Annotated in this window: 49 protein-coding genes (2 of these 49 cut by a window edge); 22 read left to right on the top strand and 27 right to left on the bottom strand. The window is 67.1% G+C overall.

Annotated elements, in window-relative coordinates; translation table 11 throughout:
* Positions 1-1,186, top strand: partial view of a type II toxin-antitoxin system HipA family toxin gene (locus WC815_03090; GenBank protein MFA5907741.1) — the 3' portion only. Its footprint begins 65 nt before the window's first position; only the last 1,186 of its 1,251 coding nucleotides appear in the window; its start codon lies off the left edge, out of view; it ends in the stop codon at positions 1,184-1,186.
* On the opposite strand, the gene WC815_03085 is transcribed toward WC815_03090, so the two are convergent.
* Genes WC815_03085 through WC815_03075 form a run of 3 tightly spaced genes read right to left on the bottom strand, consistent with a single transcriptional unit; the run spans position 1,183 to position 4,276 of the window.
* Entirely contained in the window at positions 1,183-1,308 is a 126-nt protein-coding gene (locus WC815_03085; protein ID MFA5907740.1) for a hypothetical protein, read from the bottom strand. The genes WC815_03090 and WC815_03085 overlap by 4 nt on opposite strands.
* Before the next feature lie 18 nt (positions 1,309-1,326).
* Entirely contained in the window at positions 1,327-2,655 is a 1,329-nt protein-coding gene (locus tag WC815_03080; GenBank protein ID MFA5907739.1) for a methyltransferase domain-containing protein, read from the bottom strand.
* Positions 2,656-2,704: 49 nt separating this feature from the next.
* Complete coding sequence (locus WC815_03075) at positions 2,705-4,276, bottom strand: glycosyltransferase (GenBank protein ID MFA5907738.1); 1,572 nt, start codon at positions 4,274-4,276, stop codon at positions 2,705-2,707.
* Between the two features lie 380 nt (positions 4,277-4,656).
* Between WC815_03075 and WC815_03070 the strand changes: the two genes are divergently transcribed.
* Positions 4,657-5,994 (top strand): glycosyltransferase family 4 protein, encoded by a 1,338-nt coding sequence (locus tag WC815_03070; GenBank protein MFA5907737.1) that lies wholly within the window; start codon positions 4,657-4,659, stop codon positions 5,992-5,994.
* An 8-nt stretch (positions 5,995-6,002) separates the two neighbouring features.
* Here the strand turns inward: WC815_03070 and WC815_03065 are convergent, their stop codons facing one another.
* From WC815_03065 to WC815_03045, 5 genes are read right to left on the bottom strand one after another with little or no spacing between them, the layout of a single operon-like run.
* Positions 6,003-8,744 (bottom strand): 6-hydroxymethylpterin diphosphokinase MptE-like protein, encoded by a 2,742-nt coding sequence (locus tag WC815_03065; GenBank protein MFA5907736.1) that lies wholly within the window; start codon positions 8,742-8,744, stop codon positions 6,003-6,005.
* The gene (locus tag WC815_03060) at positions 8,741-9,460 is read right to left on the bottom strand and encodes a WbqC family protein (GenBank protein MFA5907735.1); all 720 of its coding nucleotides are present in this window, start codon (positions 9,458-9,460) and stop codon (positions 8,741-8,743) included. The genes WC815_03065 and WC815_03060 overlap by 4 nt, the downstream gene beginning before the upstream one ends.
* Positions 9,461-9,474: 14 nt before the next feature.
* Positions 9,475-10,209 (bottom strand): class I SAM-dependent methyltransferase, encoded by a 735-nt coding sequence (locus WC815_03055; protein MFA5907734.1) that lies wholly within the window; start codon positions 10,207-10,209, stop codon positions 9,475-9,477.
* The gene (locus tag WC815_03050) at positions 10,206-11,174 is read right to left on the bottom strand and encodes a radical SAM/SPASM domain-containing protein (GenBank protein ID MFA5907733.1); all 969 of its coding nucleotides are present in this window, start codon (positions 11,172-11,174) and stop codon (positions 10,206-10,208) included. The genes WC815_03055 and WC815_03050 overlap by 4 nt, the downstream gene beginning before the upstream one ends.
* Entirely contained in the window at positions 11,174-12,370 is a 1,197-nt protein-coding gene (locus tag WC815_03045; protein ID MFA5907732.1) for a DegT/DnrJ/EryC1/StrS family aminotransferase, read from the bottom strand. The genes WC815_03050 and WC815_03045 overlap by 1 nt, the downstream gene beginning before the upstream one ends.
* A 151-nt stretch (positions 12,371-12,521) precedes the next feature.
* On the opposite strand from WC815_03045, the gene WC815_03040 reads away from it, so the two are divergent.
* Together WC815_03040 and WC815_03035 are read left to right on the top strand one after the other, a co-directional pair.
* Entirely contained in the window at positions 12,522-13,550 is a 1,029-nt protein-coding gene (locus tag WC815_03040) for a class I SAM-dependent methyltransferase (GenBank protein MFA5907731.1), read from the top strand.
* A gap of 113 nt (positions 13,551-13,663) precedes the next feature.
* Positions 13,664-14,350, top strand: coding sequence for a class I SAM-dependent methyltransferase (locus WC815_03035; GenBank protein ID MFA5907730.1), 687 nt, complete (start codon positions 13,664-13,666; stop codon positions 14,348-14,350).
* A gap of 57 nt (positions 14,351-14,407) precedes the next feature.
* Here WC815_03035 and WC815_03030 read toward each other — a convergent pair whose 3' ends face one another.
* The 3 genes from WC815_03030 to WC815_03020 are packed head-to-tail and all read right to left on the bottom strand — an operon-like array spanning position 14,408 to position 23,401.
* Positions 14,408-18,613 carry a PAS domain S-box protein gene (locus WC815_03030; protein MFA5907729.1) on the bottom strand — a complete coding sequence of 1,402 codons (4,206 nt, stop codon included), beginning with the start codon at positions 18,611-18,613 and terminating at the stop codon, positions 14,408-14,410.
* Between the two features lie 2 nt (positions 18,614-18,615).
* Positions 18,616-21,600, bottom strand: coding sequence for a PAS domain S-box protein (locus tag WC815_03025; GenBank protein MFA5907728.1), 2,985 nt, complete (start codon positions 21,598-21,600; stop codon positions 18,616-18,618).
* Positions 21,601-21,625: 25 nt separating this feature from the next.
* Positions 21,626-23,401, bottom strand: a complete 1,776-nt coding sequence (locus tag WC815_03020) for an ATP-binding protein (GenBank protein ID MFA5907727.1) — start codon at positions 23,399-23,401, stop codon at positions 21,626-21,628.
* A 234-nt stretch (positions 23,402-23,635) separates the two neighbouring features.
* Here WC815_03020 and WC815_03015 point away from each other — a divergent pair, with 234 nt between their 5' ends.
* The 10 genes from WC815_03015 to WC815_02970 all read left to right on the top strand — a co-directional run bounded on the left by WC815_03015 (position 23,636) and on the right by WC815_02970 (position 35,393).
* Positions 23,636-24,322 carry an HD domain-containing phosphohydrolase gene (locus tag WC815_03015; GenBank protein ID MFA5907726.1) on the top strand — a complete coding sequence of 229 codons (687 nt, stop codon included), beginning with the start codon at positions 23,636-23,638 and terminating at the stop codon, positions 24,320-24,322.
* Positions 24,323-24,327: 5 nt separating this feature from the next.
* Positions 24,328-25,212 (top strand): flagellar motor stator protein MotA, encoded by an 885-nt coding sequence (gene motA / locus WC815_03010; GenBank protein MFA5907725.1) that lies wholly within the window; start codon positions 24,328-24,330, stop codon positions 25,210-25,212.
* A gap of 6 nt (positions 25,213-25,218) precedes the next feature.
* On the top strand, positions 25,219-26,034 hold the full coding sequence (locus WC815_03005) for a flagellar motor protein MotB (protein MFA5907724.1): 816 nt from the start codon (positions 25,219-25,221) through the stop codon (positions 26,032-26,034).
* Positions 26,035-26,149: 115 nt separating this feature from the next.
* Positions 26,150-26,278: a hypothetical protein gene (locus WC815_03000; protein MFA5907723.1), complete on the top strand. Its 129-nt coding sequence runs from the start codon at positions 26,150-26,152 to the stop codon at positions 26,276-26,278.
* Between the two features lie 37 nt (positions 26,279-26,315).
* The gene (locus WC815_02995; protein MFA5907722.1) at positions 26,316-27,908 is read left to right on the top strand and encodes a response regulator; all 1,593 of its coding nucleotides are present in this window, start codon (positions 26,316-26,318) and stop codon (positions 27,906-27,908) included.
* Between the two features lie 271 nt (positions 27,909-28,179).
* Positions 28,180-29,502 carry an ATP-binding protein gene (locus WC815_02990; GenBank protein MFA5907721.1) on the top strand — a complete coding sequence of 441 codons (1,323 nt, stop codon included), beginning with the start codon at positions 28,180-28,182 and terminating at the stop codon, positions 29,500-29,502.
* A 5-nt stretch (positions 29,503-29,507) separates the two neighbouring features.
* Positions 29,508-31,481 (top strand): response regulator, encoded by a 1,974-nt coding sequence (locus tag WC815_02985; protein ID MFA5907720.1) that lies wholly within the window; start codon positions 29,508-29,510, stop codon positions 31,479-31,481.
* Between the two features lie 81 nt (positions 31,482-31,562).
* A complete protein-coding gene (locus tag WC815_02980; protein ID MFA5907719.1) occupies positions 31,563-32,630 on the top strand; it encodes a GGDEF domain-containing protein in 1,068 nt (355 codons plus the stop codon).
* A gap of 13 nt (positions 32,631-32,643) precedes the next feature.
* Positions 32,644-33,621 (top strand): HD domain-containing phosphohydrolase, encoded by a 978-nt coding sequence (locus tag WC815_02975; protein ID MFA5907718.1) that lies wholly within the window; start codon positions 32,644-32,646, stop codon positions 33,619-33,621.
* 215 nt (positions 33,622-33,836) lie between these two features.
* On the top strand, positions 33,837-35,393 hold the full coding sequence (locus WC815_02970) for a sigma 54-interacting transcriptional regulator (protein MFA5907717.1): 1,557 nt from the start codon (positions 33,837-33,839) through the stop codon (positions 35,391-35,393).
* 36 nt (positions 35,394-35,429) lie between these two features.
* Here the strand turns inward: WC815_02970 and WC815_02965 are convergent, their stop codons facing one another.
* From WC815_02965 to WC815_02955, 3 genes are read right to left on the bottom strand one after another with little or no spacing between them, the layout of a single operon-like run.
* Entirely contained in the window at positions 35,430-37,733 is a 2,304-nt protein-coding gene (locus tag WC815_02965; protein MFA5907716.1) for a PAS domain-containing protein, read from the bottom strand.
* Positions 37,730-38,158: a DoxX family protein gene (locus WC815_02960; protein MFA5907715.1), complete on the bottom strand. Its 429-nt coding sequence runs from the start codon at positions 38,156-38,158 to the stop codon at positions 37,730-37,732. Before WC815_02960 ends, WC815_02965 begins: the two co-directional genes overlap by 4 nt.
* A gap of 19 nt (positions 38,159-38,177) precedes the next feature.
* Positions 38,178-38,501, bottom strand: coding sequence for a hypothetical protein (locus WC815_02955; GenBank protein ID MFA5907714.1), 324 nt, complete (start codon positions 38,499-38,501; stop codon positions 38,178-38,180).
* Positions 38,502-38,802: 301 nt separating this feature from the next.
* On the opposite strand from WC815_02955, the gene WC815_02950 reads away from it, so the two are divergent.
* Positions 38,803-39,081: a hypothetical protein gene (locus WC815_02950; protein ID MFA5907713.1), complete on the top strand. Its 279-nt coding sequence runs from the start codon at positions 38,803-38,805 to the stop codon at positions 39,079-39,081.
* A gap of 120 nt (positions 39,082-39,201) precedes the next feature.
* On the opposite strand, the gene WC815_02945 is transcribed toward WC815_02950, so the two are convergent.
* On the bottom strand, positions 39,202-40,614 hold the full coding sequence (locus tag WC815_02945) for a Glu/Leu/Phe/Val dehydrogenase (GenBank protein ID MFA5907712.1): 1,413 nt from the start codon (positions 40,612-40,614) through the stop codon (positions 39,202-39,204).
* Positions 40,615-40,641: 27 nt separating this feature from the next.
* Between WC815_02945 and WC815_02940 the strand changes: the two genes are divergently transcribed.
* From WC815_02940 to WC815_02930, 3 genes are read left to right on the top strand one after another with little or no spacing between them, the layout of a single operon-like run.
* Entirely contained in the window at positions 40,642-41,148 is a 507-nt protein-coding gene (locus WC815_02940) for a hypothetical protein (protein MFA5907711.1), read from the top strand.
* Between the two features lie 19 nt (positions 41,149-41,167).
* Positions 41,168-41,506 (top strand): (2Fe-2S) ferredoxin domain-containing protein, encoded by a 339-nt coding sequence (locus tag WC815_02935; GenBank protein ID MFA5907710.1) that lies wholly within the window; start codon positions 41,168-41,170, stop codon positions 41,504-41,506.
* Positions 41,507-41,511: 5 nt separating this feature from the next.
* The gene (locus WC815_02930) at positions 41,512-42,249 is read left to right on the top strand and encodes a TerC family protein (protein MFA5907709.1); all 738 of its coding nucleotides are present in this window, start codon (positions 41,512-41,514) and stop codon (positions 42,247-42,249) included.
* On the opposite strand, the gene WC815_02925 is transcribed toward WC815_02930, so the two are convergent.
* Positions 42,221-42,961 carry an alpha/beta family hydrolase gene (locus WC815_02925; protein MFA5907708.1) on the bottom strand — a complete coding sequence of 247 codons (741 nt, stop codon included), beginning with the start codon at positions 42,959-42,961 and terminating at the stop codon, positions 42,221-42,223. The two genes, WC815_02930 and WC815_02925, sit on opposite strands and share 29 nt — an antisense overlap.
* 28 nt (positions 42,962-42,989) lie before the next feature.
* Here WC815_02925 and WC815_02920 point away from each other — a divergent pair, with 28 nt between their 5' ends.
* Positions 42,990-43,646, top strand: coding sequence for a hypothetical protein (locus WC815_02920; protein MFA5907707.1), 657 nt, complete (start codon positions 42,990-42,992; stop codon positions 43,644-43,646).
* Here the strand turns inward: WC815_02920 and WC815_02915 are convergent.
* The 6 genes from WC815_02915 to WC815_02890 form a co-directional block, all read right to left on the bottom strand.
* Complete coding sequence (locus tag WC815_02915) at positions 43,624-44,994, bottom strand: ABC transporter permease subunit (protein MFA5907706.1); 1,371 nt, start codon at positions 44,992-44,994, stop codon at positions 43,624-43,626. The two genes, WC815_02920 and WC815_02915, sit on opposite strands and share 23 nt — an antisense overlap.
* Positions 44,991-45,908, bottom strand: coding sequence for an ABC transporter ATP-binding protein (locus WC815_02910; GenBank protein MFA5907705.1), 918 nt, complete (start codon positions 45,906-45,908; stop codon positions 44,991-44,993). The genes WC815_02915 and WC815_02910 overlap by 4 nt, the downstream gene beginning before the upstream one ends.
* Positions 45,905-46,309 (bottom strand): GntR family transcriptional regulator, encoded by a 405-nt coding sequence (locus WC815_02905; GenBank protein ID MFA5907704.1) that lies wholly within the window; start codon positions 46,307-46,309, stop codon positions 45,905-45,907. Before WC815_02905 ends, WC815_02910 begins: the two co-directional genes overlap by 4 nt.
* A 180-nt stretch (positions 46,310-46,489) precedes the next feature.
* Positions 46,490-47,335, bottom strand: coding sequence for a metal ABC transporter permease (locus WC815_02900; protein ID MFA5907703.1), 846 nt, complete (start codon positions 47,333-47,335; stop codon positions 46,490-46,492).
* A 4-nt stretch (positions 47,336-47,339) separates the two neighbouring features.
* The gene (locus tag WC815_02895; GenBank protein ID MFA5907702.1) at positions 47,340-48,269 is read right to left on the bottom strand and encodes a metal ABC transporter substrate-binding protein; all 930 of its coding nucleotides are present in this window, start codon (positions 48,267-48,269) and stop codon (positions 47,340-47,342) included.
* 44 nt (positions 48,270-48,313) lie between these two features.
* A complete protein-coding gene (locus WC815_02890; protein MFA5907701.1) occupies positions 48,314-49,585 on the bottom strand; it encodes a hypothetical protein in 1,272 nt (423 codons plus the stop codon).
* A 71-nt stretch (positions 49,586-49,656) separates the two neighbouring features.
* On the opposite strand from WC815_02890, the gene rsgA reads away from it, so the two are divergent.
* Complete coding sequence (rsgA, locus tag WC815_02885; GenBank protein ID MFA5907700.1) at positions 49,657-50,733, top strand: ribosome small subunit-dependent GTPase A; 1,077 nt, start codon at positions 49,657-49,659, stop codon at positions 50,731-50,733.
* On the opposite strand, the gene WC815_02880 is transcribed toward rsgA, so the two are convergent.
* Entirely contained in the window at positions 50,730-52,079 is a 1,350-nt protein-coding gene (locus WC815_02880; protein ID MFA5907699.1) for an AAA family ATPase, read from the bottom strand. The two genes, rsgA and WC815_02880, sit on opposite strands and share 4 nt — an antisense overlap.
* 85 nt (positions 52,080-52,164) lie before the next feature.
* On the bottom strand, positions 52,165-52,731 hold the full coding sequence (locus tag WC815_02875) for a hypothetical protein (protein MFA5907698.1): 567 nt from the start codon (positions 52,729-52,731) through the stop codon (positions 52,165-52,167).
* A 220-nt stretch (positions 52,732-52,951) separates the two neighbouring features.
* Between WC815_02875 and WC815_02870 the strand changes: the two genes are divergently transcribed.
* Positions 52,952-54,028, top strand: a complete 1,077-nt coding sequence (locus tag WC815_02870; GenBank protein MFA5907697.1) for a peptidylprolyl isomerase — start codon at positions 52,952-52,954, stop codon at positions 54,026-54,028.
* On the opposite strand, the gene WC815_02865 is transcribed toward WC815_02870, so the two are convergent.
* The 3 genes from WC815_02865 to dut all read right to left on the bottom strand — a co-directional run bounded on the left by WC815_02865 (position 54,000) and on the right by dut (position 56,662).
* Positions 54,000-54,776, bottom strand: coding sequence for a hypothetical protein (locus WC815_02865; protein ID MFA5907696.1), 777 nt, complete (start codon positions 54,774-54,776; stop codon positions 54,000-54,002). The two genes, WC815_02870 and WC815_02865, sit on opposite strands and share 29 nt — an antisense overlap.
* A gap of 322 nt (positions 54,777-55,098) precedes the next feature.
* Complete coding sequence (gene dinB / locus WC815_02860; GenBank protein ID MFA5907695.1) at positions 55,099-56,178, bottom strand: DNA polymerase IV; 1,080 nt, start codon at positions 56,176-56,178, stop codon at positions 55,099-55,101.
* A 52-nt stretch (positions 56,179-56,230) separates the two neighbouring features.
* Positions 56,231-56,662, bottom strand: coding sequence for a dUTP diphosphatase (dut, locus tag WC815_02855; GenBank protein MFA5907694.1), 432 nt, complete (start codon positions 56,660-56,662; stop codon positions 56,231-56,233).
* Positions 56,663-56,732: 70 nt separating this feature from the next.
* On the opposite strand from dut, the gene WC815_02850 reads away from it, so the two are divergent.
* Positions 56,733-57,671: the 5' portion of an insulinase family protein gene (locus WC815_02850; protein ID MFA5907693.1), read on the top strand. 1,908 nt of this gene lie beyond the right edge of the window; only the first 939 of its 2,847 coding nucleotides appear in the window; it begins with the start codon at positions 56,733-56,735; its stop codon lies beyond the right edge, outside the window.

Below are 57,671 nucleotides of genomic sequence, written 5' to 3'. Positions count from 1 at the left end.
GGCTCGTGTCCGCAAGAACCGGGAGACCGCGACCTTTGAATACGACGCCGGGTGGCTGCGGCATGCCCGGCGTTTCTCGCTGGAGCCGGCCCTCAAGCTGGGCCCCGGTCCGTTTCACACCCCCGCGGACGCGCCGATGTTTGGCGCCATCGGGGATTCGGCGCCGGACCGTTGGGGCCGGGCGCTGATGCGGCGTATGGAACGCCGGCGCTCGGCGAAAGTGGGGAGCGTCCCCCGCACTCTCCAGGAGATCGACTACCTCCTGCTTGTGGACGACGAGGCGCGACAGGGTGCGTTACGATTTGCCGAACACGAAGGCGGACCGTTCTTGCGCGAACAGGGGGGCACGCGCATCCCGCCTCTGGTCGAACTCCCGAGGCTGTTGTCGGCCGCCGAGCGCGTGGTGGACGACGAAGACACCGACGAGGACCTGCGCCTGCTCGTTGCGCCGGGCTCGTCGCTGGGCGGTGCCCGGCCCAAGGCGTCGGTGCGAGAGCAGGACGGCAGCCTCGCCATCGCGAAGTTCCCCCACCGCGACGATGAATACGACACGGTGGTGTGGGAGGCGGTGGCCCTGGCGTTGGCTCGGAAGGCCGGTCTCAGGGTTCCCGCCGCCCGCCTCGAAACCGTGGCGGGCAAATCCGTGCTCCTGCTGCGGCGTTTCGATCGGGACGGCCGGCGGCGCATTCCGTATCTGTCGGCCATGAGCATGCTGGGCGCTCGAGACACCGAGACGCGGAGCTATCTCGAAATCGTCGATGCCCTGCGACAGCATGGGGCCGCGCCGCGGGAAGACATTCAGGCGCTCTGGTGCCGGATGGTCTTCAACATCCTGATCTCGAATACCGACGACCACCTGCGTAACCACGGGTTTCTGTACGAAGGACCAGGCGGCTGGCGACTGTCGCCCGCTTTCGACCTCAATCCGGTGCCCGTCGATATCAAGCCGCGCATCCTCACCACGGCCATCAACGAAGACGACACCACGGCATCCCTCGCCCTGGCGATGGCGGTGGCCGGCTACTTTGAACTCGATGCCGGTAAGGCACGGGCCCTGGCTGGGGCCGTTGGGCACGCCGTCTCGACGTGGCGCGAGGAAGGCGCGCGGCACGGTCTCTCGACGGCGGCGCTCGACCGGATGGCGTCCGCCTTCGAGCATGACGACCTGCGGACGGCCCGCGGCTAGGCAAACATCAGTGCCCCACAGACGATAGATGCGTCGACCGAAAGAATGCAGCCGTCAGCACACAGCGGCAGGTAGCGGTCGAAATCGCGTTGCACCATGCCGACGGCGTCGATGCAGAGCATGCCGATCAGATTGTGGCGCTACGTTTCCGAACTGGCCAAGCGGAGCAGCGGCGTGAGGTTTTCGACGAATCCCAGCGAAAAGAAGTCGCGCTTGTCCACCAAGCCAGCCTGGCTGAGTTGCGCGGAGATGGCGGGCAGGCCGCCCGGCGATGCGATGACGATGTGGTCATAGCTGTCCCGTGGCACATCATCAAAGGGCCTGACCGTATGCCCCGCGAAGCGCGCGCCAGCCTTTGCCGGGTCGTTATCGCACACTGCGACCACTTGGTTGGGAATACCGATTTTCTGGAGCTGCTCGAAGGCCAGTAGACCTGCCGCGCCGGCCCCGAACACCACGAGGCGCTTGTTACTCAAGTCAGGGAGTGCCTTAAGGAGCGGGAGTGTCCCCTTGGGATCCTTGCGCGCGCGAATGGAGGTGGGGAAGGTGAGGAGCTCCACGCCACGCAGGCCGCCCTCGCGGCACCAATTGACGACGCGCTCGGGCGAGCAGTCCTTGTCTTGATATACCGGCGAGTACCAATCGAACGTGTCGAGTACACGCCAATGCCAGTCTGGATGCGTGTTAACCGGTAGTACGCGACGGAGGTGGCCCCATGGCCAGCGCGACATGAACGGCCGCCTGTACAGCCCAGAGAAGAGAAAGCAGAGCAGCCACGACCACGCATAGATGGCGCCGTTGGGCCACCCGCCCACCACGCGCCGCCAGAAATCCGTGGCGCGGTTGTAGAGTGGATCGGTGTAGTAGTAAAGCCACACCGCGATCTCACCACCGCTCTTCAGGTGCCGAGGCAGCGACAGAAACGCCTCACGCGTATTGCGAGTGTGGTGAAGGACGCCGATCGAGAAGATGGCGTCGAAGATCTCATCGCGGAACGGCAAATGGAACACGTCAGCCTGGATGACGTCAACATTGGGCCGCAGTCCGAGATTCGCCTGCGATGCTTCGACCGCGAACGAGAAGTCGATGCCGATGGACCGCGCGCCCCAGCGCGAGGCGATGTCGAGGAAACGTCCGGCGCCGCAGCCGACATCGAGTACAAGCTTGCCGCGCAGGTCGCCGGGTGTGAAGCCGGTCTTCTCGGTGAAGGTCTCTTCCGATTCGCGCCCGCCGTTGGCCGGGTCGAGCTGGACGCGACTCCACTTGTTCCATTCGTATGAGAAGGTGCCGACATAACCATCATGACGAACGAACCGCGGCACGCCCCTCACAATCGGATAGCTGGCGTGGCACGTCGCGCAGGCCAGCGTGCCTTCAGTCACGGTCGTGGCATCGCCGGTGGTCACTGCGAGCGCCAGGTCGCTCTTGCAGTCCGGGCAACAAATCCACTCGAGCAAGTCGATTTTCACTGTCTGTCTCCTTTGTCTGGCAACAGTCGGTCGTACCAGGCCCTCACCCTCACGCCGCGCCGTGCTGGTACAGCGCCATCCACTTCGCCACCATCCGATCAGCGGTGAAGTGCTCATGGCACCGGGCCTTCAACCGCACCGCCCTCGCCGCGGTCCGCTCGGGATGTCGGATCGTTGACGACAGTGCCTTGGCCACGGCCCGCGCGTCGCCGCACGGACAGAGCCCCTCCGCATCGGCCAGCACATCGATGACGCCACCGGCATCAGTCGAAACAACAGGTACACCCAGAAGCCCGGCCTCGAGCAAGACGTTGGGAAAGCCTTCGAAACGCGACGTCAGGGCCAGCACGTCAAGACCCGCCATGATCCGGCGGGCATCGGTGCGCGCGCCAAGAAACGAAATGCAATCACCCAGACCCAGGTCGACGACCAGCGCCCGCAGAGCGGCCTCGCACGCTCCGTCGCCCACCAGGACCGCGTGGAATCGGACGCGGTCATCCCGAAGCAGGGCGAGCGCGCGTACGAGTGTCGCCTGGTCCTTCTCGATGGCCAAGCGCCCAACGCACCCGATCAGGGGCGTGTCAGCCGCAATGGCCAGCGACTGGCGCAACCATGTGCGCGCAGCCGCCAAGTCCTCTTGAATGAAAGACGGATCGATGCCGTTGTGCACGACCTGGACGCGGCGCGGATTCATCAGAGCCCACCCGGCGTGATCCTTGACGAGCGGCTGGGCATTGACGGTGACAACATCTGCGATCCGAGCCGCCAGAACATCGCCGATGCGATGCCACCATTGCCGCCATTGCGGGAAGTTCCCCGGGTTGACGCTTCGTACCGATGCCAAGATCCGAGGCACGCCAGCCAACCGGGCGGCGGCCGTACCCACCATGTTCGCCATGGGCAGCCATGTGTGGACAACGTCGTACCGACCGCGCCGGCAGTGTTCAGCGATGGAGTCCACGATAGTGCCGGAGTGCCAATCGGACTCCAGGTAGGCGATTGAGACGTCGCTGCGGCGTAGCCGGTTCAGCGAGAAATCGCTGTCGTTAGCCAACACCAGGACGTCGATATCGAACTGCCCACGCGGCGTGCAGTTCACCAGTTCCGCGCACTGCGTCTGCGCGCCACCCACGCCAAGGCTATTGATGATGTGCAGAACGCGCATCGGCGCTCCGGTCAGCCTGGGCTCTCCGGCTGGTCGGTGCCGAACGGCCGCCCGCAGCATTTGCCCCAATATGACGATGTCCCGACAGTTCAGCGTCGCGGCGACCGCAAGCCGGCGGAAGATTCGAAGCGGGTTTGTCCGCATCGGCGCCCCGCCGACATGTAGCGACACCGTGGGGGCGCCGAGACAAGCGGCCAGCCGCATCAGATTGGCCGCGGGTCCGAGTTGGGCGCTCATGAGTGGGATGACAACGACATCGAAGTCGAGCCGCCGCAACCGCATCAGGAGCCTGAGCCCGAGTCGAGCGGCGCCAAGGCGGGTCGCACGATGGGTCACCACCTGGTCAACACCGGTCGCCAGCACCTGGTCGGAGAAGTCCTCGTGAGTCAACGCCCAGACGTCTGCCGATGGATGCTGACGTCTCACCTGCTCCAGCGCAGACCGGAACTGTGGCATTCGGCAGCTTCGGAACACGAGCACCCGACGCCGCGGTCCGGTTGCGGCTGTGGCCCCGCGAGATAAGGACGACAACATCGTCAGGTCCCCGGAATGTGGTGCGTGCACGGTTCTAGCCAACGCCTTCACGGTCGATCGCCTTGTCTGACCTTCGTTCTGATCGTTATCAACTGGTCCGTCTTCCTGGCGTTACTGAGCCTGCCGCCCAGGTCCCGGTTGCTCATAACCGACGCTGTCGATACTTCGACACCGGCTGCCGTGGGGCCGACGCCGGGCGATAGCGCGCGCGGCAATTCCCCCGAAAAACAGGCCGTGCCGACGAATCAGAGCAAGAGCAAGGCCAACAGAGGGCTGGCTGCCACCTTGCAGGTCTTGCGCGCATGCGGCGACCCCTGGTGTTGATCGGTAACCCCAAATCGACATTTGTCCAATCGATGGCGCGCTATTGGAAGGAACGGGGCATCGAGGTCGCAATCGTCACGGCCCATCACTGGGATGGTCCCAGCGTCAACGCGGATGGTGTGCGTGTCGTCGCGGCGGAGCACGGAATGGCGCGCGAGGTTCGCTCCGTACTTGACCTCGTCCTGCCCGTGCTCGCCCGACTCGAATCGGAACTACACAGAGCCACGGCTGACAGAGTGGCGACCGCCCTCGCGTCGTGGGAGGGCGGCGCCCAGCCGCCTTCGCTTCTGCCTCCCCTCGCCGATGGTCTCGCGATTGCGGCCGCCGTCAACGCCCTGAGTCCAATTGCTGTGCTGGGCCACGAGGCGTTCGCATACGGGACGGCGACCGCTCTCTGCACCAACGTGCGGCGCACGCTCTTCGCGTGGGGCGGGGATGTGCTGCAATTCTGTAACACGTCAGATACAGCGGCGGAGTTGATGAAGTCGGCCCTGCAGCGGGTGACGTACGTCATCGCTGGATCGCGCGGCGTTCAGCAGCGCATCATCAACCAGTTCGAAGTGCCATCACAACGGACGGCCGTTATCTCTTTGGGCGTCAACCGCCAACAGTTCGCCCCGGCACCGGAGGCCAAAGCGGCAGAGATTGCCGCCAGGTATGGCATCCCGAGGGGCGCGGAGGTGGTCATGAACGTTCGGCGACTTCGGCCGTTCTGGGGTTCCGAGGTTGCGCTGGAGGGGCTGCTGGATCTGGCCTCGCGTCGTCCACGCACGTATTTGGTCTTTCTCGGCGGTTTAGGCACTGAGGTCGCGATGGCCGAAGCACGCCGGCGTGCCGCGAGCGCTGGTGTCGGTTCCCGTTTCATTGGCGTTGATGGCGATGCCCCTCTCGACCAAGTGGCTGAGCTCATGTCCATCTCGGATGTGTTCGTGTCGCTGACCCAGCAAGACGAGCCATTATCGCTTTCTGTCCTTCAATGCGCGGCGTCCGGAGGTGTTGGCGTGATTGGCGATCAGGCGACCTATCGGGAGGCGATCGATCAAGGTCTCGGGGCAGTCCTCGTCAACTGTACGTCACCAGAAGAAGCCGGGGGTGCCGTCGATCGACTCTTGGCGGATCGGCAGGCACGCCTACGGATGCGCGCCGCCAATCTTCGGTATGTTGCGCAGCACCACGATGAGGACGCGCACATGGAACGCATCCTGCGCATCGTCGTGGGCAGCGAGATGGCGGAGCGGTTGCTCGCCGGCGCGGCGAGCACCCACTCAACTGGTAGGGGGTATAAGCGGACGCGATCCGCGATCGAACTATTGTGAGACGCTGGTCACAAGCCGTGCTCCAGAATGGTCGCGATGGGAAGGCGCTCGAGCCAGGCAATGTGGGCCGGCACGGACACTGTGTAGTGTCGTCCGTTGTGGCGCGGATCACTGCCGTCGGCAGCGGAGAACGCGATCGAATCCTGGTGCACTGCGAACGTGCCGAAGAGGCCGGACCGGTCCTGTTCGGCCGACTCGAGGCGCCGCAGCGGGCGCTGGTCCTCATGAAGGCTCGGCGGTTCGGCGCCTGGTGCGAGGAGCGACAGCGCGGCGGCGGCACGGAATCGAAACACGCGCACGCCCTTGGCGCCTCCGGATTCCATCCGCGCCGGAGGTATCGTCAGCCGCTCGTAGCGCACCTGCGGCATCGCCGGCTTGCCGGTGGCCCGTGGCACGGCGCCGAGGGCGTGTGCGTACCAATGAGTCTGCAGCACGAGGTCGTCGGCGCGGCGGGCCGCCGCGATGAGTGCACTCCGTGTCGGGGCGGAGAGCTGGTTACCCCCGCTCGCGACGCGACGATACACCGTCAGCAAGTCGTACGACGAGCGGTAGCCGCCCCAGCGTTCCTCGACGATCGGACGGAGTTCGTCGTGGGCGGCGAACCCGTGCTCCAGGAACAGCTCGTGCCACACGCTCGACGGCCGCTCGTTGATATAGCCCGGCGCCCCAATGGCCGCGGCCGCTACCGAGAACGCGACGGTATCGCTGGCCTTGGTGCAGGCGGCGACGACGGCGTCGGCTGCCTGGGCATGGAGCCGCTGGACAACACCGAGACAGAGACACAGATCGAAGGAGCGCGTTGGGGCGAAGGTGGCCAGATCTTCGCCTTCGACACCGCACACGTCGGCCACTCCGTGTGATTCAAGTGCGCGCAGCCAATAGCCTGCCCCGCACCCGATGTCGAGCACCGATCCTGGCGTGAAGTGCTCGACGAGCAGCGGAGCGAGGCGCATCGCCACTGCCTCGTGATGCGGGGCAAACTTGTCGAGGTCCAGTCCTGGAAACAACTCGCCGGGCGAGCGCCTGTCGACCCAGGAGGTCTTGCTGAACGGATCGAAAAAACGGCCGTGACGGGCGGTGACGTCTGGATGGCGTTCGAGAAAGCGGAAGAGGGCCCGCCTCACCGACGCGCCGCCGGGCGCGCCGGTCTGGTCGAGCAGGACCAGTCGATCGACATCGCCCAGGCGTCGCCACGCGTCCTCGATTGTAGAGACGAGGTCACGGTCCGCCGCCGTGCATTCCAGAACCACTTCCGCCGAATCCGTCGTCGGGTTGGCCGCCGGCCGAACGGCAGGCGGCAGATCGACCGGAGGGCCGGGACCGCCGCACCGACCCAGTGCCCGCATCACCGCTTCGACGTTGCAGTCGGTGCCGCCGAAGCCGCGCCAGGCGTTGAGCGTAGGCGTGTCGATTTCGGCCGGGAAAGGACATACCGCCTGCCTGTTCGGGCGGCAGGTGCCTGCGATGCGGTCGCGCGCGGCCGTTGCGAGCGCCGGCAAGTGCGAGAGCGTCAGTTCGAGCGACGCTTGAACGATGCCCGGTCCGAGCAGGATGCCGGCACCGGTGCCGTTGAAGATCGTACGACCCACCGCTCGGCCCGCTTCCGTCGCGATCCAATCGCGGAACGCCCGCAAGTGCGGGGCCGTGCGGACCGACGCGCCACGTACGTCCGTCTCGAAAGTCTCCGGCCACGCCGCGACAGCGGCGGACCAGCACTCCTCGAGAGGCTGTCCCCACGCTTGGGCGCGGTACCAGACCTCCTCAAACGTCGTGCCTCGCGCGTACGGCCGACCATCGGTGAACGCCAGGTCCGCCCCGGCGAACACGATCGGATCGCAGTCCATGGTCAACGCGAGGTCGAACGCCGTGGTCAGGACCGACCCCCAGGCACGCAGCCGGCCGCGGCTGACGCCAAGGCTCCGCAACCACGGCCACGGATGGTGATCCGACACGTTGAAGAAGAACGTGCGGCCCGCGAAGTGAGGCAACGCTTCCGGATCGAGGCTGCCTTCCGCGACCAGGAAGGTGCCGGGACACGGCGGCAGCTCGGTGAGATGGCGCGCGTTGGTTTCCGTTGGATCGAGGGCCACCACCAGGTCGGGATGGATGCCCGCCGCCAGCAGCGGCCGCAGCGACGTGTCCGCGGCGATGATCAGCGCGCGATCGCGGTACGCCGCGATGTCGGGCAGGTTGCGGTCGAGCGAGGGGCCGGCGCCGACCACAATTGCGGGCACGTGCGCGCCAATGCCCGCCAGCGCCGCGGCGTCGCCCTCCGCCGCTATCGTCCGGGCGTTGCGCAGCGTGTTGAGCAGGTAGCGCCCGCCGTTCTGGCGCTTGGCCTCCTGGTTGGCTCGTGCCCCAAACCACGCGCGGCCAATGAGCCGAGCGGCCTGCATGGCCTGATCCCGATGCGCGCGCGCCACCGACGGATTCAGTACGATCACCGGCTTCTCCGAGGTCAACTCGATCGACAACAGCGCGCGGTCGAGACCGTCGTAGGTGGGACCGGCTACGATCGTGAGCCGGCCCGCGTTCAGCCATGCCTGGACCTGAGGCCGACCGAGGCCTTCGGGCGACGAGGAGGTGTCCGGCTCCAGCGCGACGACACGGCCGCTCCAGCCGCGCTGGTCCAACGCATCCAGCAGACAGCCCTGACCGAGGCCAATGACACAAAGCGCCGAAGAGCCCTCGACCGGCACTCCGGCAAGCCATCGCTCCGCGTCCACGATCGAGTCGCGTGTCGTGGTCACGCCGCCACCACCCGAGCGGCGGTCTCGCGCCAGCCCCAGATGTGCCACGGCGCGTCGGGTCCGGTGTGGAACAACAAGTCAAGGATGCTGACGTCGTGGCGAAACGGACCGTGCGCCTGGGGATACTCCGGGTATCCGCTGTAGTCCTTCCAGACGACGCTCATGCCGCGCGCCGTGAAAGCGTCGTCGGTGAGGTAGGCACGTGCGGCAGGTCCGGAGACGTACACGTCGGCACCGACTTGATCGAGCAGGTCGAAGACGCGCGCGCCTTTCGTCCCGGTCAGCGCGTAGTCGCCGGACTGCTCGAACCGTGTCGCCACGCCGAGCAGGTCGCGGCAGATGCCCATCACGAATGCCTGGTTCAGCTCAGACAACGATGTCGACCGGCGTCCTCGATACAAGGCCTCGAAGTAGTCGCGGTACTGCGGGAAGTACGGCGTATGCCGATAGGCCGCCTCAATCCGGCGCCAGTGCGTCTCCGCCCAGGCCCCGTCCCATGGCAGCGTGACGTCGCAGATCCGGCGGTGCATGTGCTTGCCCACGGGTATGGTCAGCCATTGCGGCCCCGACGCGGTCTTGATGCGATTGCGGTTCCGCCAGTCGTTGGTCGTGTACTGGACGTCGTCATAAAACACGAGCGTATCGACGTCGTGGATGAGGTCGAAATACCCCTTCCACGGAATGTAGTTCGACTGGAGAATCGCGACCCGCTTCATCGCATGTCCGCGCCTCAGCGACGCAGCGCCTTCCTCGCGGCAAAGCATTTCCGGGTCATCTGCCGCTTGAGATCGAACTCGGGACTCTCGATGATGAACTCGGTGACCGCGCGATTCACGCCGTCATAGCCGGAAAATGCATCGTCGAAGCAAATCCACCCGCCCGGGACCAGGAAGGGCGTCAACCGCATGATGTCGTCCCGCACCGCCGCATAGCCATGGTCGCCGTCAAGGAACAGAAGGCGGCATTGGAACGAGGGCGGAGCCTGTCCGGCGAAGGTGGACGCGGTGCCGCGATGGGGCTGGACCACGGACTGCAGCCCGCGCTCGCGGACGTTGTCCAGGAACCCGTCGAAGACACTGGGATGGGTGGCGTAGATGGGCGCCATCTGCGCCTCGAACGGCGCCGGCCACACGGTCTGTTCCAGGTAGCCGGTGTGGCGGTGGCCATCGACCGCCACCTCGAATGAGTAGCTGCCGTCCGCATTGCGACGCCAGTCGTCCCGCTGCGGGAACGGATCGATGCAATGGACGATGCCGTGCGTGTCGCGGGCGGCGGCGCCGAGCACCACGGCCGAACGGCCAAACCACGATCCCACTTCCACGAGATCGCCTGGCAGGTGCGACGTCGCGTGGACGAGCATCGACAGCATGAACAGCTGGTCGATGGGCGACCAGCCGTGCACGCCTTCCACCAACGTTTCAATGTCGGAGACAAGCGGCGTGGTCACACATTCAGCGACGGTCATGCGGCGGTCTCCTTCAGGCCCTGAACGAGGGTCGCGTAGCTGGCGCCCTGCCCGGGCCATCGCGTTTCCCGCCAGTCGGGGCACTGCCCACAGAAGGCGTGGGCGCTGTAGTCGTTGGTGAGATGCGCGCGGCGCAAGGCCTCGTACCGACGGCTCTGCCACAACTCCGCGATCGTGGTGGTCGCGTAATCGACAAGGGACGATCCGCCGGTCCAGTCAGACGGGCAGAACGCCAGCGTCCCCCTGGGCGTGACGACGACGCGCTCCCACGGATAAACACATGGCCGGCGCGCCTGCGTCGCCGCCTGGCGGCGCATCACATCGGCCACGGCGATCACGGCGCCCGACGCGGAATGGAGGCGTCGGATGGCCACTGAATGCGCGCCAGCGTCCGTCCAGAACCGCTCGAAGTCGGCGGTCTCGTGGGCGTTCCCGGGTTGTTCGATGAAGCTGACGGCAATCCGCGTGGCCGATCCTGATTCACTGGCGCGCGCAATAAGGCGCTCGATGTTGCCGCGGGTTACCGCCAGATCGCCGTGCACGCGAATGTTCGAGTAGGTCTCCGCCGAGAAGGCATCGATGCTCACATCCACCAGTTGCACGCCGGTCTCGAGCAGTTGGTCGATTCGCGACGGTGTCAGCAGCGTGCCGTTGGTGGTGAGCGACACGAACGTCCCCGAGCGCTCCACCGCATCCGACAGCATCCTGTAGATCGCCTTGTTGAGCAGCGGCTCCCCGTCACTCGCATAGCGGACATTCCGCACGTGGCCGCGGCCGGCCGCCGCCACTTCGCCGATAGCCTTGGCGCTCAATTCGAACGCCAGCGATCGCCCGGCATAGTGCGACGATTGCTTGAACGCCGGGTGCGGACAGTGCGTGCACGCGAGGTTGCAGAGCTCGGTCACGTCGATGATGACCTGCGACGGAAACGCGGCGGACAACCGGTCCCCAAACCCGTAGTCCATCAGCCCACACTCCGCTTCAGCTGCGGTTGCCGGACCGGCTGTGTCGACACCACATCCGCGAGCGCCGCGATCGCCTGCCGGGCATCCGCCACGGACATCGAAGCGCTGATCGGCAGCGTGAGAATCCGGCTCGCCACGTGGTCGGTCACCGGCAGGACATCGGCTCGCCCCCGCGCGTAGAGCGGCATCGTGTGGACCGGCTGATAGTGAATGCTGGCGCCGATGTTCCGGTCACGCAGGCCGCTCAGAATGTCGTCGCGTGATTGCGCGAGGTCGCCGATGGGAAGCTGCACGAGGAACAGGTGACGGGCGTGCGCGGGTTCGAGCACGCCGGACTGGATCGGAATCGCCCACGGCAACGACGCCAGACGCTCGGCGTAAGTCCGAGCCACGGCCAGCCGCCGCACGGCAAACTCCGGCTGGCGGCGAAGCTGCACGCGCCCGATGGCGGCCTGCAGGTCCGTGTAGTTCATCTTGTAACCGACTTCGTCGATCGCCGTCGAGCCCAGGCTGCGGGCGTCGATGAACCGCTTCCATGCGTCGTTGGGCAGCGCGTGCTGACGCAGCGAACGCAGGCGGTCCGCCAGCCGTCCGTCCGCAAGCGCGATGGCGCCGCCATCGCCCGTGGAGAGGTTCTTGTTCGCGTAGAAACTGAAGCAGGTCAGGTTGCCCGACGATCCCACAGCCGTCCCATCCGCAAACCTGGCGCCACACGCGTGGGCCGCATCCTCGACGATGGCGATGTGCGAGGGGATCGCGCGGCGGATGGCCTCGACGTCCACCGCGAGGCCGCCCAGGTGCACGACGACCACCGCCTTGGTTCGCGGGGTCAGGCGCGCGCGCACCGTCGCCGGCGTCACGCACATGGTCTCGGAATGGATGTCACAGAAGACCGGCGTGGCACCCAGGTGGCGTGCGGCGTTCGCGGTGCTGATCCACGTGAGGCTCGGGACGATCACCTCGTCTCCGGCGCCGACGCCGTGGACGAGCAGCGACAGGAACAGCGCCGACGTGCACGAGTTGACCGCGACCACATGAGGCGCGCCGAAGCTGCCGGCCAACTCTTCCTCGAACGCTATCGTCTCGGGACCGAGGCCCACCCAGCCCGAACGCAGCACGCGGGTGACTGCCGCGATTTCCTCATCGCCGAAGTGCGGCTGCCCGAACGGCAGGTAAGTGGAACGGCGTGTCGGCAAGCCGACATCCTCGATTCGGCCGGCCGTCACCGTACGGCCGCCCATCGCAGGGTTTTCCTGCTCTTCCGTCATCTCACAGGGTCTCCGCCCTCCGACACAGCGAATGGTGTGCCATCGCCAAGAACCAAATGGGACAGCCTGATAGGCCGGTATGAGGATTGCAGTCGCGGGCGCGCCAGAAGCCATGCCGAACACGACCGATCCGTCGGCCCCGCTCTCGTCCGGCCTGCACCGGTCCCCGGTATCGGGCCGTCCGGTCTACATCTGGGGTGCCGGGCAGGTGGGTCTCGAGGCGCGGCGACTGTTGCGCGACCGGAACCTGTGCGGATTCCTGGACCAGGCGTCCGGGCGATGGGGCTCGACGGTCGAAGGACTGCCGGTCGCCGATCCGCGGAGTGTGCTTCACCAGCCCGCGCGCCCGTTCGTCGTCATCGCGTCGATGTACGAAACCCAGATCGCGGAACAGCTGGTCGAAGCCGGCTGGATGGCCGGTGCCGACTTCGCCACGGTGGCGTCGCTCGCCACCGGCGACGGCGAGCGGAGCGAGGACGTGTTCTCCCGCATCTTCCACACCAACAGTTGGCGTGATGCCGAGTCGGTGTCGGGCGGCGGGTCGTCACTTGGGGCTACGCGGCGTGTGCGCGACGCGCTGCCCGCGCTCCTCCAGCAGTACGGCGTCCGCTCGATCCTGGACGCGCCTTGCGGCGACGTCAACTGGATGGCCGAGCTGCTGCCGAGCCTCGACCACTACACGGGCGTCGATATCGTGGCGCCGCTCATCGCCCGAAACGCGGAACGGTTCGCGGCGCCGCGCGTGACCTTTCTCCATCGCGACATCGCCGTCGACGCGCTGCCGTCGGCCGACCTCATCATCTGCCGCGACTGCCTCGTCCACCTGCCCAATCACGTGGCGGCCGACGTGCTCCGCAACTTCGCGCGCACTTCGTCCACCTACCTCCTGTCGACGACGTTTCCCGATTCCGGCCGGAACCACGACGTCATTACGGGAGCATGGCGCCCGGTGGATCTGCGGCAACCCCCGTTCGGGCTGCCGGCCCCTCTTGAAACGATCGCGGAGAAGGCGCCCGGCCCGGACGGGCTCTTCGCCGACAAGGCGCTGGCGCTGTGGCGGTTCGACACCATTCGCGCCAGTCTTTCTCGAAACACGGCATCGCGATGACCGAGCCCTCCCAGTGTCCCCTGTGTGACGGCGGCGGGCTGGTGCCTGAGACGGCACGCTACCTCTGTTGCCCTGCCTGCGGCACCCTGACGCAAGTCACGGGTGAGGCGAGTGTGTTGTCCGATCCCGTCGACTATGCCAGAGGGCAGAATCCGGCGGACCACCGATGGCTGTCGCTGCTGTCCACGCTCACGGAGGGGCGCCGATTATTCGACGTCGGGTGTGGGAGCGGCGCGTTCGTCGAGGCGGCGTCGGCGGCCGGCTGGCAGGCCACCGGCTTCGACAGCGATCGACGGCTCATCGGTCTGGCGGGCCACCTTGGCGACAAGGTCGAGGCATTGGACGCTCAGCACTGGAATCCGGTCGACGACAGCTACGATGTCGTCAGGCTGTGGTTCGTGCTGGAGCATGTGCAATTCCCCGGACGCCTGCTGCGACGCGCGATCGGCGCGCTCAGATCGAAGGGACTCCTGCAGCTGGCCGTGCCCAACGACGCCGGGTGGCTCTCGCGACGCGTCATGACCTCGCCTGACGACCGGTTCTGGGAGCATCCGCTGCACCTCCATCACTTCGCACCGTTCGGGTTGGAACGGTGGCTCGAGACGCAGGGCTGCGAGGCGGAGGTGGCCGAAGCGGGGCGCCCGACCGAGTTGATGCGCGGCGGCTCGCTGCCGCTGGACGAAACGTGGGAGGCCGTGCGGCGAACCGACCCAAGCCTCAGCCGGCTGTTCTACCAGCTGGGCGTTGGGAGAAGCCGGGAGATGATCTGGCGGAAGACGGGCACGCAGGGCGCGTGGTGAAGCCCGATGGCGTCAGCGGCGCTGTGTGGCGACGGCCGGGCGGGAGTGCCTCTGCCGCTACTGCGCCGGCCCGGACGCGTCGAGGGCAACGCGCAGAGCGGCCGCCAGTTTCTCTTCCGTGAAAGGCTTGTCGAGCACAAGGCGCACGCCCAGCTCCCTGAATTGTTCCGCGGCGTCATCGAGCCGCCCGCTGGTGACGATTACCGGAGTGTCGGGCAGCATCAGCCGCATTGCACCGACGAAGCCGAGGCCGCTCATGTGCGGCATGTGCAGGTCGGTGATCACCACCCGAATCGCCGGACCGTGGCGTGCGACCAATGACAGGGCCTCGTTGCCGTCGGCGGCGAGGAGGCACGTGAAGTTGAGTCGCGCCAGCACCTGGCCGGCCGCCTCGCGAACCGAGTCCTCATCATCCACCAGCAGCACCAGTTCCCCGGCGCCGGTGATCGAGCCGGTCGCCGGGGGCGAGGCTTCCGCGGTGACGCCCTTTGCGGCCGGGAGGTACACCGAGAAGGTGGTCCCGTGCCCCACCTTCGATGACATCAGGATGAAGCCGCCGTGTCCCTTGACGATGCCGAGAACGGTGGACAGGCCCAGGCCGGTACCCTTGTCGGGTCCCTTCGTGGTGAAGAACGGATCGAAGATCCGCTCGGTCATTTCGGGCGGGATGCCGCTTCCCGTATCGGTGACGTGCAAGGCGACATAGGGGCCCGGCCGGCCGGCGGCATCCGGCGCCGACGCCGCGAGCGCGGCATCGACGTCGACATCGGCCACCGCCAGGGTCAGGGTGCCACCGTCGGGCATGGCATCCCGGGCGTTCACGCAGAGATTGAGCAGCACCTGGTGCAACTGCGTGGTGTCGCCCATCACCGGGGCCGGCGCGGCAGCAGGCACGTGAATGTCGAGGGTGATGTTCTTGGGGAATGTGGGGCGGATGATGGCCTCGAGGTCGCTCACCAGGTGGGTGGCCTCCAGAGGCGTCCGTTGACCGTCCGCCCCTCTCGCAAAGGCCAGCAACTGCTGCACCATGCCGACGGCCCGCATGGCGCTGCGCTCCATCGTGTCGATCAAGCGCGGGCTGTTCGGCCGTGTCCTGAGCATCGACAGCGACATCGTGATGGGCGCCAGCGCATTGTTGAGATCGTGCGCAATGCCGCCGGCCAGCGTGCCGATGGCTTCCATGCGCTGCGCCCGTCGCGCCTGCTGTTCAAGTTTCAGCCGATCGGTCACGTCCCGGATCGCCGCCACGACCGTCGTGCCCTCGTCGGTCTCGATCGGGCTCAGGGTGATCTCGGCGGGAAACTCGCTGCCGTCCTTGCGCCGGGCGAGCAAGGTGGGCCGGTCGGGGCCCATGGCTCGCTGCTCGGGTCTCTCGAAGAAGCTCTGCCGGTCACTGATGTGGCGGGCCCGGACGTTGGCCGGAATGAGCACTTCGACCTGCCGCCCGACCAGTTCCTCTCGAGACCAGCCGAAGAGCCGTTCGGCCTGCCGGTTGACGAGCGTGATAAGGCCGTGCCGGTCGGTCATGACGATGCCGTCGGAGGCAAACTCCACCAGGTCACGGAATTGTCGCGCCCCTCGCTCGCGCTCGATCTCAGCCGCGATCGACACGCCAAACAGCCCCAGGATGGCCTCGGTGCGCGAGGGGTGGGTCAGTGGTCGCCGGCTCATGACCCCGACCACGCCGATGACGCGGCCCCCGTGATCGATGATCGGTACGGCCGCCACGGCTTCGATCTGTTTGGCCGCCAGGATGGGATCCAGAGGGTAATGCTTCCGTGCGCCGCGTGACACGAACACGCCCGCCCCCGCCTCGAGGACGTCATGGCAGGGCCGGTTGGTGACGTCGTAGGCGTAGTCCCGCTGCAGCGCGCCGTCCTCGATGATGGCGATCGTCTGCAGCTGGCTTCGCTGCACCGCCACGCGCTGGCTGGCGAACGCCACCTCGCAGTCCAGTAACTCCGCCAGCGAGCGCACGGTCGAGTCAAAAAACGCCGCGCCCTTGAGGCCGAGCAGATCGGATGACAAGGCCCGCAAGGCCCGTTCGGTCTGCTTCTGCTCGGTGACGTCGGTCAGCGTGCCGATATACCCACCGGCGATGCCGCGGTCGTCGACGATCGGCACCGCCTGCCCCAACACCCACGTGCTCTCCCCGTCGGGCCGCTGGAATCGATACTCCGATCGAAATTCCCCACTGGTCTGCACGGCAGCCATCCATTCGGTGCCGACGCGGTCGCGGTCATGCGGATGCAGTGCGCGGCTCCATCCGGTGCCGCGCGCCTCTTGCTCGGAGAGAGCCGTGATCTCACACCACCGGTCGTTGACCGACACGCACTCGCCGGCGACGTCGGTGCGGAAGACGCCGACGGGTGACGCCGTGGCGAGCGTCGAGAACATCTGCTCGCTCTCCGCCAGCGCGGCCGCGCGGCGCTGGACCTCCGCCTCCAGGTTGGTATTCAGGTCGCGGAGGGCGACCTCCGCGGCCTGGCGGCGTTGCTCGTTGCGCCGTGCCAGGATCAGGCTGCCACAGGTGGTCAACAGCGGCCGCAAGTCCGCCAGCAGCGATTCGTCGTAGCCACCGGGACGGTCGGCCATGCCCACCATGCCCACGGTCTCATCACCGACCACAATCGGGATTCCCATGAACGCGTGTGGCCGCTCGGCCCCCGGCGGTGGACCGTCACGCCGGGGGTCGGTGGCCGGACGGTTCGAGATGAACGGTGCGTGAGCGGTGACCAGCGTGGCGATGAGCGCATCAAGATGACCGGGCTCCGGACTTGGCACTCCCGCCAGTAAGCCGAACCAGGCGACGAACTCCCGTGGCGCTCCGGCGCTGACCGCATCGATGCTCAAGTGCGGCCGGCCGGTGTCGTCGCGGTGGATTTCGGCGATGAAGCCGCACGAGCTGGCCGTGGACTGGATCACGGCGGCTAACAGCCCGTCGAAAGCAACGTAACTGTCGGGGTCGGTGATGTACTGCTCTTGCGCGAGGTGCAGCGCCGCCAGCATGGTCCGCTGCCGTTCCACGAGTCGCCGTCGGTCGCGGGCCTCGGTCTCGTCCCGAAAGACCAGCACCACGCCCAGCAACCGCCCCCCGGCATCGCGGATCGGGGCCGCGCTGTCGGCGATGGCGCGCTCGGTGCCGTCCCTCGCGACAAGCGCGGTGTGGTTGGCCAGTTCGTGGGGGCCGCCAGAGGCGAGCACCTCGCCCACGGGCGAGTCCGCGGGTTGGCGGGTGGTGGCGTTGATGATGTGGAACACCTCAGCGACGGGGAGGCCCAGCGCCTCACTCAGCGGCCATCCCGTGAGCTGTTCGGCGATCGGGTTCATCTGGGTAATCCGGCCCGCCGTGTCGGTCGCCATCACGGCATCGCCGATGGATTGCAGCGTGACCGCCAGGCGCTCTTCGCTCTCGCGGAGGGTGGCTTCGGCGTCCTTGGCCGCCGTAATGTCCGTGGCCACGCCGTCCCGGACCTGCGTGCCATCGGGCAACCGTTCGCTCAGACGTGACCGGAAGTGAAGCCACGCGATGCTGCCGTCAACACGGCGCAAACGGAACTCGACCGACGCGGTGTTCCCGGTGCGCAACGACTCAGTGATGTTGGCGCGAACGCGGGGCACGTCCGCGGGCTCCATCATCCGAAAGATGGCGTCGGCGTCGGCCATGAAGTCGACGGCGCTGATGCCGAAGACATCCTCGACGTTGGGACTCATATAGGTGCAGCGCATCTGCCCGGTGGCGCTGAAGGCCATCCGGTAGATGACGGTGCCCTCGAGATTCGCGTTGATGCTCGACAGGAGGCGCCCGCTCGCCTCGAGCGCGGCCGTGCGTTCGCGCACGCGTTCCTCGAGCCTCTCGTTGGCCTCCTGAATCGCGCGCTCCATCCGGCGGCGATAGAGCGCCATCTGGATGGTGGCATGCAGTTCCCGTTCCTCGAAGGGCTTCACGAGGTACCCGTGCGGTTCCACGGCTCCCGCCCGCCGCAGCAGGTCATCGTCCGAGTAGGCCGTCAGAAAGATGATCGCAGCGTCGGTGAGGTCGTGAAGCCGGGCGGCCGTCTCAATGCCGTCCATGGTGCCGGCCAGGCGGACGTCCATCAGCACCACGTCCGCGCCGCTGGCCGGGACTTGCTCCAGGGCCACCTCGCCCCGCAAGGCATGGCCACAGACGTGGTAGCCGAGCACCGTCAGGCGGTCGCGCAGTTCCATGGCGATGAGAGCTTCGTCTTCGACGATGAAGATCGCAGTCGGAGGTGTGGGCATGATCAACCCGTTTCGGACAGGAAAGTTGGGGCCGGAGTACGAGCCCGCTCCGCCATGGGAAAGGTGATGACGACGCTGGTGCCGGCGCCCCTGGTAACGCGCAACTCGCCTTCGAGCTGCGCCGTCAGCGCCATGACCATTTGCCAGCCGAACGACTCACCCGACTCGGGCGAGAACGTCTCAGGCAGGCCCACCCCGTCGTCGGTCACGCCGATCTCAGCCTGGCCTCCGGATGTGGTCAGGTGGACCGCGGCCCGTCCGTTCCGGCGATTGGTGGGGAACGCGTGCTTGAACACGTTGGTCAGCAATTCGCCGACGATCATGCCAACCGGCATCGCGGTCTCGACCGACAGGTAGATGGGGTCGGCGGTCAATTCGACGGTGACACTCTGGTTGGGGGCGGCGTGGGACTGCCGAACCCCCCCGATCAGTTCCTTGAGGTAGTCGTGCATGAGGATGGCCGATAGCTCGCGCGATCGGTAGAGCTTCTCGTGCACCAGGCTCATCGCCCGCAGGCGAGCGCGGGCGTCGTCAAACGCCGCCAGATCCTCGGGGCGCTTCACCTTCTTGGCTTGGAAGTGGAGCAGGCTCGAGACGATCTGCAGGTTGTTCTTCACGCGGTGGTGCACTTCACGCAGCAGGGTTTCCTTCTCCCGGACCGAAGCGCGAAGGGCCTCTTCGGCCTCGACTCGGACCGTGATCTCCTGCACCGTGCCACGGGAGCGCAGCGGGGCGCCGTCTGCGGCGAAGTCCGTTTCGCAGCGCTCCTCCACATGCTTGACGCGGCCATCCGCGGTTTGGATCCGGTGCGTGATGTGGTACGGCTGCCGGGTCACCAGCGACGCGGTGTACGCGGCATTGACGGCCTCGCGATCGCCAGGGTGAATGGCCTCAAGGAATGCGGTGTAGGATGCTCCGAACCGCCTCTGGTCGATCTCGAAAATGCTGTAGATTTCGTCCGACCACCACAGAGCGCCCGCCGCCACGTCGAGTTCCCAGTTGCCGATGGCCGCGATGGCCTGAGCCTGGCGGAGTCGCTGCTCGCTTTGTCTCAGCGCAACTTCCATCGAGCGGCGAGAGGTGATGTCTCGTGTCACGGCCAGCATGGCCGTCACCCGGGACGGGTCGGCAGAGTCCCGCATCGGCACGGCGTGCTGTTCCATCCACCGCCGACTGCCATCGGGGGCCACGATTTGGTATTGGTCCTGGCTGGACTCGCCGCGAAACACGGCGTCGATCGCTTCCCGGTACAGGTCGTGATACTGGGCATCGATCAAGTCGAACACCCTGAGGCTGCGCAGCGAATCGAGCGTACTCGCTCCGATCAGGCGCAGGCCGGCCGGGTTCATGTCGAGCAGCGTGCCATCGCGCGCGACAATCTTGACGCACTCCGGTTCGGACTCGAAGATCGCGCGCAGCCGTGTCTCGCTCTCGCGCAGCGCCTGCTCGGCACGCTGGCGATCGGTCACGTCCACCGCGGAGCCGATCACCTCCACAATCGTGCCGTCGGCGTTGCGGAGGGGGCCGAACATGGCGTCGATCGTGATGAACAGCCCCCCGGCGACCCGGATGACGAAGTCCTCGCGAACGATGTTGCCTCGGGCGGCACGGGAGAGGGCCGAGCGCACCTGCTCCTGGACCACGGGAGAGTACGACCACCAGTAGGTCTCCCAGAACGGCCGGCCGATCACGTCCTCCGGCTCGAGCCCTGCAAGCTCGAGCGGCGCACGATTGGCCTCGAGCAGGTTGCCGGCGAGGTCGAACACGCCGACCATGGCGAACATGCTGTCGAGGATATTGCTCTGTCGCCGTCTGAGCGCGTCCGCCGCCTTCTCCGCCTGACGCCGTTCGGTGACGTCGATGCCCATGGCCACCAGGCCGGTCACAGTGCCGGTACCATCGCGGAGCACCTGGTCGTACCACTCGAGCTCCCGCTCGTCACCCGAGCGAGTGAGGATGGGGTTCACGTTGCCGCAGGCGGGTGTTCCCGCGATGGCCACCTGGAGCAGCCGTCCGACACTCGAGACCTCGCGCCGGGGCAACAGCGTCAGCCACTCCCTGCCGCGCACCTCCTGGAGGGTCCAGCCGGTGAGCCGCTCGAAAGCGGGGTTCACGTGCTTTATGCGCCCCTCCGGGGACAGCAGCACGATGATGGCGGGAGTGCCATTGATGAGATGCTGCGCGAACGCCTCTTGCCCGCGAAGTGCCGCGGTGCGCTCGGCCACCCTGGACTCGAGACTCGCGGTCAAGGCTTCCAGCTCTTGCGTTTGGCGGCGCAGTTGCAGCCCAGCGCGGTGCGAGGCCCTGTGCGCCAGCGCGCCGAGGCAAAGCGCCGCGACGGCGATCGCTGCCGCCCTGAACACGGCGACGGGCAGGCCGGTGACAGCAAGCGTGGAGCCCGAGGTCGGCATCCAGACTGGGAGGCCCGCCCAGGGGTCGACGAACAGTCCGGCCAGCAACCCGTAGGTCGCGAACCCGGCGCAGAGCGCGTACGTCAGCCAGCGATCGACACGCGCGATCATCGTCCCGCGCATGGTGAGGTGGAGGGCAATGGCCGCGCCCACGCCGCCCGGCAGGACGATCAGGTACCGGATGGCGGCGTCGTAGGCCGCCACGCGGTTGGTCGCCAGGACCGGCACGAGCAGCGTGGCGCCAATGACGGCAATGAACACGGCGAGAGACGTGTAGGGGGTCCAGCCCGCGGACGTCCGCCGGCCGACGTCGCGAAATAGACGCCGCGTGAACTCAAACAGACAGGCAAATGAGACGGCGAGCAGGGCGGCCGTCCACCACCGCGGGACCGGCTCAAGGGTCCACAGCTCGACGAACCCAAGGCCTCCCCGGATCAGGCCGAAGGCCGCCAGCCAGCGAAATTGCCGGCCATGGGGAAACTCGCGAGCCTCTGCCGGCATGAGGGCGGCAATCACTCCCAATGCCACGAAGCTCGCGGTCTGACCGGCATACGTCTGGAGCAGAAGGAGGTCCATCGAAGTGAGGCTGAATACTAACGGCTCATTCCGGATCCGTCTCGAGCAACTCGCGAACTCTCCGCAGCAGGGTTGGCGACGTGAAAGGCTTGGGCAGCAGGTGTGCCACGGAATCCACACCCGAGTACACCGACTCGGAATACCCCGACATGAACAGGACCGGGAGACCCGGGTACCGTTGAGTGACTATCGCGGCCACGGTCAGGCCGCTGCCTTCCGGCAGGACCAGGTCGGTCAGGAGCAGGTCCGGCGCCATGTGGTCCTGCGCCAGCAGCGCCTCAACCGCCTGAAGGCTCGGGCACGCCTGCACCGTGTAGCCCGCCTGCTCCAGAACTTCCGCCACGATCTCGCGGACGTCGACTTCATCTTCGACCAGCAACACGACCTGTCCCTGCGTGCCCAACTGCAGCGGCTGCGGCATGAAGGCGCCCTGTTCGGATGGTGTGGCGGCCGGCAGAAGAATCCGGACCTCGGTGCCGCGTCCGGGCGACGACTCGACGTCGATGCGCCCGCCGGCGTGTTCGACCACGCCGTAACAGATCGAGAGGCCGAGCCCCATCGCTTGCCTGGAGGGTTTCGTCGAGAAGAATGGCTCGAAGACGTGACGCCGAACTTCCTCGGTCATCCCGCAACCGTCGTCGCGGACGACCAACGAGACCCACGGGCCCGTATTCGAGGCGAGCAGTTCGCTGTCGTCGAGTCCCGACCCATCCACGAGCCTGGTTGCCACCGTCAAGCTCCCGCCCTCGGGCATGGCATCGCGCGCATTCAGGGAGAGATTGACCACGAGCTGGGCAATTTGCGCGGGGGCCAGGGCAATCAATGGCACGGCGGGGTCGAGGTCCTGCTTGAAGGAGATCGTTCGGCCGACCAGGCCTTCGATCATCGAGTGCAATTCGATCAGCGCCGCGTTCAGGTCGGTGACCAGGCCTGCCGTGGGTTGGCGCTTGGCGAAGGTCAACAGCCCGCTGGTGATCTGCGCCGCCCGGGCCACCGATCGTCCGAGGGCGTCCACGTGCCGCTGCACACCGTCCGTCATCGGTGCCAAGGTGGAGGCCAATGCGTCGGTGTGACCCTGCATGACGGTCAACAGGTTGTTGAATTCGTGGGCCACACCGCCGGAGATCTGGCCAATGGCTTCCAGGCGCTGCGCGGACAGCAGGCTCTCTTCCAGCCGGCGCAGTCCGGTGATGTCGGTGATGGCCGTCAACAAGCAGGGAGCGTCATCGAGGCAGAGGCGGCTGGTGTGCAGGAGCAACGCCAGCTCACGCCCGTCTGGTGTGATGAACTCCACTTCCCGCGACGTGACCGGTTCCCGGGCCGGCTCCCCCGTGCTGCCGAACGCGGCAGCCACTGCAAACGCGGGGTGTCCCGCGAAGGCTGCGGCGCCGAGGCCGGCCAGCATTTCGGCGGCCTGATTCACCTGGACGATACGACCGTCCGCCTCGGCGGCGATGAGCAGCGGCAGCGGGCTGGCCCAGAAGAGCGTGGAGAATCTTTCCTCCGAGGCTCGCAGCCGCGCCTCGGCGAGGGCGCGTTCCCGCTGAGAACGCCGGTGACTCCGCCACAAGGCAAGGCCGATGGCCAACAGTCCGACGACCAGCAGTCCGGTCGGGGCGAGAACCTCAGCTCGTTGGTACAGCGGCCGCGGCACCTGGGTCGCGGGACCGGAGCCGAGTGCCACATCCTGTCCGAAATTGGTCCATCGCCAGGCCGACGAGAGTGGCGGCTCCTGCGCGAACACACGAATAGCGTTTTCGCCCGAAAACCGGGCGAAGCCAATCACGAATGTGGCGATCAACAAGCGGATGAGGGACCTCAGTGCCTTTTGCCAATCTCACGAGTGCAAACCATCTGCCAGACTTGAACGGACAAGTTCGCCTCTTGGCGCCTGTTCCACGTGTCGGATTCACGACACCAAGTGTCGGATTGCCGACATCGACTCTCGATAGACGAAGAGGCCTTTTCACGAGGCTAAGAGGTTTCAAGAAAGCCGTCGCGCCGTCGATTGTCATGGGGAGAGCTAAGGGGGCGCATGAACGGTTCGACCTATTCGATCGACCGGGACGACGGGGCAGAACGGCAATGGCGGGTCACGGCTGCGTTCATCGAGAGCGCGATCGCGACATCCGCCTCGCTCGACGCCTTGCTGGCGCGGCTCTACCGCCGGGACCCCGACACGCTGGCGCATCTTCATCGAGTGGCGACGCTGTCGCTGCAAATCGGCGAGGAGCTCGGGATGGCGGCGCGCGCCCTCGATGACCTGGAGCGCGCGGCGTTGCTGCACGACGTGGGGCGTCTGGTGATTCCTGACCCGGCCGGCCCGTCGGCTGGCATCCTGGACGGCGCCGCCTCCAGTCACCGCGCCGCGCAGGTGAGAGTGGCGTGCGAAGTCGTCGAGGATCTGCCGTTTCTGCGCCCGGCCGCGGTCGTCCTGGCATCCTCGCTCGAGTGCTACGACGGCTCCGGCTATCCCCATGGCCTGCGCGCCGAGGAAATCCCGGTCGGTGCCCGTGTCCTGCAAGTTGCCGACACCCTTGACGCGCTGACCGCGGTCTGCGCGGCGCTGGCCTTTTCCGCCGAAGCCGCCAATGCGGAACTGGTGCGGCTCGCCGGCCTGCGCTTCGATCCGGACGTGGTCGCCGCCTGGCTGCGCTGCTCGGACGAACTGCCCCCGTCACTCGTGTCCTGGTGGTCGTCGGCCGCCGGACGGATGAACTGAACCGCATGTTGATACTGGCTGGTGTCGTGGTCGTGCTGGGCTCGGTGGCGGGTGGATACCTGATGGCCGGTGGTCATCTGATCCTCCTGTTGCAGCCGGCGGAGTTCGTGATCATCGGGGGCGCTGCGCTCGGCAGTCTGCTCATCAGCACGCCACCCAAGGTGCTGGTAAAGATGCTCAAGCAGACACAGGGCATCTTCGGCGGCGGGCTGACCAAAGACGATTTCGGCAACCTCCTGTCGATGCTCTACCAACTGTTTCGGGTCTCGCAGCAATCGGGTGTCATGGCCTTGGAGCCCCACTTCGAGAATCCGGAGCAGAGCGCCGTCCTCTCGAAGTACCCGAAGTTTCTCAGGCGGCACCACTCGGTCGCCTTCCTGTCCGATTCGTTCAAGGTCATCATCGTCGGGGGCATGACGGCGCACGATCTGGAGGCGCTGATGGACGAAGATCTGTTCGTCCACCATGAAGACGAACGGGGCCCGTCGGCGACGCTGAACAAAGTGTCAGACGCCCTGCCGGGATTGGGCATCGTGGCGGCCGTCCTCGGGATCGTCATCACCATGCAGGCCATCGACGGACCTCCCGCGGAAATTGGCCATCACGTGGGTGCCGCTCTGGTCGGCACGTTCCTTGGCATTCTCATGTCGTACGGGTTCGGCCAACCGCTGGCGGCCAGTCTCGAACAGCGCGCCCAGGACGATGGACGCTACGAACAGTGCATCAAGGCGGGCGTGATCGCGATGTTCAAGGGCCTGCCGCCGGCGATCGCGGTGGAATTCGCCCGCCGCGTACTCCCACATGAGGTCCGCCCCACGTTTGAAGAAACCGAGAGTCTTTGCCGGGCCTCGCGCAGCGACCCGCAGGCGCCCGCGGCGGCGGCGGCGTAACCGCTTATGAAGCCGGCCGCCCCGATCATCATCGTCAGAAAGAAGCGCGGCGGCCATGCCGGTCACCACGGCGGCGCCTGGAAGGTGGCGTACGCCGACTTCGTGACCGCCATGATGGCCTTCTTCCTCGTGATGTGGCTGGTCGCGCAAAGCCCGGAGGTGAAGGCCAACGTGGCCGGCTACTTCCGGGATCCCGGTGTGTTCGAGCACGAGCGATCGACGGGGATGCTGGCCGGCGGGACTCCAGGCATGGAGCCCGGCCGGATGCCGGAGGCCATGGCCAAGGCGGACCCATCGGCCCTCCTGCGAGAGCGGCAGACCCTGACCGCCGCGGCCGAACGCATCCGACAGGAGCTGATGAAACAGCCCGGCATCGCCACGCTCCGCGATCAGATTGAGTTCACGATCACGGCCGAAGGCCTGCGCATCGAACTCATCGAGCGCGCGGGTTCGAGCTTCTTCGATTCTGGCAGCGCCGTGCTTCGCGGCGAGAGCGTACGCATCGTGACCATCATCGCGGCGGAGCTGGGCAAGCTCGCCAACGACGTTGTCGTCGAAGGGCACACGGATCGACGGCCCTACCTGCGCGAAGACGGGTACGGGAACTGGGAACTGTCGGCCGACCGGGCCAATGCCGCCCGGCGGGAAATGGAGCAGGCGGGCCTCAGGGCCGGACAAGTGCGGACCGTGCGGGGTTTCGCCGACACGGAATTGCATGTCAAGGCCGATCCGCTCGACCCGCGGAATCGCCGGGTCTCGATCGTCGTTCGCAGCCAGGCGGCCGCGGCCTTGAACGACGCAATGGCCCTGCTATCTCCCTGAGGCATACGCCAGAATCCGGGCCCCGGGCGTTCCGGCGCCGTGATCGTGGCGCCTCGGGTGCACACCGGTTCAAGTCCATGGCGCTCCCGCCGATTCCCTGCTCGGGGGAATCGCATTGGACACACTCATCATCGCGACCGGTGGACTCTTGCTTTCGATGTGGTTGGCGGCGGCGGCGTCGGCCGCGGTGAACGCCGGGATGGTCGTGGTGGTGGCGTCGAACTTTCGGCGCGGCAGGCATTGACGGCGCGCCCGTTGACCGGCGTTTAAGGGAACAGACATTGACTACAGATACCTCGGACGACGCGCGCACCGCGCATGGTCCCCAAGCCTGGGTCCCGGGACCCGCCGCCGCGACCGTGTGGGCGGCGAAGGACGGTCCCGGCACCGGCCTCGAGCAGGCGCTACGGCTGTCGCGGCTCGACGAGGGCGGCGCCGCCTGCGTGACGATTAGCGCCGGCGGACGTGTGCTCGAGTGCGACCCCGCGGCCGCCCGGATGCTGCGAATGCCGGCGGGCAGCGACCTGCGCGACTTCGATGTCCGCCGGTTCTTCAGACACCCCGATCAACTCACCGAGACCATCCGTGCCGTGCAGGTGACCGGCCTGATCGAGAACTGGGACGGCGATCTGGTGACGTTTGACGGCTCACCGCTGCGTGCCGTGGTGAACCTGGTCGGCGATTTCGACGAGTCCCGCGTCCTCGTGGCGGTTCGAGCCAGTCTGTTCAACATCACGGAATGGAGTCGCGTGCATGAGCGGAAGCTGCTCGCCCAGCGATTTGAAACCGTCGGCCGGTTGGCGGGCGGCATTGCGCACGACTTCAACAACCTCCTGACGGTGATTAGCGGCCACGCCGAGTGCCTGGCGATGACCGCGACCGCCGACCCGGCCACGACCCGGTCGCTGACGGCGATCCGGGAGTCGGCCGCCCGAGGCGCCGCCCTGACCCAGCGTCTCCTGGCCTTCGGACGCCGTCAGGTGCTGTTGCCACGCAGCGTCGATCCGCGGGATCTGATCCTGACCGTGGAAGGGGACCTGCGACGGACCTTCGGCCGGCGCATCGCGGTGGGCGTGGATCTCGACCCGACCGTGCGCTCCGTGCGCGTCGATCCCGAACAGCTGGAGCGCGCCCTGGGGACCATTGCCGCGCATTCCATCGACGCGATGCCGCGGGGCGGGGCCATCACGTTTCGCATGCGCGACCTCACGGTGGATGCCGCCTGGCCGCAGACGCACTCGTTCGCGGTGGCGGAAGGGCACTACGTGACGATTCAGACCGTCTGTGCCGGCATGACGCTGGACCGGGACGCTGAGCACCGGATCTTCGAGCCGTTCCATGGGCGGCGTGGCGGGAGCCGGGATGCCCTGGGACTGGCCGCGGTGTTCGGGCTGATCAAGCAGAGCGGCGGCTACATCTGGGTTGATGCCGAACCTGCGCAGACGGTCTTTACGATCCTGCTGGCGGCGGAGCCGGTGGCCACCACCGCCCCGCGGATCCTCCCGCTCGACCCGCCGGCCGCCACCGTGCTCGTCGTCGACGATGACGACGACGTGCGAGGGCTGCTCGTGAGCGTGCTGAAGTATGAAGGGTACTCGGTGCTCGCCGCCAGTTCGGCCGAACAGGGCAGCCGGCTGAGTGAGACCAACGGCATCGACGTCCTCGTGGCCGACGTCGGACTGAACGGCGTGCGCGGCGACGAGTTCGCGGTGGCGCTGCTCGGCACGTATCCCGACATGAAGCTGGTGTGCATTTCCGGGGACTCTGAGCCTGGCACGCTGCGCGCGTTGGCTCCCGATCGGGCGGTGTTCCTGGAGAAGCCGTTCTCGGCCCGCCAGTTCAGTGAGCAGGTTGGCGCCCTGCTGAGGCAATAAGATGGCTGCGGCCTCTCGCACCCACCGTCGTCACGCGGTCGCCATCCCGGACATCGTTGTCGGTGAGGCGACACGCCAGGCACTCGAATCCGCAGATTCCGGCCGGTTCCCGGGGCAAGTCCCCGCCAAAGCGGACGGCATGGATCTGGCCCTACGGGTGGCAATGCCGCTCCCTTCCGATATTCGACCGCCCCAGCCCGGCGCTGTCCCGTCCGTGGTTCGGTGGCCCCGTCGAGTGCCTGCGGGGCCGCACGTCGCGCTGGGCCGCGGCGTGAGCGGAACACAGGCGCTCCGCGCGATTACCGATCGCGTAGGTGCCGCCACACGCCTGGCCGCGGTCGCGGACATGGCCGACGCGGGCGGCGACCGCCTGCTTGATGCGCTGACCGCGAGGTTAGCGGCGTCGGTCGGCGTCACCTGCGCCGTGGTCGCCGAAGTCATGGATCCGGATGGGCCGCGTCTCCAGGCACTGAGTGCCTTCGGCCCTGGCGGCTGCCATCCTCGTCCCTTCGACTTCTCGGCGGCGGCCTCGCCTTGGGCAGACGTGATCGCGCACGGCATCAGGCATCACGACGGCGCGCTCTCGCGGCTATTTCCCGCAGCCCCGGACGGCCCGGTGTGGCCCGTCGCCGGTTTTGCGGGCATCCCGCTCCGCGATCACGCCGGCGCCATCATCGGCGTGCTCGCCGTCGCCCATGATCGCACCCTGCGCCTCGACGACGAGGTCGCGACGATGTTGCGGATTGTCGCCGCGCGTGCCGCCGCGGAGATCGAGCGCCGGCACTTGGTGAAACGGAACTGTCAACTCCAGCTCGACATCGAGCAGCGCGTCGGCAACCGGGTCGCGGCGCTGCGGGCCGCCAACACCGAACTGGAGGCGTTCGCGTACTCGGTGTCGCACGACTTGCGCGCCCCGTTGCGCCAGATCACAGGCTTTGCCGCCCTGATTGCCCGGGCGACCGGAACGGCCCTGGCGCCGCCAGTCCGCCAACATCTCGATGACATCTCCGATGCGGCACGGGGCATGGGCACGCTCATCGAGCGGATGCTCGACTTCTCCCGCGCGGGACGAACCGCCTTGCGGCGAACCGACGTCGACTTGACCCAGCTCGCCGAGGAGGTCGTGGCCGACCTGTCGCGTGAGACCAAGGGCCGGAACATCGAGTGGAGCATCGGGAGGTTGCCGCAAGTGCGCGGTGATGCCGTCCTCTTGCGCCAGGTGCTGTTCAACCTGTTGTCAAACGCCGTGAAGTACTCGCGCCCCTGCAACCTGGCCTGTATCGAAGTCGGTCTCCTCGCCTCCGAGGGCGCCGGCGATGTCGCGTGCTTCGTCAGGGACAACGGCGTGGGGTTCGACATGCGCCACGTCGGACGTCTCTTCAACGCCTTCAGCCGCCTGCACCCGGGCTCGACCTTTGAGGGCACGGGCATCGGCCTGGCCAATGTCCGGCGCGTCGTGCACCGCCACGGCGGCCGGGTGTGGGCCACCGGCGAAGTCGGCGGCGGTGCGACGTTCTACTTCTCCCTGCCTGCCGCAGACGACGCGCCGCCAGGCAATGGCCAGCCGCCGCTCGGCCTGCCGAGAGCATCATGAACGCGGTGCCCGCTGCCACCTCCACGGTGCTGCTGCTGGAGGACGACTCGAGGGATGCCCGGCTCATTGCCAGCCACCTTAACCTCGAGGGGAGTGCGTACCAGGTCGTTCACGTTGACTGCGAAGACCACTACCGGGCGGCCATCGCTCGCGGCGGCTTCGACGTGATCCTGGCTGACCACTCGCTGCCGGGCTTCACCGGCGTGGCTGCCCTCGCCATCGCGAGGCAGGCCTGCCCGGATGTGCCGTTCATCTGCGTCTCCGGCACGCTGGGGGAGGAGCCGGCAATCGAGGCGCTCAAGGGTGGCGCCACCGATTACGTGCTCAAGCACAGCCTCTCGCGGCTCGTCCCGTCCGTGCAGCGGGCCCTGCAGGCATCAACGGAGCGCGCCAAACGCCGGAAGGCCGAGTCCGAGGTGACGGCGCTCGAAGCGCAGTTGCGTCATTCACAGAAGCTCGAGGCGGTCGGCTTGCTCGCCGGCGGCATCGCCCACGACTTCAACAACTTGCTGACCGTCATCAACGGCTATTGCGAGCGGCTGCTGGGGACCGTGGGTGACGACGATGCGGCGCGGGCCGACCTCGACCTCATCCATCAGGCGGGACAACGCGCCGCCGGTCTGACCCGTCAACTCCTGGCCTTCAGCCGGCGCCAGGTTCTGGCGCCCAAAGCGATCAACCTGAACACGATTGTGTCCGACATCGAGCGGATCCTGAAACGCGTGTTGGGGGAGCGGATCGCCGTGGCGAGCGCCCTGGACCCGGCGTTGGGGCTGGCGCTCGCCGACCCCGGCCAAATGGAGCAGGTGCTGATCAACCTCGCGATCAACGCGCGCGATGCCATGCCGGACGGGGGCACCGTCACGATCGAAACCGCCAACTTCGACGCCGGCCGCGGCGCTGCGCCGTCCCCGCTTGGGCCGGCTCCCTATGTCATGCTTACCGTCCGTGACACCGGCCACGGGATGGACGAGGAGACCACGGCGCGGATCTTCGAGCCCTTCTTCACGACCAAGCCGGCCGGCAAGGGGACCGGTCTCGGCCTGTCCACCGTCTACGGCATCGTGGCGCAAAGCGGCGGCCACGTCGACGTGGACTCATCACCGGGACGGGGGACGACGATGCGCGTGTTCCTGCCGCGCGTGGCGGATGAACTCGAGGTCCGTCCACCCGAAGAGGCACTGGCGCTGGCCGGACGCGGTCACGAAACGCTGCTGCTCGTCGAGGATGAAGACTTCGTCCGTGAACTGCTGAGCGAGTTTCTGCGGAGTTCCGGGTACACCGTGATTGAGGCCAGAAGCGCCGAGGAAGCGCTGGCGCTGTTCAAGCACGACGGCGCCATGGCGATTGACCTGCTCGTGACCGACATGGTGCTGTCGGGCATCAACGGCGCCCGGCTCGCCGAGCGGCTGAAGGCCATGATCCCCGGCCTGGTCACCCTGTATGTGTCGGGCTATCCGGGCGACGAGATGTTCGCCGACGGTGTGTTTGACCCGGGCCCGGCGTTCCTGGCCAAGCCCTTCACTCGCCACGCGCTGATCCACAAGGTCAAGGAGATCCTCGGGGCCAGGCCTCCGCTCCACGCCACTGTGGCGGTGGCCGAGCCGAACAACGGCATTCGCCGCCTGATTACGCAAATGCTCACGCGCGCCGGTTACGGCGTGGTGGACCGGATCGAGGCGATGCGGGCCGGGGCTACGCCGGTGGATGTCGCGCTGGTCGATGTGGCCTCGCCCGATCCGGCTCGCTGGACGATCGTTCGCGAGTTGCGTCAGCGGCACCCGGGGGCGTCCATCGTGCTCATGGCGGGCTCATTCGGCGACGTCCTGATCGGGGAGGCCGCCGCGGCGGGCGTGGAGATCACGCTCCAGAAGCCGTTGCACGAAGCGGCGGTGCTCGATGCCGTGCGGCGTGCGCTCCGGCAGCGGCCGGCGGGCGTGGCCGCTCAAGGATTCGCCGGGTCCGCCGATTCCCACTGACGAAGGCGCCCGCGGCTCGACCGGCACGCATGCCGGCCAGTCTCCCCAATGCGCACCTTCGTGGCCGGAGGCTGAAGGTTGATGTTCCGAAACGGAGTCGTCGCCCTGGACTTGCGTCGCAACGCGCACGCCGAGAGTGAAGGGGAGTGGCTCCACGAGACGGCCGGGCAGACGCTGACGTTGCTCCGGGACCTGCTGGCGGCCGGTGGCGAGCCGGACCGGGTGGCCGTCGCCGAACGGCTGGATCGCTACCGCAAGGCGCTGGCGGCGCATGATCCCGCCGGCGCGACGAGGACCGAGGGCACTCAGGCCTTGTTGCGCTGTCGCGAGATCGTGGCGCGGGCCCACCAGCATGAAATCGATCGGCGGATGGAACTGGCGGCGCTCGTCGCCCTGGTCCGTGAGGCCGTCATGTCGGTCAGCACGGAAATCGATACCTTCCAGGCCAGTGTCGGCGAGTCAGCGGATCGCTTCGAGGCGATCTCGGCCCTCGATGATCCGCGGCAGATCCAGGCGCGTCTCGTCGAGGAGGTGACCGCCCTGAAGCACGCGGCCAGCGATCGCCGCCGCACGTGGGAACTGACCTCGCGGTCGTACACCGAGCGCGTCGAAACCCTCGAGCAACAGTTGCTGGCGACGCGCCAGGAGGCAGACGTCGACGCCTTGACCGGCATCGCCAACCGCCGCACGTTCGACCGCACCTGCCATGACTGGATCCGATCCGCCAGCCACGGGTTCGTGCTGGCGATCCTGGACCTGGATGACTTCAAGGGGATTAACGACACCTACGGTCACGCGGTCGGTGACGAGGTCCTGGTGGGGCTGGCCCAGGCCCTGCTGCGATCGGTGCGCCCCGGCGACATGGTGGCCCGGCTCGGCGGCGACGAGTTCGCCATCCTCGCCTCCGACCTCACGCTGCGGCAGGCCGAAGGCCGCTTCGCGAAGACCATCGCCGCGCTCGCGGCGTCGGGCGCAGGCGAGGCCTGGGCGCCGAAGGTCAGTTGCGGCCTGGCCGAGTTTTCCGCGGGCGACACCTACGAGAGCCTGTTCGAGCGCGCCGACGAAGCCCTGTATGCGGCCAAGCGCGGCGGCAAGCACCGCGTCGCCACCAAGGCCCGCGCCTTCATTCGTGACCTGATGAGGCGTTAGCAGGAAGTCCGCGATGTTGAATGGACCCGCCGGCCAGCGTGTGCTCGTTGTCGACGATGAGTCGCAGTGCAGCCGCCTGCTCGTCGGGCTGCTGACGCCGGAGTTCCAGGTCGATGTCGCCAGCGACGGCGAAGCGGCACTGACCGCGATCAACCTGGCGCCGCCCGACATCGTGCTGCTGGACGTGGGCCTGCCGGGGATGAACGGCATCGACGTCTGCCGGGTCATCAAGCGCGCCGCCCCGACACGGCTGATTCCCGTCGTCCTGGTGACCGGCACTGGCGGCCGCGAACACCGTCTGGCGGGGATCGATGCCGGCGCCGATGACTTCCTGCTGAAGCCGTTTGACACGGAGCAGTTGACAGCCCGGGTCCGATCGCTGACGCGCCTGAAGCGGTTCACCGACGAACTGGATTCCGCCGAGTCGGTGATCATGAGCCTGGCGCTCACCGTCGAGGCCCGCGACCCGTACACCGAGGGCCACTGCGAGCGGCTGGCGGCCTACGCCGTCGCGCTGGGGGCGGCGCTCGGCTTGGGCGACGACGACCTCGGCGCCCTGAAGCGCGGCGGCTTCTTGCACGACGTCGGGAAGATCGGGATCTCGGATGCGCTGCTGCTGAAGGGCGACCGGCTGACGCCGATTGAATACGAGCAGGTGAAGCGGCACCCGGTGATTGGCGAGCGCCTGCTGGGCGACTTGCGGTCGCTGGCCGCGGTGCGGCCGATCGTGCGCCACCATCACGAGAGGCTCGACGGCAGCGGCTACCCGGACGGGTTACGAGGGGCGGAGGTCCCGTTGCTGGCGCACGTGGTGTCGATCGTCGATGCGTTCGACGCCATGACCACACCCCGGCCCTATCGGCAGCCGGTCAGCCACCGCGCCGCCTTCGCCGAGTTGCGCGCCGATGTGGCGCGCGGCACCATGAGCCGCGACCTGGTCGAGATGTTCGCGGCCGTGCTCGAGGGGCGCCGATCGACCGACGCCGCGTAGCGGCCGCGCCGGCGGCGCAAGCTCCCTGGCGAACTTCGCTTCAATCCCCACTCGCCGATAGAGGCAAGATCGATACCTTTCACAATGCGCAACGGTAAGTGACTGACAATCATCGACTTGCGTCGTACGAGCCGCCGCGCCGTATGGGGAGGCGGTGACGACATCAAGGCACGGGGTCTTGCGCACGACAGCACGCTCGGGTCACGATGCGCACCGTGACACGTGAACCACGGCTTGACGCAGAACGCGACTACTGGCGAACGCTGATCGAGGTCAGCAACGCCGTCGTCACCAAGCGTGACCTCGCCGAACTGCAGGCGGCCATCGCGCCCAACGTCCGTCGCGTGGTCCCGCACGACCACACGAACCTGTTTCTCGTCGACGAACACTCGCGCCTGCAATCGTCCGCCATCGATCCGACGGCCTTGGCCTGGCCCGATCGACTGTCGGAGTCCGTTCGCCTTGATGCCGAACCCTACAAATCGTGGCTGTCGCGCGTCGTCGATATCGATGTCGACAACACCGACCCGGCTGGCTGGGAAGCACTGCACGCGCAGGCCCTTGCTTCCGGTGTGAAGCGGTTCTGCGTCGCCCCGTTGTCGGCGCCTCACCGGGTCGTTGGTGTGCTGGCTCTGGGCCGGTTGACGCCGGTTCCGTTCACGCCGGACGAGCTCGAGCGCGTCGCCCAGGTCGCCGCTCAGATCGCGATCGCACTCGAGAATGCCATGGCGTTCGAGGAGATCGCCGCGCTCAAGGAGCAGCTGGCGCGCGAAAACGTGTACCTGAAGGAGGAAATCCGCGGCAGCCACCAGTTCGAGGAGATCGTCGGCGAGAGTAGGGCTTTGCGGCACGTGCTGGATCAGGTCCGCACGGTGGCCCCGACGGACACCACTGTCCTGCTGCTTGGAGAGACGGGCACCGGCAAGGAGTTGCTGGCGCGGGCGCTGCACGCGGCGAGCGACCGGCGCAACCGCGCGCTGGTAACGGTGAACTGCACGACCTCGCCGGCCGGACTGCTCGAGAGCGAGTGGTTCGGGCATGAACGCGGCGCCTTCACGGGGGCGTTGTCGCAGAAGATCGGCCGGTTCGAACTCGCGCAACAGGGCGTCCTGTTCCTCGACGAAATCGGCGACGTACCGCTCGAACTCCAGTCCAAGCTGCTGCGCGTTCTCCAGGAACATGAGATCGAGCGCCTCGGGAGCACGCGCACGATCCGCGTGGACTTCCGCTTGATCGCTGCCACCAACCGCAACCTCGAAGAGATGGTCGCCAAACGCGAGTTCCGCTCCGACCTGTACTACCGATTGAACGTGTTTCCTATCCGGCTCCCACCGCTGCGCGAACGGCCCGAAGACATCCCGCCGCTGGTGTTCTACTTCGCACAGCGGCTCGCGAAACAGCTTCGCCGACCGATTGAGTCGGTCTCCCGCGACAGCCTGGACGTGCTCTGTCGCTGGCACTGGCCGGGCAATATTCGAGAGCTGCAGAACGTGATCGAGCGCGCCGTCATCCTGTCCACGGGGCCGGTGCTCACCGTGTCGCGTGCCGAGTTTGAGACCGCGCCGGTGTCCATATCGGCGCCGGTGACACTCGAGGACGCCGAACGCGAGCACATCCTGCGGGCGCTCGCCGACACCAACTGGGTGATCGGGGGTCCACGCGGCGCCGCCGCGCGCCTCGGTGTCAAACGGACGTCGCTCGTCTCGACGATGCGGCGCCTGCACATTCAGAGGCCGGCGACGGGGCGCGGCGGTTCTGCGCCGCGCTCGTAGGTGCCTGGCGAAATGGAACGCGCACCTGAATGACCGTCAGAAGAGCGGCGGTCGATCCGACGCCAGCAGCTCGCGAATTCTCCGCAGCAAGACGTCGCTGGTGAACGGTTTCTGGATGAACGCCAGCCCCGGCTCAAGAGCGCCGTCCTTGAGAATCGCGGTTTCCGTGTACCCGGACATGTAGAGCACTCGCACGGATGTGCGGTCGGCGAGCACCCGCCGCGCGATGTCGCGGCCGTTCTCACCGGACAGCACGATGTCGGTCAGCATCAGGTGAATCGGGCCATCATGCGCCCGGGCTTCGGCGATCGCCTCCGAACCATTTGCGGCCGCGAGCACCGTATAGCCATGGATGCGAAGCGTCTCCTCGATGACGAAACGGACTTCCGCCTGATCCTCCACGACGAGCACCGTCTCCGTTCCACGAAGCGCCGGTGCTTCTATCAGCGGCGCCGGAGGGTCCACTTCGCCTTCGGCGACGGGCAGGTGAATCTTGAAGGTCGACCCCTTCGCGGGCTCGCTGTCCACCCAAATCGACCCGCCGCTCTGCTTGACGATACCGTATACGGTCGCCAAACCAAGACCCGTTCCCCGGCCTATCGCTTTGGTCGTGAAGAAGGGCTCGAACAGGCGCGCGCGAGTGGCGTCGTCCATGCCGACGCCGGTATCGCTGACCGCGATCAGCACGTGCCTGCCGGCACTCGCGCCGGGATGCTGCGCGGCGTACACCTCGTCGAGGTCGACATCCGCGGTCGCAATCACGAGCCGGCCGCCGTCGGGCATCGCATCACGCGCGTTGACCGCCAGGTTCATAATGACCTGCTCGACCTGTCCGGGATCGGCGCTCACGCGCCCGGCCGCGGCCAGGTGGATCTCCAGCGTGATGTGCTCGCCAAGGAGGCGAGCCAGCAGCAGATGCGCACGCCGCAGCACCTCGTTGAGATCGAGGACCTGCGGCTGGAGAATTTGCCGGCGGCTGAACGCCAGTAGCTGGTGGGTCAGATTCGCGGCGCTCCGGGCGGCCGCCAGAATCTTGTCCAGACCCCGCTGCGACCGATGCGACGGCCCGAGCTCCTGCGCCACCAGCTCCGTGTACCCGTTGATCACGATCAGCAGGTTGTTGAAGTCGTGCGCGACGCCACCGGCGAGTTGGCCGACAGCCTGCATCTTCTGCGACTGCCGGTACTGTTCTTCGAGTTGCTTCCGATCCGTGATGTCGAGGTGACACCCGATCATGTGTGTCCGCCGGCCGGTGGCGTCTGCCAGCCCAACGCCGCGGGTGTACATCCAGCGGTACGTCCCGTTCTTGTGGCGGAGCCTGAACTCGAGGGCATATTCCAGCTGGTGACCATCGAGGAACGCCCGCAGCGCGGTGAGCACCCGTTCGCGGTCATCGGGGTGGAGCCGGTTCTCCCATTCCTCGTATCGATTCGGGATCTCATCCGGCTCGTAGCCGATCAGCCGTTTCCATTCGGGCCAGAACTCCACCGTGTTGGTCGTGAGATCCCAGTCCCACGGTCCCAGGCCGGTCGCTTGCAGCGCGAGTCGTAGCCGCTCCCGGCTCCTGCGGAGCACGTCCTCTGCCCGCTTCCGTTCCGAAACGTTCTGGATGACGCCGACCGTGCGGATGACCTGACCGCCTTTGTTCCGAACCGGTTCGGCGGTGGTGTCGGCGTAACGGATGACGCCGTCAGGCGCGACCAGCCGGAACGCCACTCGGGCGCTCGGCTCGCCGGCTACAGTTCGCGCGCGGCACTCCTCGACGAGGGCCCGGTCATCTGCATGCACGAAATGCAGGAACTCGTTCCAGGTTCGCCAGCGTTCAGTCAGTGGCAAGCCGAGGGCGTGCCCGCATTCTTCAGACCAGCTGACCAGATTGGCGACGACGTCGTCTTCCCAATAGCCAAGCTGGGCCAGGCGGGCGGCCGCCGCGAGCTTGCGCTGGCTTTCCTGCACTGTGTCTTGCGCCTGCTTCTCGTCGGTGAAATCGCGAGAGTCGCACAGCACGTACGTGCGATCGCGATTGCGGAGAAGTATCGCCGTCGTCTCCAGCCAGCGCCAGGACCCGGCCGCAGCGCGGGTCCGCCACCTGAGGCGGTTCGCGCTTCCGGCCAGGACCTGCGCCCACCATCCGTGGCATGCCTCGAGCTCCCCAGGGTCGCTGCGTTCGAAGACGGTGGTCAATGGGCCGCGAAGCTGCTCCAGCGATCGAGTCGCCCAGACCTGACGGCCGTCGGCGTGATGCAAGCTGAGGAGGTTGGTCGCGTGCTCCGCCAGCAGCTGGCACATTTCGTCGGGGCTCTGTGGCCACGCAACGGCCGGAATGTCGTCGTGCCTCATCGGACGGCCACTGCCTCCCTTACGCCGCTCGCGGCTCGGCGACTGTCCGCGGCGACTAGCTCCTCGCGTGCCGGTCGCAACACCCACGAGGCGACGACCGAGCCGAGCAGCAGGAGCGGTACGACAATCTTGCTCACCGGGTCGCCCGAGGCGGCGTGCGACAGTGCGGCGCCGCTGAGGGTGAAGAACATCCCGGCGTACGCCCACTCCTTGAGGCGCGGGAGACCCGGTGCGAGGATGGCCGCCACGCCGAGCAGTTTCCACGTGCCGAGGATGGTGGCGAAGTACACGGGGTAGCCGAGATGCGTGAGGCCCTCCATGATCGCGGGCACGCGCAAGAGGTCTCCGGCGCCGATGGCGCTGAGGGCGATGGCCGCGAGGCCCGTGGTCGCCCAGTATGCAATCAGTCTCGTTCTGGCAGTCATTCGCATCGCTTCTTTCGCGTTACTTCGTTTGAAGAGTGGCGAGCTTGCGCCCAAACTCATCGAGCGACGCCTTGAGTGCCGCGGCGGCGGCATCGATCTCGGCCTTCGCGCGCGGGATCTGCCTATCCTGCATCGTCGCGAGCTGGTTCAGCTTCCGTTCGATGCCCTGTCTGGCGGTCTTCATTCCGTTGACAGCCGCCGCTTCGGCCCGCAGCCGTTCATCCTTCGCCTTGCCTTCAAACTGCTGTATGCGGGCCTCCGCCTCCCGCATCTGCGAGAGGATCTTGTTCTCGAACGCCTGGAGCGTGGCCCCGGTTCCCCGTGGTGTGTCTTGCGTAGCCATGTGTGTTCTCCTCACGATTGGCGCACGGCATCGGCGCCTTCATCGTTGAGGAAGAGCAACCCTCGTTCCAGTGTCGCGTCTGAGGCAGGGGTCCGGCATCCCGTTGCGCGGTAGGTACTTGTGGCAGGCGGGCGAAGATTCGCCGTCGGAGCCCGGTGACGAAGTAAAGGCACGCGCCTTACGCGGAGCACCATCACGGGCCACCCGGCCCGGTATCGCTCGACTTCTCTCACGATCTCGCTGGCGCCACCAGTCGCCCGGCGGCACCTTTCTTGCGACATGTGCTTCGGGAGTTTTCGGGATGTTGCGGATTATCACCAAGCAGCGCGACCACACCTATCACTTGGAATTGCATGGGAGGGTTGCCGACGACTGGATCGCGGTTCTCGAGGGGCACTGGCGCGCGATTCTGGACAGGGTGCCAACCGCGATCGTCACGGTCAGCGTATCGAACGTGGATTTCATCGACCCGGACGGCGAGCGGTTGCTGCGACGGATGGCGGAGTGCGGGGTGAAGTTCGATGGCAACGGCTGTTTGAACCGCTACGTCATCGAGAGAATTGCGACAGGTATGGGGTGACGATACTCGCCCAGCCGACCACCGGACTGACAGTCACGCTCAGGTTCGCCCGGCGGCTCATTGGTCGGCGAGCACCGCCTGGGCGGACGGTGTGCTGGTTGGCGTGGCAATGTTCCCGCCTTACGGGAAGATCCCGAGCTCGGTGTAGCTGCGCGCAATCTTGTGGATCGAGCCGAGGAAGGCCGCGATTCGCAGATCCGGCACGCCCTTGGTGTCGCGCTTGGTCTTCAGCAGGTCGTGGAAGGCCGTGATCATGGTCTCTTCCAGGCCCGAGTTCACCAGGTCCTGTTCGTCCGGGCCGTGTGCGAACGCTTCGCGCTCGGCTTCGGTGAAGGCGGTGCCGGTGGCCTTCTCGATCACCTTCATCACCGCCAGCTCGTTGGCCATCTCGTGCCGCTTCTCCAGCCGGCCGAAGCGGACGTGCGAGAGGTTCTTCAGCCACTCGAAGTACGACACCGTGACGCCGCCGGCGTTGCAGTAGATGTCGGGAATGACCAGGATGCCCTTGTCGCGGAAGATCGGATCCGCCTCCGGCGTGGTCGGCCCGTTGGCTCCTTCCAGAATGATCTTCGCCTTGACGCGCGGGGCGTTCTCGGCCGTGAACACGCTTTCGAGCGCCGCCGGCAGCAGGATCTCGCACTCCATCTCCAGCGCCGCGGCGGAGTCGGCGAGGTTGGTGGCACCGGGGAAGTTGAGGATCGAGCCGGTCGCCTTGCGGTGCTGGAACACCTCTTCTTCGTTCAGGCCTTTCGGGTTGCTGATGGCGCCTTCGCGCTCGGCGATCGCGATCAGAATGGCGCCGCCTTCGCGGCAGAACTTGGCGGCGTGGTAGCCGACGTTGCCGAGGCCCTGCACGATGAGGCGCTTGCCCTCGAGGCCTTTCGACAGGCCGAGCCTGGCCATCTCGCCGGGTTCGTCGCACGCCTCGCGAATGGCGAAGTAGAGCCCCCGGCCGGTGGCTTCCTTGCGGCCGCGCACGCCGCCCTGCGTCACGGGCTTGCCGGTGACGCAGCCGAAGGCGTTCAGCTGACCGGGGTTGAGCGCCGCGTAGGTGTCGGCAATCCACGCCATCTCGCGCTCGCCAGTGCCGTAGTCGGGGGCCGGCACGTCGATGCCCGGGCCGATGAAGTTCTTCTTCGCCAGTTCGGCCGCGTAGCGGCGCGTGATGCGCTCCAGCTCGTCGAGCGTGTAGTTCTTTGGATCGATCTTGATGCCGCCCTTGGCACCGCCAAACGGCACGTCGACGATGGCGCATTTGTAGGTCATGAGCGCGGCGAGCGCCATCACTTCTTCCTCGTAAACGTCGGGGCTGTAGCGGATGCCGCCCTTGACCGGCGTCTTGTGGTGGCTGTGCTGGACGCGCCAGGCGTGAATGACCTCGATCGTGTCGCCGCGCCGCAGGGGGAAGTGGAAGCGATAGACGCTGTTGCAGACCCGGATCTGCTCGAGCAGGCCCGCGGGGTAATCGGTGAACTTGGCCGCGGCGTTGAAGTACTGGGTGACCTGGTCGAAGAAGTTGGCTTGGGCGCTCATGCCTTCATTCTAGTACACTGACACCCTATGTCTTCAGTTCCCGAAGAGATTCGACCGGCGCGGATGTGGCGCCTCATGCCACCCGACCTGCGTGTCGCCGCGGCCGGCGCGTTCTGGGCGGATGGGCAGGCTGCGCTCGAGCAGGCCGAAGCCGTGGCCCTGATCGCCCGCCAAATCAAGTTCCGGCCCAAGAGCATCCTCTCGCTGCCGCTCGACAAGAAGGCGCGGCACCTCGCCGGCGTGGTCCAGGTCTCCGATCTGCTGGCGGCGCGCCTGGTCATTTCGTATCACCTCGAGCATCAGCGGCCCATGATGGGGGCGTTCCTGGACGCGCTCGGCATCGCCCATGAAGACGGCCTGATCAAGGACGAGTCGCCGACCACACCAGACGCGGCCACGCTCGACAAGGGCGTGAAGACGCTGGCGGCGGCGTATCCGAAGGCCGAGGTCGCCCGCTACTTCTGGGCGCTGCTCTGGCAGGATCCGGAAACCTGGGGCGGCCTCAAGGGCCGGCCCGAGCTCGCCCTCGAATAACCAAGGCAGCGGCGGACGCGTGGCTCCTTTCGACAGGCACATCTTCATCTGCTGCAACCGGCGTGAGCCGGGGCACGTCCGCGGCTGCTGCGATCCCACCGGATCCGAGGCGCTGCAGAAGGCCTTCAAGAAGGCGCTGGCTGAGCGCGGACTGAACCGCCGCATCCGTGCCAATAAGGCCGGCTGCCTCGACCAGTGCGAGAAGGGCCCGACCGTGGTCGTCTATCCCGAGGCCGTGTGGTACGGCCGCGTGACCGAAGCCGACGTCAACGAGATCATCGAGCAGCACATCATCGGCGGCCGGCCGGTGGCACGGCTGCTCATGCCTGAAGGGGAAGCGGCCGCCAAGCCGCGCTGACGCCCATGGACGCATTCCTGACCGCAGACGGCCTCGCCGCCCTCGTCACCCTGACCGTGCTCGAGGTGGTGCTCGGCGTCGACAACGTCATCTTCATCTCGATCCTGGCGGGCAAGCTCCGGGCCGAGGACCGGGACCGCGCGCGCAAGACAGGCCTGGTGGCCGCCATGGTCATGCGCATCCTGCTGCTGATGTCGATCGCCTGGATCGTGCGGCTGACGGCGCCGCTGTTCACGGTGATGAATCACCCGTTCTCGGGGCGCGACCTGATCCTGGGCATTGGCGGCCTGTTCCTGATCTACAAGGCCACCCACGAGATCCACGACAAGCTGGAAGGCGAAGAAGGCCACGTCTCGGCGCGGGTCGCGCCGACGTTCGCCGCCGTGATCGTGCAGATCATGCTGCTCGACATCGTCTTCTCGCTGGACTCGGTGATTACCGCCGTCGGCATGGCCGACGACCTCTCGATCATGATCACCGCGGTGGTCGTCGCCGTCGGCATCATGATGTTCTCGGCCGGCGCGGTCAGCGGCTTCGTCGAGAAGCACCCGACGGTGAAGGTGCTGGCGCTCAGCTTCCTGCTGCTGATCGGCTGCTCATTGATCGCCGACGGCGCCGGCTTCCACATCCCGAAGGGCTACATCTACTTCGCGATGGGCTTCTCGATCTTCGTCGAGTTCATCAACCTGCGCGCCCGCGCCAGGGTCAAGCCGGTCAAGCTGCACGAGCCATACACGTCCTGATCCACGCCGCCACTTCGTCCTGGATGGTGGTGTGGACGGCGGCCTGGTCGCGCCCGCTCGACTTCAACACCGCGAACGAGTGGTCGCCGCCTTCGACCGTGACGATCTCAATCGGCGGCAGCGGATTGGCGTCGGCGATCGCCTCGCGAATCTCGTCCGGCCCCCCGAACGGATCCCGCGTCCCCTGTACAATCAGCGTCGGCACGGTCAGCGCCTTGAGGTGCGTCACGCGGTCCCCGGTTCGCGGGCTGCGCGGCGGGGCCAGCGGATAGCCGAAGGCGATGATGCCGGCGGGCCGCGGCGCCTCGGGCCACCGATCGAGCGTCGCGCCCAGGTGCGTCGCGATGCGTCCGCCCATCGACTTGCCGCCAATGAAGATGTGGAATCCGGCTTTCGCCGGATGGGCGGCATTCGCGCCAACCTGGTTGACCGCGCCAACGATGACGCGGCGGAACGCCTCTTCGAGCGCGGGGGCGCGGTCGGGCGTCTTGCGCCGCTTCTCCATGTAGGGGAAGTTGAAGGTGACCACCGTGACCCCGCGCGTGCAGAGCGCGGTGGCGTAACTGGTCATGAACGGATGAAGGTGTCCGGCCCCGGCGCCATGCGCAAAGATGAAGAGCGCGTCGAGGGACGCGGCCGGTGGCGGCCAGTAGAGGGCCGCGGAGAGGGCGGCCTCGGCATCGACCGGCACCTGAAATGGGACGGGAGTCACGATAGTCCCGTTATAGCATCATCGACGGATGTCGGACCTTCGAACCATCGCCGTGCGGACCCATGGCCGCTACCTTGTCGAGGCGCCCGCCGGAGCCGTGGCCACTCTGGTGGGCTTTCACGGCTACCAGGAAAACGCGGCGATCCACATGGAGGTGTTGCGCCGGATCGCCGGCCCCCGGCCGCTCAACCTCATCAGCATCCAGGCTTTGAATCGCTTCTACACGCGCGGCGGCGACGTCGTCGCGGCCTGGATGACCAAGGAAGACCGCGACCTCGCCATTGCCGACAATATTGCCTACGTGGCCGAGGTGCTGACGGCGGTGGCGGCTGAATGCGGCATCGTGCGGCCGCTGCTGTACGCGGGGTTTTCGCAGGGCGTGGCGATGGCCTACCGGGCCGCGGCGTTCGTGCAATGGCCGTGCGACGGCGTGATCGCGCTGGCCGGAGACGTGCCGCCGGATGTGGCGCCGGTTGCCGCCGGTTTGCCTACGGTCCTCCTGGGCCGCGGCACCGAGGACGCCTGGTACTCGGCGGAGAAGATGAAGGAGGACGAGTCGACCCTGCACGCCGCTGGCGTGACGGTCATCGAGCACGTCTTCACGGGCGGACACCTGTGGGAGGAGTCGTTCATCGCCCGAGCCGGCGCGTTTCTCGACGAGGTTAACGCGGCCACTGGGCGATGATCGCGGCGACCAGCGGTCCGGCGGCAATGAACAGCGCCTGCCATGCGACGCGCCTGGCTGCCGGTTTGGTGGTTCGATGATTCTCGAATCCGAACCAGGCAGCCGCCGCTCCGGCGGCCGTGAGCGCTCCCGCCAGCAGCAGCTGGTTGGTGAACAGCATCGGGCCGAGCCGCGATCCCAGCAGCTGCGACGCGACCACGAGCACCGGGACGGACCAGGCAAGAGCGTGGAGACCGCTGCGGCAGAGCGAGGAGATGTACAAGCTGCCAACTGTCAGCAGCGCGATCACGCCGATATGCCAGGCCCGGACGCTGACCGCCCCGGCCGCCAACACGGTCGGCACGGCCACTGAGACCGTCAGGGCCAGGCTGAGCCCGATCGCCAGCTTCACGGACCATTGCTGCCACGTGGCGATCGGCAGCAGCGTCTGCCACTCGTGCGTGCCGAGTTGGCGTTCCTCGGCACTGGCCAGCGATCCGATCAGGACCGCGAGGGAGCCGTAGTAGATGAATCCGACGGCGGTCAGGACGTCGCTGGCGCCGTACAAGATGGCCAGGGCCACCCATCCCACCGCAAACATCGGCGTCACGACCAGCGTCAGCTGCTGCAATCGCAGTTCCTTGAGCGCCAGCAGCCACAGTGGATGCCGCCGTGTCGACCGGGCAGGCGGGAGGGCAGTCGCAGAGTGTCGAGCCGGCCACCAGCGGCCGAGATCAATGCTCGAGGCCGGTCCCGACACGGCCTCGAGCCGCATAAACAATCGCCACCCGGAAATGGCCGAGATGAGCGTGCCAACTGCAAGGCCGGTGGCTAGTACGGCCGTGCGAAACTCAGCCTGATCCGCGCCGCGCTCGAAAATCGAGCCGTAGCGAAGGACCATCGCCACTTCAGCAGCGATGTGCGCGAGCGCGGTGATCGAGCTGGCGAAGAGGATGCCGGCCAGCGGGCCGCGGCACACCATCGTCAGCCACGGCGCCGCGACGAGGCCGCATAGCAGGGCGAGGAACGGTAGCTCGCTCGGTCCGCGGCTATCCGTTGGCGGCAATACGGCGACGGCGACCGCCACGAGGAGCGCGACCATTGGCAGCGCCGCGCCAAGCTTGACGAGCAGCAGGCGGCGTCGCTCAACCGGCTGCGAGAGCAACATCGCGAGCGTTCCGTTGGAATACTCGTGGCCGATCGACAGGCCGGTGAGGGTGAGTGCCCCGAGATAGAGCGCGACCCACGCGAGATCGGCGTCGCGACCGTTCGACATCAGGGCGAGCGCGCCGATCGAGATGGCCGCGACGGCCCATGGCGGCCACAGGGCCCGAAGCTCTTTTCGGAAGGCGACCTCGAGCGGGCTCACGCGGTGGCTCCGCCCGCCTGCAACGTGGCGACAAAGATCTCTTCGAGGGTCAGCGACTCAGCGGTGAGCGCCTCGGGCGAACGTGCCTTCAAGCGGTGGAGCAGGGCCTCCGAGTTGCCGTTGGCCACCAGCTCGATCTCTCGACCGGCGCGCCGAAGCACCTGGGCGCCGACCAGGTCGAGGCCGGCGGGATCAGTGGCGAAACGCGCATAAATCTTCTGATACCGCTCGCGCGCTTCGTCCGCCGCCAGCGACAGCACCTCGCGACCCTGTTCGATGATCGTGAACTCGTCGATCAGGCCCTCGAACTCGGAGATGAGATGCGTGGACACGAAGACGGTGCGGCGTCCCGGATCGCCGTCCTGGTAGGCGCCGATCACCGTCTGGATGAACTCGCGGCGGACGATGGGATCGAGTCCCGAGGTGGGTTCGTCCAACACCAGGAGTTCCGGTTCGGGACAGATCGCCGTGATCAACGCCAACTGCGTGCGCTGGCCCTTCGACAGGTGGCTGGTGTTCTGCCGCGGGTCGAGCCGGAACTGGTCGAGCAAGGCGCGCTCGGTGTCGTCGTTCCAGTGCGCGCGAAACGACGCGAAGTAGTCGAGCGTCTCGCGCACGGTCATCCACGGATAGAACGCCACCTGGTCGGGCACATACGCCAGCCGCGACTTGACCGCCACCTCGTGACGCGCCGGGTCCAGTCCAAACAGCCTGGCCTCGCCGCTGGTCGGCCGCAGCAGGTTCAGCAGGCACTTGATGGTGGTGGTCTTGCCGGCGCCGTTGCGGCCGAAGAAGCCGTAGCAGCGCCCGGCCGGCACGCGCAGGGTCAGGCCGTTGACGGCGTCGGTGCGGCCGTAGCGCCGGACCAGTTGGTCGATCGCAATCACGGGCGCGTCGGTGGTGGTGGGCATCATGGGTTCTCGGCGCGGGTGCGCTTCTGGGCGAAGGCGTCGAAGCGGTCTTCGGCCAGCCGAAGGAAGTCGTCCTTGCTGACCTGGAGATGATGCGCCTGGACCACGGCCTGGTCGACCTCTTCGGCCAGCAGCTTGAGGCGGGCATCCTTGCGGAACGGGGAGCTGGTTTCGCGGATGAAGCAGCCCTTGCCGGCGACGGTTTCGATCACGCGCTGGCTTTCGAGCTCCGCATAGGCCTTGGCGACGGTGTTGCGGTTGACGCGCAGCCGCTCGGCCAGGGGACGGATTGACGGCAGCAACTCGCCGGCCCGGACCGCGCCCGAGGCGGCGGCCGCCTTCACCTGGTCCACCAGCTGAAGGTAGACCGGCTTGCCGGACTTAAAGTTGAGTTGAAACTGCATGGCCCCGTGTCATCTGTCATAGGACAGTAGGACAGTGGCGGGTCGTGTGTCAAGGGGTCCGCCTGAAGGCGGACGCTACAGCGATGTGGTGTCCGGCGTTAGCCGGGCCGGAATCGAGAGGTGGCGTCCGGCGTTAGCCGGACCGGTCGCTCGCGCGCCATGCGGCCGGCCTGGGTCCCCTCAGCTCGCCAATCTGGACCACAGCGGTTTGATCGCCGCCATCAGGATCAACACCAGGCCAAACGTGCACACGATGGTCGCGCCGGTCGGCAGGTCGAACTGCACCGAGAACCACATCCCGAGCACCGAGACGACGGTGCCCATGCTCCAGCCGATTGCCAGCCGCGGCCCGATCCGGTCGGCGTAGATCATCGCCGCCACCGACGGCACGATCAGGTAACAGAACACCAGCAGCACGCCGGCGATCGACACGGACGAGGTGACGACGAAGCCGAACGAGGCGTAGAAGAGGAAGTCCCATAGGCGCATGTTGACGCCCTCCGCCTTGGCGCGTTGCGGATCCATCGAGATCATCAAGAAGCGGCGGCGGTTGAAGAAGTGAAAGGCGCCGACCACGCTGTAGAGGGCCGCGGTCTGGGCGACGTCGGTCCACGACACCGCCAGGATGTTCCCGACCAGCATGTCCTTGAGGTGCTCGCCCTGCGCGGTGCTCTGGCTCATCGCCAGGATCGACGCCGCCGAGGCCACCGCGTAGGCGATGCCGATCACCGCCTCCTGTGGAATGCGCGTTTTCTGGCCGTGGTGAATCAACGAGAACACCGCGGCGCCAATGAACGTGAAGCCGAGGCTGAACCAGTAGACGCCCGGGCTGTGCGGGTCGCCACCCGAGAAGGGCAGCAGCATGGCGAAGGTGGCGCCCAGGGCCGCGATCTGCGCCAGCGAGAGGTCGACGAAGATCACCCCGCGCTCGACCACGTGCACGCCGAGGTAGGTGTGGATGCCGGTGAGAATCAGGCTGGCGGCGAACGGCGCCGCCAGAAACTCGAGAATGGTGCGCAGTTCCATGGCCCTAGCGCCCGAGCACTTGCTTGAAGGTGCTGGTCAGCAAGTTGATGTTGTAGTCGAACAGCGCGATGTAGTCGGTGGCGGTCTTGACGCCGCCGACCGATGGCGAGAGCACCAGAACCCGGCCGCCGACATCGCGGGCGATGGCCTCGGGCGTCTTCAGGTCGAAGTACGGCTCAACCAGGATGACCTTGACCTGCTGGCGCTTCATCTCCGACATCAAGTCCACCGTGTGCGCGGGCGACGGCGGGATGCCGGGTTTCGGCTCGACGTAACCGATGACGTCGAGGCCGAACCGATCGGTGAAGTTGGGCCACGACCGGTGGTAAGTCACCACCTTGGTGCCCTTGTACGGCGCCATCGCCGCGGCCCAGCGCTTCTGCGCCTCGGCCAGCCGGCGATCGAAGTCGGCGTAGCGCTGTTCGAAGTAGGCCCGGTCGGCGGGCGCGATCTGGCCGAGCGCTGCCGCGATCGCCTTGGCGATGGTGCGGCCGTTGTCGGGGTCGAGCCAGTAGTGGGGATTGCCCTGCGGATGCACGTCGCCCATCGCCCGCGTGATCTGGCCGGTCGGCAGTTCGAGGATGCGCGCGCCGGCCGAGGCGTCGAGATAGCCGGGATTGCCGGGCTGAATCTTGGCATTGCGGCTCTGGGTGAGCAGGGGCGGCAGCCAGCCAATCTCGAGCTCGCGGCCGATGGCCACCAGCAGGTCGGCGTCGTGCAGCTTGAGGATGAAGCTCGGCTTCGGCTCGACGAAGTGCGGATCCTGGTAGCCCTTCGCGAGCGAGTCAACCGTGACCTTGTCACCGCCGACTTCGCGGACCAGCGACGCCAGGTCCTCGGTGGTGGTGATGACCTTGGGCGGCGCGGCGGCCGGTGGATTCGCCGCGGCCAGGGTCAGCAGCGCCGCGGCAACGTGAGTGATGATGTGCGTCATAAGAGCCTCTCGCCGCGGTTCGACGTCCGCGGCATCCCGCGTTATTAGAAGACGTGGGCGCCGTGCGCCCCGATCGAAAACAGAAACTGGAACAGGAACTCGTTGGCTGTCACGCCGTCGCCGTAGTTGGTGCGCCGGTACTGGCCGCGCACCTGGCTGAACTCGCTCGGCCAGTAGGTCAGGTAGAGTGAGCCGCCGTTGTCGACCAACGCCGCATCAAAGGGATGCGCGGCACGGTCGTAGCGGCCGCCGGCATACCACCGGCGCGCAAACTGGTAGTCGGCGCCGCCATAGAACCCAAAAGCGGTCTCGCCGCCGGCGCCGTCGCTGCGCGGCTGGCTCCACACCAGTTCGGTCCGCGCCTGGAAGCGCCTGTAGATGGCGCGCCGCAGCGGACGGTAGCGGAAGGTGGCGTCGAAACCAATCAGTCGGGTCGAGTAAGCGGCCTCCGGGATCGAGACCTCCGGCTGCGCCGCGGAGGGGCCATACGCAAACGACCCACCGAGGTCGAGATTGGTGCCCTCGGTGAGATCGCGATACGCACGGAGGCGGCCGACATACGCCAGCTTCGAACGTGCGGTCGAGTTGAAGACCGCGGACGCGCCGTAGTACGCCTCACCCGTGGCCTCGAGAAACATGAACGAGTTGTTGAGCAGGCGCGAGACCGACACCCCCGATTCGGAGATGCCCTCGTCGCCGCCGACCAGGTTCCGCGTGACCAGCGGCCGGTCAGTCCACGGCAGCGCGTGGGTGTGCGCGGTATTCACCTTGCCGAACTGCGCCCGCAACTTGCCCACCTTGAGGAGCAGGCCGCCGGGCAGCGCGTTGAATGTCGCGAACCCCTCTTCCACTTCCAGTCCCTCGGGACCAGCGGAGAGGAAGAAATCCGCGCGCGCGTAGGGATCGACGATGGCCTGGAACGAGGTCTCGACTTCGTTGAGGCCGAACGTGGGTTGTGTGCTGTTGGCGTTCTTGCCGGTGGCGCCAAGGAAGTTGCCGATCACGGCGATGTCGGGGTTGAAGACCTTCGAAGAACCGGCCGCCGGCGCCGATGGGGCGGCCGGCGGTGGCGGCGGTGCGGCCTCGACCGGCGTGGCCGCGATCGCGGCCAGCCGCTGTTCCAGGGCCGTGAGGCGCGCGTCATACTGCGCCCGTATCGCGTCGAGTTCCTGCTTCAGCCGGGCGACCTCCGCCTGCGCCTCGCGCAACTGTTGGTCCGCGGCGGCGGCGGTCTGCGCGCCCGCGCTTGCGGGCGTCATCGCACCGCCGATCACCAACGCCAGCGCGACCACCCGAACGATCCCCTTGAACTCCATACCGCGATCTCCCTGACCCGTACGATACCTCACGCGCGCCCGGCCAGTCTCCGCTGGTATCCTACGGGCGAGTGCCTTTTGACCTGAACGAGTTGGGCTGGGACGCCGAGTGGGCGCGGCGGTTCGCGCCGTACGCGGCGGAGGGCTTGATCCCGGCGCGCGTGGCCATCGAGTTCAACTACATCTACCGGTTGTACGCGGAGGCGGGCGAGCTCCAGGCCCAGCATGCCGGGCGCATGCGCCACCAGGCCGAAGGCCGCCAGCACCTGTCGGCGGTGGGCGACTGGGTCGCGGCGCTGCCGACGCCAGGTGAGGCGTCGGCCACCATCGAGGCCGTGCTGCCGCGGCGCAGCCGCTTTTCGCGCAAGGTGGCCGGCGAGACCACCGAAGAGCAGATCGTCGCCGCCAACATCGACACCGTCTTCCTGGTGATGGGCCTGGACGGGGACTACAACCCGAGGCGGCTGGAGCGCTACCTGCTGATGGCGTACGAGAGCGGCGCCAAACCCGTGGTGCTGCTCAACAAGTCGGACGTCGCCGAGCACCTCACCGAGGACCTCGCGGACATTGCCACTATCGCGGTCGGGGTCCCGGTGCACGCGATCAGCGCGCGCGAACGCCACGGCATCGAGGTGATCGAGCGCTACCTGGGGCGCGGCCGCACCGGCACCCTGCTCGGTTCATCCGGCGTGGGCAAGTCCACGATCGTCAACGCCCTGCTCGGCGAGGAGCTGCTGAAGACGCGTGACGTGCGCGTCAGCGACTCGCGCGGCCGGCACACCACCCGGCATCGCCAGCTGATCCTGCTGCCGGGCCGCGGCCTGCTGATCGACACGCCGGGCATGCGCGAGCTGCAGCTGTGGACGCAGTCGGAAGGGTCGCGCGAGACCTTCGAGGATGTCGTCAACCTTGCCTCGGGTTGCCACTTCACCAATTGCCAGCATCGCGAAGAGCCGCGCTGCGCCGTCAAGCAGGCGATCGCCGACGGCGAGCTGCCGGCCGAGCGGCTCGCGAGCTATTTGAAGCTGCAGGAGGAAGTGCACAGCCTCGGCGTGCTCAAGGATGCGCGGGCGCAGATCGACGAGAAGCGCAAGATGAAGACGATCAGCCAGTCGCTGAAGAAGCTGTACAAGTCGCGCGATCGTTAAGGAACGACGCGGAGCCGCTCGATCTCGCCCGGGATTACCCGCGCGTCGTTCATCGCCGGCCCGAGCTTCTGCCGCACCGCGTCCGCTTCTTCGCGGCTCGGGTAGCGTCCCACCAGCACGCGCCGTTGGAGATCGGCGGGCGCCACCATCACGTCGAACATGTAAATGGGCAGGCGCTGTGCCCGCAGCGCGGCTTCGACCAACTCGACGCCGCGGGCCGTGGTGAAGGTGCCGATCAGTACCGAGAACGAGCCTTCGACCGGCGGGGGCGGCCCAATCACCGGCATGCCGGCGGGCACGGCCACCGCGACGACCGGCGCGGGCATGGCCGGCGCCGGCGCGCGTCGCACGGCCGGCGCGTCCGCCGCGTCGAGCAGTTCCAGTGGATTGCCGGCGAGGTAGGTCACCGCGCCGCCCAGCGCGGCCAGCAACAGGACCGCGGCGATCAGCAGGACCTTCCGCGACGGCTGCCTGGACGAGGCGGCGCGTTCGCCGCGGATCTTGCCCTTGGGAATCTCGATGCCGATCTGGGCGGCCGCCTGCGCGGCGTGTTCCTCGGTGATCCGGCTGGTTTGCGCCTCGCATGCGACCATCAGCGCCCGATCGCAGACCAGGTTGATCATGCGCGGCACGCCGCCCGACACGGCGTGCACGAGATCGAAGGCCTTCGGCGTGAACGACACCGACGTGGACCCGCGCGCCACCCACAGCCGGTGGGTCACGTAGGCCTCGACTTCTTCGCGCGTCAGCGCCTTCAGCGAGCACCGGATCGAGATCCGCTGATCCAGCTGGCGCAGCTCGGTCTTGTGCAGCAGGTCGAGCAGGTTGAGCTGCCCGACGATGACAATCTGCAGCAGCTTCTGATCGTTGGTCTCGAGGTTCGAGAGGATGCGGATCTCTTCGAGCACGTCCGTGGACAAGTGCTGCGCCTCGTCGATGAGCAGCACCGCGCTGCCGTGCAACGGCACCAGCGACAGCAGGAAGTCGTGGAGCGTGCGGATGAGTTCGTGCTTGCTGGCGGTGGCCAGCCGGCCGGTCTTCAGCGCGTCCTTGGAGACGACGCCGAAACTGAGCAGGACCTCGCGCAGCAGTTCCTCGACCGACAGGAACGGGTTGAGGATCAGCGCCGTGAACGTGGTCTGGTCGAATTGCTCGAGGAGGGTGCGGCACAGGGTCGTCTTGCCCGTGCCGATGTCGCCGGTGAGGACGATGAAGCCCTCCTTGCGGCGAATCGCCTGCCAGACCTGCTGCAGCGCGACGTCGTGGGATTCGCTGCGGTACAAGAACCGCGGATCCGGCGTCAGGCTGAACGGCGGTTGGACGAACCCGAAGTACTCCTCGTACATGCTGCTGGGCCAGGCAAGCCAGGCGACAGACGACCGAGAAAGAGCCTGCTTGCCGGACACAGCATAACAGGAACGGACAGGCGCGTCACATGTGGTCGATATCGGACAATTGAGCCACGATCGACGCGTTCGATTCGACCAATTCACGGCGAACCTGGAAGCCGGCTTCCTGTGCCGCGATGGTCTCCCATCCGGACGACACCGCCGCGCGGCTTGGCCGGCCAATGCGTTTGTAGAGGGACATCAGGCTCTTCTCGTCCACCACCAGGTCGTCGCTCACCACCTCCACGGCATGCTGGAGTTCATGGGCGAGTGTGGCGATGGTCAGGTCGTTGTTCAGATCGGTGTTCAACGTGGCGCGGAGATACCGATACGGGCCGGCCTGGGTCATCCAGGTCAGCTGGCCGGCGAGGGATGACTTCATGTGCGGGCTGACGTGCACGTAGACGAACACGTTGCTGGCCTCGATGGTCTCGACCAGGCGGCGGAACGTCTCGGACCGCGCCATGCCCTCGCGCAACACGTTGATGCTGCGCTGGTCTTGCGGGCGGATGCGGGCGCCGCCGGCGCGCGCCGGCGCGGCCGGTTCGGCGTAGGCGTTCGACGAGACAAGAACCGCGGAACACAGAACGGTGCTGAGCAGCAAGCGCATGGCGTCCCTCCTGGCCCATCACCGTCCTCGCGCCCGTTCGGGCGTTGCCTCCACCGGTTCTTACATGTGGCGTCCGGCTTCTTGACCGCCGTAGCCTTGGCCAAGGCGGTCAGCCGGACCACTCAAGTCGTGCACTGGGAAGGTAGACGGGTCGATCGCGCGCGCGGTTCGCCGGCCGCGCGAGTTTGCGGTGGCGAACGTTGGGACGGATAATGCGCGGATGATGGCGCGACGCGTATTGGCCCTGTTGATGCTCCTGTTCGTCCCAGGTACGGCGCTGGCTCAAGAGAAGCAAGCCGTGATCGACACCACCGTCGGGACGATCGTGCTGGACCTGCTCGCCGACCGCGCGCCGAATCACGTGGCGCTGTTCATGAAGACGGCAGAGGCCGGCGGCTACGACGGCACGACGTTCTTCAGGATGATCAAGTTCGGCATCATCCAGGGCGGCGACCCCGTCACCAGGGATCCCGCGGCGCGCGCGAAGTTCGGCACCGGCGGGCTCAACCTGCTGCAGCCGGAGATCTCGGACGAGAAGCACACGCGCGGCGCGGTCTCGGCCACGCAAATCCCGGGCAAGGCCGACAGCGCCGGCACGCAGTTCTTTATCTCGGTGTCGGATCAGCCGGGCCTTGACGGCAAGTACACGATCTTCGCGCGCGTCAGCGAGGGCATCCTCGTCGCGCAGAAGATCTCGGAGGCCGCCGTTGACGGCACCGGCCTCGCCGTCGATCGCATCGTCGTCAACAAGGTTGCCATCCGCGACAAGCCGGCCGCGGTGCCGGAGCCGTTTTCAACTGAATCGGTGGCGGAACTGGCGCGCTACCGGGCGGTGCTCGAGACGTCGATGGGCGACATCACGCTGTCGTTCACGCCCGACCAGGCGCCGAACCACGTCCGCAACTTCCTGCGCCTGGCGCAGGCCGGTGTCTACGACGGCATGAGCTTTCACCGCGTGGTCAAGGGGTTCGTGATCCAGTCGGGCCACCTGCCGACGCGCACGGCGCCGCTCGGCGAGTCCCAGCAGAACTACGTGCGGCAGATGAAGGCGGAGTTCAACGATCAGCCGCACGTGAAGGGCACGCTGTCGATGGCGCGGCTGGCCGAGCCGGATTCGGCGAGCGCCTCCTTCTTCATCGTCACCGCGAAGGCCGAGGCCCTGGACGGGAAGTACACCGCGTTCGGCCAGGTGGAGAGCGGACTGGATGTGGTGGAGAAGATCGAGGCGGTGGCGGTCAACGGCGAGACGCCGGTGGAGCGGGTCGAGCTCAGGAAAATGACGGTCGTCCGAAAGTAGACACGCGCACCAGCTTGACGCCGGCGTGCGCGAAGGCGTCGACGTCGTTGACGTCGCGGAACACGTCCGAGCGTCCGAGCGCGACGCCATCCGCGGCGATGAGGATCCAGGGGCGGTGGTCCTTCTCCAGCGACAACACCGAGGCGCGATCGTTGGCCGCGTCCACGAGGGCGCCGCGCAGGCCCTGGAACAGGGTCCGTGCCGCGGCGTCGCGGTCGGCCGCCATCACGACGAAGCCCGGGGTGTCCTGGCCTTCCACGCGCTTCAGTGCGCCGGCATCCACGCCACGCCCGAGGTCGTCGCCGAAATAAGTGTCCACGGCCTTGTCGAGGGCGAAGCCGGCGGCCTTCTGCGCGAGCTGCGCCAGCCAGCCATCGCCTTCGGCGACGGCAAACGCCGGCGTCTCCTTGCCCTTCGGGAGTCCCATGCAGAGGATTGGCGCGGTCACGCCCATGGTGGACGCCGTTCGCCACCGCGCGATGTCGGGCCGGCGCCCCTTCTGGTTGCTGCCCTTGAGGCTGCGGCGTGACTCGGCCGTCCAGGCGACGCCATCCGTGGCGCCGCGCCAGCGATGGACCCGGAACCCATGCTCGGTGAGGCTCTCGAACTGCCACCCGCGCGCCGAGGCGCCTTGCCGCAGTTCGTCTTCCTGCGCGGCGCGCCGGCGGTTCGCGACCACGGCGGCCAGCCCGATGAGTGACAGAACGATAATGGCGGAGGCGATGGCGAGAGCGGTTTCAATTGGCATGGGCCGGTGATGACGTGTGTCAGTCTAGCCGCAGATTACGCCGATTGCGCAGACATACGGCGAACGGCGCCCGCGCGCGCGTTGCGCGCGCGGATCGATGGGTGCGACGGGCCCCGGACACAAGCCGTGTGCGACTGATCCGATGGCTTGCGTCCGGGGCCCGGCGCACCCAATCGCCAGCGGCAAAGCCGCTGGGCGCCGCTGGTGTCTGTGAGCACTGGCGTCATCGGCGAAGCGTTCCGCTTTGTCGCAGATAAGGCTGCGGCCATGCGTTCAGAATCGGCGTAATCTGCCTAATCTGCGGCCAAGCACTTGGCCAGGTTCAGGAGAAGGGCAGGCGCAGGTCGGGTGTCGCCTCGTTATCCGAGTCGTCATCCGTGCTCAGCTTGTGGACGCCGACGCCGAGGAGGCGGACCGGTCGCGCGCCGGCTTCGGTTTTCGACAGCAGCGCCAGCGCCCGCGACACGATCGAGGCCACGTCATCGGTGTGCTGCGGCGTGCTGTGGCTGCGCGTCACCGTGGTGAAGTCGTCGTAGCGGACCTTGATGGTGATCGTGCGCGCCGTGATGCCCTTGTTCTGCAGCCAGCCGGCGACCTCGCGGGCCATGCGGTCGATCTCCTGCCGAATCTCGGTCAGGCCGGACAGGTCGCGGGCGTAGGTGCGTTCGGCACTGGCGGACTTCGACGGCCGGTTCGGTTCGACGCGGCGGTCGTCCTTGCCCTGCGCGAGGTCGATCAACCAGGGCGCCAGGCTGCCGACCACGGCTTCGAGGTCGGCCAGCGACCGCGTGCGGATGTCGGTCAGCTTCTCGATGCCGTGCTCGCGGAGTTTGGCGGCCGTGACCGGGCCGACGCCCCACAGCGCGTCAACCGGCAGCCCTTGCAGGAACCCTTCCATGCGTTCCGGCGCGACCACGGTCAGGCCGTCCGGCTTCTTCCAGCCCGAGGCGATCTTGGCGAGGAATTTGTTGGGGGCGACGCCGGCGGAGGCGGTCAGGTTGGTCGCCTCCTTGATCGCGGCCTTGAGCCGGCGCGCCACGTTCACCCCGAGCGGCTCGTTCCAGCTGTTCGCGGTGACATCGAGGTAGGCCTCGTCCAGCGACAGCGGCTCGACCAGGGGTGTCACCTCACGGTAGAGCGCGAAGATCTGCTGCGAGATGCCGCGGTATTTCTGGAAGTCGGGCCGCACGATCACGAGCGACGGGCACAGGCGCACGGCGCGCGACATCGGGATGGCCGACCGCACGCCAAACGTCCGCGCTTCGTAGCTGGCGGCGGCCACCACGCCGCGCGTGGAGGGGTCACCGCCGACGGCGACCGGCTTGCCGCGCAACGTCGGGTTGTCGCGCTGCTCGACCGACGCGTAGAACGCGTCCATGTCGATGTGCAGGATCTTTCGCATCTGTAGCGTCCGGCTTCAGCCTCACCTGTAGTGTCCGGCTTTAGCCGGACCCTCAGCTTCCAGTGGAGCCGAATCCACCGCGGGTGGGCGCCGCGATCTCCGCCACCTCGTCCCACTCGACGCGCGGGCAGGGGAGCACAATGCCCTGGGCCAGGCGGTCGCCGCGCGCCACCATCACCGGTTGATCCGTGACATTCAGCAGCTGAATCTTGATCTCGTCCGCCGGCCCGCAATAGTCGGAATCGATGACCCCGACGCCGTTGGCCACCATCAAGCCGCGCTTGAGCGGCGTGCTGCTGCGCGCGAAGATCCCAAGAAAGTAGCCGTCCGGCACCGCGATCACCAGTCCCGTCCCCACCAGCCGGATGCTCCGGGCGGGGACCTCGATGTCAACAGCGGAGGCCAGGTCGAAGCCGGCGGCGCCGGCCGTGGCCGGTTCGGGCAGGCCAATTGACGAATCCAGACGTTTGATCTTGAGGCGCATTGAGGAATAGTAGTGCCAGAAGGGCGGCACTTCAGTGCCGCCGGATGCCGAAATCGTCACGGAGAGCCGAATGAATCGCCTGAGTTCTGCAGTCGTCGCCTTGGTCCTGCTGGTCGTGGCGCTGGTCGCCGTTCCCCGCGCGCAGAGTGCGGCGCCGCAAGGGCCCGCCATCCCTCCCGCGCTCGCGCTGGATCGGCCGCTGCCGGTGGACCCGGCGGTGCGCGAGGGGCGGCTGCCCAACGGCCTCCGGTATTTCATCCGCCAGAACAACCGGCCCGAAAAGCGCGTGTCGATGCGCCTGGCCGTTGACGTCGGCGCCCTCCAGGAAGATGACGACCAGCGCGGGCTCGCGCACTTCATCGAGCACATGGCGTTCAACGGCACCCAGAACTTCAAGCCGGGCGAGCTGGTGTCGTTCCTCGAGTCGATAGGCGCCCGCTTCGGCCCGCACGTCAACGCCTCGACGTCGTTCGACGAAACCATCTACATGCTCGACATCCCGACCGATCGGCCGGGCTACGTCGACCGCGGCATGCTCGTGCTGCACGACTTCGCGGCCGGCCTGTCGCTGCTCCCCGAGGAAGTGGAAAAAGAGCGTGGTGTCGTCCTCGAGGAATGGCGCGGCCGCCTCGGCGCCGGGTCGCGGCTCACCGACAAGCAGCTGCCGATCATCTTCCAGGGCTCGCGCTACGCGGACCGCCTGCCGATCGGCCTGCCCGAGGTCCTGAGGACCGCGCCTCGCGAACGGCTCCTCGCCTTCTACCAGAAGTGGTACCGGCCGGATCACATGGCCGTGGTCGTGGTCGGCGACCTTCCGGCCGCCGAGGCCGAACAACTCGTGCAGAAGCACTTTGGCGTGATTCCCGCCGCCACCGGCACCGCCTCGTCGGTGAACGCCAGCGTGCCCGGACACAAAGACACGTTGATCAGCATGTCCACCGATCCGGAGGCGCAGGGCTGGTCGGTGTCGATGGCGTTCAAGGACAAGGTCGAGATCGACAACACGGTG

The organism is Vicinamibacterales bacterium, assembly GCA_041659285.1.
Classification (GTDB): Bacteria; Acidobacteriota; Vicinamibacteria; order Vicinamibacterales; family UBA2999; genus 12-FULL-67-14b.
Note: the sequence above shows the minus strand (reverse complement) of the source record. Positions and strands in the feature narration are given on the sequence as shown.

Excerpts from the sequence above, each read along its gene's own strand:
- WC815_03030 (MFA5907729.1), bottom strand. The coding sequence starts at position 18,613 with ATGCCCACACCTCCGACTGCGATCTTCATCGTCGAAGACGAAGCTCTC.
- WC815_02910 (MFA5907705.1), bottom strand. The coding sequence starts at position 45,908 with ATGATGCCCACCACCACCGACGCGCCCGTGATTGCGATCGACCAACTG.
- WC815_02890 (MFA5907701.1), bottom strand. The coding sequence starts at position 49,585 with ATGGAGTTCAAGGGGATCGTTCGGGTGGTCGCGCTGGCGTTGGTGATC.
- WC815_02965 (MFA5907716.1), bottom strand. The coding sequence starts at position 37,733 with ATGAGGCACGACGACATTCCGGCCGTTGCGTGGCCACAGAGCCCCGAC.
- WC815_02975 (MFA5907718.1), top strand. The coding sequence starts at position 32,644 with ATGTTGAATGGACCCGCCGGCCAGCGTGTGCTCGTTGTCGACGATGAG.
- WC815_02940 (MFA5907711.1), top strand. The coding sequence starts at position 40,642 with ATGTCTTCAGTTCCCGAAGAGATTCGACCGGCGCGGATGTGGCGCCTC.
- WC815_03005 (MFA5907724.1), top strand. The coding sequence starts at position 25,219 with ATGAAGCCGGCCGCCCCGATCATCATCGTCAGAAAGAAGCGCGGCGGC.
- dinB (MFA5907695.1), bottom strand. The coding sequence starts at position 56,178 with ATGCGAAAGATCCTGCACATCGACATGGACGCGTTCTACGCGTCGGTC.
- WC815_02950 (MFA5907713.1), top strand. The coding sequence starts at position 38,803 with ATGTTGCGGATTATCACCAAGCAGCGCGACCACACCTATCACTTGGAA.
- WC815_02865 (MFA5907696.1), bottom strand. The coding sequence starts at position 54,776 with ATGCCAATTGAAACCGCTCTCGCCATCGCCTCCGCCATTATCGTTCTG.
- motA (MFA5907725.1), top strand. The coding sequence starts at position 24,328 with ATGTTGATACTGGCTGGTGTCGTGGTCGTGCTGGGCTCGGTGGCGGGT.
- WC815_02980 (MFA5907719.1), top strand. The coding sequence starts at position 31,563 with ATGTTCCGAAACGGAGTCGTCGCCCTGGACTTGCGTCGCAACGCGCAC.
- WC815_02895 (MFA5907702.1), bottom strand. The coding sequence starts at position 48,269 with ATGACGCACATCATCACTCACGTTGCCGCGGCGCTGCTGACCCTGGCC.
- WC815_03015 (MFA5907726.1), top strand. The coding sequence starts at position 23,636 with ATGAACGGTTCGACCTATTCGATCGACCGGGACGACGGGGCAGAACGG.
- WC815_02870 (MFA5907697.1), top strand. The coding sequence starts at position 52,952 with ATGATGGCGCGACGCGTATTGGCCCTGTTGATGCTCCTGTTCGTCCCA.
- WC815_02945 (MFA5907712.1), bottom strand. The coding sequence starts at position 40,614 with ATGAGCGCCCAAGCCAACTTCTTCGACCAGGTCACCCAGTACTTCAAC.
- WC815_03025 (MFA5907728.1), bottom strand. The coding sequence starts at position 21,600 with ATGGACCTCCTTCTGCTCCAGACGTATGCCGGTCAGACCGCGAGCTTC.
- WC815_02875 (MFA5907698.1), bottom strand. The coding sequence starts at position 52,731 with ATGCGCTTGCTGCTCAGCACCGTTCTGTGTTCCGCGGTTCTTGTCTCG.
- WC815_03040 (MFA5907731.1), top strand. The coding sequence starts at position 12,522 with ATGAGGATTGCAGTCGCGGGCGCGCCAGAAGCCATGCCGAACACGACC.
- WC815_02930 (MFA5907709.1), top strand. The coding sequence starts at position 41,512 with ATGGACGCATTCCTGACCGCAGACGGCCTCGCCGCCCTCGTCACCCTG.
- WC815_02955 (MFA5907714.1), bottom strand. The coding sequence starts at position 38,501 with ATGGCTACGCAAGACACACCACGGGGAACCGGGGCCACGCTCCAGGCG.
- dut (MFA5907694.1), bottom strand. The coding sequence starts at position 56,662 with ATGCGCCTCAAGATCAAACGTCTGGATTCGTCAATTGGCCTGCCCGAA.
- WC815_02905 (MFA5907704.1), bottom strand. The coding sequence starts at position 46,309 with ATGCAGTTTCAACTCAACTTTAAGTCCGGCAAGCCGGTCTACCTTCAG.
- WC815_02900 (MFA5907703.1), bottom strand. The coding sequence starts at position 47,335 with ATGGAACTGCGCACCATTCTCGAGTTTCTGGCGGCGCCGTTCGCCGCC.
- WC815_03050 (MFA5907733.1), bottom strand. The coding sequence starts at position 11,174 with ATGGACTACGGGTTTGGGGACCGGTTGTCCGCCGCGTTTCCGTCGCAG.
- WC815_03055 (MFA5907734.1), bottom strand. The coding sequence starts at position 10,209 with ATGACCGTCGCTGAATGTGTGACCACGCCGCTTGTCTCCGACATTGAA.
- WC815_02920 (MFA5907707.1), top strand. The coding sequence starts at position 42,990 with ATGTCGGACCTTCGAACCATCGCCGTGCGGACCCATGGCCGCTACCTT.
- WC815_03075 (MFA5907738.1), bottom strand. The coding sequence starts at position 4,276 with ATGCCACAGTTCCGGTCTGCGCTGGAGCAGGTGAGACGTCAGCATCCA.
- WC815_03060 (MFA5907735.1), bottom strand. The coding sequence starts at position 9,460 with ATGAAGCGGGTCGCGATTCTCCAGTCGAACTACATTCCGTGGAAGGGG.
- WC815_03070 (MFA5907737.1), top strand. The coding sequence starts at position 4,657 with ATGCGGCGACCCCTGGTGTTGATCGGTAACCCCAAATCGACATTTGTC.
- WC815_03085 (MFA5907740.1), bottom strand. The coding sequence starts at position 1,308 with ATGCTCTGCATCGACGCCGTCGGCATGGTGCAACGCGATTTCGACCGC.
- WC815_02960 (MFA5907715.1), bottom strand. The coding sequence starts at position 38,158 with ATGACTGCCAGAACGAGACTGATTGCATACTGGGCGACCACGGGCCTC.
- WC815_02880 (MFA5907699.1), bottom strand. The coding sequence starts at position 52,079 with ATGTACGAGGAGTACTTCGGGTTCGTCCAACCGCCGTTCAGCCTGACG.